The sequence below is a fragment of the Amycolatopsis sp. NPDC003676 genome, assembly GCF_053587275.1.
In genome coordinates, this window is sequence record NZ_JBSFNS010000005.1 from 115343 (window position 1) to 172487 (window position 57145).

General features: G+C 67.3%; 54 protein-coding genes (2 of these 54 cut by a window edge). 20 read left to right on the forward strand and 34 right to left on the reverse strand.

Annotated elements, in window-relative coordinates; genetic code table 11:
• Both serA and ACWDNU_RS04790 read right to left on the reverse strand, forming a co-directional pair.
• Positions 1–107, reverse strand: partial view of a phosphoglycerate dehydrogenase gene (gene serA, locus ACWDNU_RS04785; RefSeq protein ID WP_449667777.1) — the beginning only. 1492 nt of this gene lie to the left of the window's left edge; 107 of the gene's 1599 nt are visible here — the first part of the coding sequence; the start codon lies at positions 105–107; the stop codon falls past the left edge of the window.
• Between the two features lie 80 nt (positions 108–187).
• Positions 188–787, reverse strand: coding sequence for a TetR/AcrR family transcriptional regulator (locus ACWDNU_RS04790; RefSeq protein ID WP_449667778.1), 600 nt, complete (start codon positions 785–787; stop codon positions 188–190).
• A 206-nt stretch (positions 788–993) separates the two neighbouring features.
• Here ACWDNU_RS04790 and ACWDNU_RS04795 point away from each other — a divergent pair, with 206 nt between their 5' ends.
• The 4 genes from ACWDNU_RS04795 (at position 994) to ACWDNU_RS04810 (ending at position 5337) form a co-directional block, all read left to right on the forward strand.
• Positions 994–1839: a TIGR03620 family F420-dependent LLM class oxidoreductase gene (locus ACWDNU_RS04795; protein ID WP_449667779.1), complete on the forward strand. Its 846-nt coding sequence runs from the start codon at positions 994–996 to the stop codon at positions 1837–1839.
• A gap of 378 nt (positions 1840–2217) precedes the next feature.
• Complete coding sequence (locus ACWDNU_RS04800; protein ID WP_370939650.1) at positions 2218–2844, forward strand: DUF1345 domain-containing protein; 627 nt, start codon at positions 2218–2220, stop codon at positions 2842–2844.
• Positions 2845–3000: 156 nt separating this feature from the next.
• Positions 3001–4347 (forward strand): ankyrin repeat domain-containing protein, encoded by a 1347-nt coding sequence (locus ACWDNU_RS04805; RefSeq protein WP_449667780.1) that lies wholly within the window; start codon positions 3001–3003, stop codon positions 4345–4347.
• A 93-nt stretch (positions 4348–4440) separates the two neighbouring features.
• Positions 4441–5337 carry a nuclear transport factor 2 family protein gene (locus ACWDNU_RS04810; protein WP_449667781.1) on the forward strand — a complete coding sequence of 299 codons (897 nt, stop codon included), beginning with the start codon at positions 4441–4443 and terminating at the stop codon, positions 5335–5337.
• A gap of 560 nt (positions 5338–5897) precedes the next feature.
• On the opposite strand, the gene ACWDNU_RS04815 is transcribed toward ACWDNU_RS04810, so the two are convergent.
• The 3 genes from ACWDNU_RS04815 to ACWDNU_RS04825 form a co-directional block, all read right to left on the reverse strand.
• The gene (locus ACWDNU_RS04815) at positions 5898–6926 is read right to left on the reverse strand and encodes a HEAT repeat domain-containing protein (RefSeq protein ID WP_449667782.1); all 1029 of its coding nucleotides are present in this window, start codon (positions 6924–6926) and stop codon (positions 5898–5900) included.
• Positions 6920–7600 carry a HEAT repeat domain-containing protein gene (locus ACWDNU_RS04820; protein WP_449667783.1) on the reverse strand — a complete coding sequence of 227 codons (681 nt, stop codon included), beginning with the start codon at positions 7598–7600 and terminating at the stop codon, positions 6920–6922. The genes ACWDNU_RS04815 and ACWDNU_RS04820 overlap by 7 nt, the downstream gene beginning before the upstream one ends.
• A gap of 109 nt (positions 7601–7709) precedes the next feature.
• Positions 7710–8249 carry a cupin domain-containing protein gene (locus ACWDNU_RS04825; RefSeq protein ID WP_449667784.1) on the reverse strand — a complete coding sequence of 180 codons (540 nt, stop codon included), beginning with the start codon at positions 8247–8249 and terminating at the stop codon, positions 7710–7712.
• 105 nt (positions 8250–8354) lie between these two features.
• On the opposite strand from ACWDNU_RS04825, the gene ACWDNU_RS04830 reads away from it, so the two are divergent.
• Positions 8355–8915 carry a TetR/AcrR family transcriptional regulator gene (locus ACWDNU_RS04830; protein ID WP_449667785.1) on the forward strand — a complete coding sequence of 187 codons (561 nt, stop codon included), beginning with the start codon at positions 8355–8357 and terminating at the stop codon, positions 8913–8915.
• Between the two features lie 221 nt (positions 8916–9136).
• A complete protein-coding gene (locus tag ACWDNU_RS04835; RefSeq protein WP_449667786.1) occupies positions 9137–9961 on the forward strand; it encodes a M55 family metallopeptidase in 825 nt (274 codons plus the stop codon).
• Positions 9962–10133: 172 nt separating this feature from the next.
• Here the strand turns inward: ACWDNU_RS04835 and ACWDNU_RS04840 are convergent, their stop codons facing one another.
• The 4 genes from ACWDNU_RS04840 to ACWDNU_RS04855 form a co-directional block, all read right to left on the reverse strand.
• Positions 10134–10400: a DUF397 domain-containing protein gene (locus ACWDNU_RS04840; protein WP_009074021.1), complete on the reverse strand. Its 267-nt coding sequence runs from the start codon at positions 10398–10400 to the stop codon at positions 10134–10136.
• Positions 10401–10500: 100 nt separating this feature from the next.
• The gene (ilvC, locus tag ACWDNU_RS04845) at positions 10501–11514 is read right to left on the reverse strand and encodes a ketol-acid reductoisomerase (protein ID WP_449667787.1); all 1014 of its coding nucleotides are present in this window, start codon (positions 11512–11514) and stop codon (positions 10501–10503) included.
• A gap of 44 nt (positions 11515–11558) precedes the next feature.
• Positions 11559–12065: an acetolactate synthase small subunit gene (ilvN, locus tag ACWDNU_RS04850; RefSeq protein WP_184780531.1), complete on the reverse strand. Its 507-nt coding sequence runs from the start codon at positions 12063–12065 to the stop codon at positions 11559–11561.
• Positions 12062–13948: an acetolactate synthase large subunit gene (locus ACWDNU_RS04855; RefSeq protein ID WP_449667788.1), complete on the reverse strand. Its 1887-nt coding sequence runs from the start codon at positions 13946–13948 to the stop codon at positions 12062–12064. The genes ilvN and ACWDNU_RS04855 overlap by 4 nt, the downstream gene beginning before the upstream one ends.
• 324 nt (positions 13949–14272) lie before the next feature.
• Here ACWDNU_RS04855 and ACWDNU_RS04860 point away from each other — a divergent pair, with 324 nt between their 5' ends.
• Together ACWDNU_RS04860 and ilvD are read left to right on the forward strand one after the other, a co-directional pair.
• On the forward strand, positions 14273–14851 hold the full coding sequence (locus ACWDNU_RS04860) for a PH domain-containing protein (protein WP_449667789.1): 579 nt from the start codon (positions 14273–14275) through the stop codon (positions 14849–14851).
• A gap of 72 nt (positions 14852–14923) precedes the next feature.
• On the forward strand, positions 14924–16768 hold the full coding sequence (gene ilvD, locus ACWDNU_RS04865) for a dihydroxy-acid dehydratase (RefSeq protein ID WP_449667790.1): 1845 nt from the start codon (positions 14924–14926) through the stop codon (positions 16766–16768).
• Between the two features lie 708 nt (positions 16769–17476).
• On the opposite strand, the gene ACWDNU_RS04870 is transcribed toward ilvD, so the two are convergent.
• Together ACWDNU_RS04870 and ACWDNU_RS04875 are read right to left on the reverse strand one after the other, a co-directional pair.
• A complete protein-coding gene (locus ACWDNU_RS04870) occupies positions 17477–18052 on the reverse strand; it encodes a DoxX family protein (RefSeq protein WP_344285563.1) in 576 nt (191 codons plus the stop codon).
• A 105-nt stretch (positions 18053–18157) separates the two neighbouring features.
• Positions 18158–19066: a 2-hydroxyacid dehydrogenase gene (locus ACWDNU_RS04875; protein ID WP_449667791.1), complete on the reverse strand. Its 909-nt coding sequence runs from the start codon at positions 19064–19066 to the stop codon at positions 18158–18160.
• A gap of 58 nt (positions 19067–19124) precedes the next feature.
• Between ACWDNU_RS04875 and ACWDNU_RS04880 the strand changes: the two genes are divergently transcribed.
• Complete coding sequence (locus ACWDNU_RS04880) at positions 19125–20333, forward strand: PQQ-dependent sugar dehydrogenase (RefSeq protein ID WP_449667838.1); 1209 nt, start codon at positions 19125–19127, stop codon at positions 20331–20333.
• Between the two features lie 543 nt (positions 20334–20876).
• On the opposite strand, the gene ACWDNU_RS04885 is transcribed toward ACWDNU_RS04880, so the two are convergent.
• Genes ACWDNU_RS04885 through gatC form a run of 4 tightly spaced genes read right to left on the reverse strand, consistent with a single transcriptional unit; the run spans position 20877 to position 24711 of the window.
• Positions 20877–21395 (reverse strand): hypothetical protein, encoded by a 519-nt coding sequence (locus ACWDNU_RS04885; protein ID WP_449667792.1) that lies wholly within the window; start codon positions 21393–21395, stop codon positions 20877–20879.
• Entirely contained in the window at positions 21396–22901 is a 1506-nt protein-coding gene (gatB, locus tag ACWDNU_RS04890) for an Asp-tRNA(Asn)/Glu-tRNA(Gln) amidotransferase subunit GatB (protein ID WP_370939665.1), read from the reverse strand.
• The gene (gene gatA / locus ACWDNU_RS04895) at positions 22898–24415 is read right to left on the reverse strand and encodes an Asp-tRNA(Asn)/Glu-tRNA(Gln) amidotransferase subunit GatA (protein ID WP_370939666.1); all 1518 of its coding nucleotides are present in this window, start codon (positions 24413–24415) and stop codon (positions 22898–22900) included. Before gatA ends, gatB begins: the two co-directional genes overlap by 4 nt.
• Positions 24412–24711, reverse strand: coding sequence for an Asp-tRNA(Asn)/Glu-tRNA(Gln) amidotransferase subunit GatC (gene gatC / locus ACWDNU_RS04900; RefSeq protein WP_009073996.1), 300 nt, complete (start codon positions 24709–24711; stop codon positions 24412–24414). The genes gatA and gatC overlap by 4 nt, the downstream gene beginning before the upstream one ends.
• Before the next feature lie 221 nt (positions 24712–24932).
• On the opposite strand from gatC, the gene ACWDNU_RS04905 reads away from it, so the two are divergent.
• Positions 24933–25586 (forward strand): ACT domain-containing protein, encoded by a 654-nt coding sequence (locus ACWDNU_RS04905; protein WP_037367388.1) that lies wholly within the window; start codon positions 24933–24935, stop codon positions 25584–25586.
• Between the two features lie 244 nt (positions 25587–25830).
• On the opposite strand, the gene ACWDNU_RS04910 is transcribed toward ACWDNU_RS04905, so the two are convergent.
• The 5 genes from ACWDNU_RS04910 to ACWDNU_RS04930 form a co-directional block, all read right to left on the reverse strand.
• A complete protein-coding gene (locus tag ACWDNU_RS04910; protein ID WP_449667793.1) occupies positions 25831–26223 on the reverse strand; it encodes a PASTA domain-containing protein in 393 nt (130 codons plus the stop codon).
• A 298-nt stretch (positions 26224–26521) separates the two neighbouring features.
• Entirely contained in the window at positions 26522–27016 is a 495-nt protein-coding gene (locus ACWDNU_RS04915; protein ID WP_449667794.1) for a GNAT family N-acetyltransferase, read from the reverse strand.
• Positions 27009–29168 (reverse strand): NAD-dependent DNA ligase LigA, encoded by a 2160-nt coding sequence (ligA, locus tag ACWDNU_RS04920; RefSeq protein WP_449667795.1) that lies wholly within the window; start codon positions 29166–29168, stop codon positions 27009–27011. The genes ACWDNU_RS04915 and ligA overlap by 8 nt, the downstream gene beginning before the upstream one ends.
• A gap of 11 nt (positions 29169–29179) precedes the next feature.
• A complete protein-coding gene (locus tag ACWDNU_RS04925) occupies positions 29180–29890 on the reverse strand; it encodes a hypothetical protein (protein WP_449667796.1) in 711 nt (236 codons plus the stop codon).
• A 73-nt stretch (positions 29891–29963) separates the two neighbouring features.
• Positions 29964–30998 (reverse strand): methionine synthase, encoded by a 1035-nt coding sequence (locus tag ACWDNU_RS04930; RefSeq protein WP_449667797.1) that lies wholly within the window; start codon positions 30996–30998, stop codon positions 29964–29966.
• Positions 30999–31219: 221 nt separating this feature from the next.
• On the opposite strand from ACWDNU_RS04930, the gene ACWDNU_RS04935 reads away from it, so the two are divergent.
• The 4 genes from ACWDNU_RS04935 (at position 31220) to ACWDNU_RS04950 (ending at position 34915) form a co-directional block, all read left to right on the forward strand.
• Entirely contained in the window at positions 31220–31843 is a 624-nt protein-coding gene (locus ACWDNU_RS04935) for a hypothetical protein (protein ID WP_449667798.1), read from the forward strand.
• Between the two features lie 105 nt (positions 31844–31948).
• Positions 31949–32992 (forward strand): MBL fold metallo-hydrolase, encoded by a 1044-nt coding sequence (locus ACWDNU_RS04940; RefSeq protein ID WP_449667799.1) that lies wholly within the window; start codon positions 31949–31951, stop codon positions 32990–32992.
• Between the two features lie 52 nt (positions 32993–33044).
• Entirely contained in the window at positions 33045–33488 is a 444-nt protein-coding gene (locus tag ACWDNU_RS04945; protein ID WP_449667839.1) for a GNAT family N-acetyltransferase, read from the forward strand.
• Between the two features lie 152 nt (positions 33489–33640).
• Positions 33641–34915 carry a DUF222 domain-containing protein gene (locus ACWDNU_RS04950; protein ID WP_449667800.1) on the forward strand — a complete coding sequence of 425 codons (1275 nt, stop codon included), beginning with the start codon at positions 33641–33643 and terminating at the stop codon, positions 34913–34915.
• 5 nt (positions 34916–34920) lie between these two features.
• Here ACWDNU_RS04950 and mnmA read toward each other — a convergent pair whose 3' ends face one another.
• The 3 genes from mnmA to ACWDNU_RS04965 form a co-directional block, all read right to left on the reverse strand.
• A complete protein-coding gene (mnmA, locus tag ACWDNU_RS04955; protein WP_449667840.1) occupies positions 34921–36015 on the reverse strand; it encodes a tRNA 2-thiouridine(34) synthase MnmA in 1095 nt (364 codons plus the stop codon).
• Positions 36016–36019: 4 nt separating this feature from the next.
• On the reverse strand, positions 36020–37216 hold the full coding sequence (locus ACWDNU_RS04960; protein ID WP_449667801.1) for a cysteine desulfurase family protein: 1197 nt from the start codon (positions 37214–37216) through the stop codon (positions 36020–36022).
• 64 nt (positions 37217–37280) lie between these two features.
• Positions 37281–38645 (reverse strand): MFS transporter, encoded by a 1365-nt coding sequence (locus ACWDNU_RS04965; RefSeq protein WP_449667802.1) that lies wholly within the window; start codon positions 38643–38645, stop codon positions 37281–37283.
• A 440-nt stretch (positions 38646–39085) separates the two neighbouring features.
• Here ACWDNU_RS04965 and ACWDNU_RS04970 point away from each other — a divergent pair, with 440 nt between their 5' ends.
• Positions 39086–39991: an NADP-dependent oxidoreductase gene (locus tag ACWDNU_RS04970; RefSeq protein ID WP_370940547.1), complete on the forward strand. Its 906-nt coding sequence runs from the start codon at positions 39086–39088 to the stop codon at positions 39989–39991.
• A 425-nt stretch (positions 39992–40416) separates the two neighbouring features.
• Here the strand turns inward: ACWDNU_RS04970 and ACWDNU_RS04975 are convergent, their stop codons facing one another.
• The 4 genes from ACWDNU_RS04975 to ACWDNU_RS04990 all read right to left on the reverse strand — a co-directional run bounded on the left by ACWDNU_RS04975 (position 40417) and on the right by ACWDNU_RS04990 (position 44028).
• Positions 40417–41301 (reverse strand): lysophospholipid acyltransferase family protein, encoded by an 885-nt coding sequence (locus ACWDNU_RS04975; protein ID WP_449667803.1) that lies wholly within the window; start codon positions 41299–41301, stop codon positions 40417–40419.
• Positions 41298–42080: a GNAT family N-acetyltransferase gene (locus ACWDNU_RS04980; RefSeq protein ID WP_449667804.1), complete on the reverse strand. Its 783-nt coding sequence runs from the start codon at positions 42078–42080 to the stop codon at positions 41298–41300. The genes ACWDNU_RS04975 and ACWDNU_RS04980 overlap by 4 nt, the downstream gene beginning before the upstream one ends.
• Positions 42081–42254: 174 nt before the next feature.
• Positions 42255–43214, reverse strand: coding sequence for an electron transfer flavoprotein subunit alpha/FixB family protein (locus tag ACWDNU_RS04985; RefSeq protein ID WP_449667805.1), 960 nt, complete (start codon positions 43212–43214; stop codon positions 42255–42257).
• A 28-nt stretch (positions 43215–43242) separates the two neighbouring features.
• Positions 43243–44028: an electron transfer flavoprotein subunit beta/FixA family protein gene (locus ACWDNU_RS04990; RefSeq protein ID WP_370939680.1), complete on the reverse strand. Its 786-nt coding sequence runs from the start codon at positions 44026–44028 to the stop codon at positions 43243–43245.
• Between the two features lie 243 nt (positions 44029–44271).
• Here ACWDNU_RS04990 and ACWDNU_RS04995 point away from each other — a divergent pair, with 243 nt between their 5' ends.
• Entirely contained in the window at positions 44272–45111 is an 840-nt protein-coding gene (locus ACWDNU_RS04995) for a DegV family protein (RefSeq protein ID WP_449667806.1), read from the forward strand.
• On the opposite strand, the gene ACWDNU_RS05000 is transcribed toward ACWDNU_RS04995, so the two are convergent.
• Positions 45089–45520, reverse strand: coding sequence for a hypothetical protein (locus ACWDNU_RS05000; protein WP_449667807.1), 432 nt, complete (start codon positions 45518–45520; stop codon positions 45089–45091). The two genes, ACWDNU_RS04995 and ACWDNU_RS05000, sit on opposite strands and share 23 nt — an antisense overlap.
• Before the next feature lie 53 nt (positions 45521–45573).
• On the opposite strand from ACWDNU_RS05000, the gene ACWDNU_RS05005 reads away from it, so the two are divergent.
• From ACWDNU_RS05005 to ACWDNU_RS05015, 3 genes are read left to right on the forward strand one after another with little or no spacing between them, the layout of a single operon-like run.
• Positions 45574–46347, forward strand: coding sequence for a methyltransferase domain-containing protein (locus ACWDNU_RS05005; protein ID WP_449667808.1), 774 nt, complete (start codon positions 45574–45576; stop codon positions 46345–46347).
• Positions 46344–47873: a 1,4-alpha-glucan branching protein domain-containing protein gene (locus tag ACWDNU_RS05010; protein WP_449667809.1), complete on the forward strand. Its 1530-nt coding sequence runs from the start codon at positions 46344–46346 to the stop codon at positions 47871–47873. The genes ACWDNU_RS05005 and ACWDNU_RS05010 overlap by 4 nt, the downstream gene beginning before the upstream one ends.
• A gap of 17 nt (positions 47874–47890) precedes the next feature.
• Entirely contained in the window at positions 47891–48382 is a 492-nt protein-coding gene (locus ACWDNU_RS05015) for a glutathione peroxidase (protein WP_449667810.1), read from the forward strand.
• 524 nt (positions 48383–48906) lie between these two features.
• On the opposite strand, the gene ACWDNU_RS05020 is transcribed toward ACWDNU_RS05015, so the two are convergent.
• Positions 48907–50721: a glycoside hydrolase family 2 protein gene (locus tag ACWDNU_RS05020; RefSeq protein WP_449667811.1), complete on the reverse strand. Its 1815-nt coding sequence runs from the start codon at positions 50719–50721 to the stop codon at positions 48907–48909.
• A gap of 530 nt (positions 50722–51251) precedes the next feature.
• On the opposite strand from ACWDNU_RS05020, the gene ACWDNU_RS05025 reads away from it, so the two are divergent.
• Positions 51252–52505, forward strand: coding sequence for a glycosyltransferase family 4 protein (locus ACWDNU_RS05025; protein WP_449667812.1), 1254 nt, complete (start codon positions 51252–51254; stop codon positions 52503–52505).
• 68 nt (positions 52506–52573) lie between these two features.
• On the opposite strand, the gene ACWDNU_RS05030 is transcribed toward ACWDNU_RS05025, so the two are convergent.
• The 5 genes from ACWDNU_RS05030 to aceB all read right to left on the reverse strand — a co-directional run.
• Positions 52574–53035 (reverse strand): MarR family winged helix-turn-helix transcriptional regulator, encoded by a 462-nt coding sequence (locus tag ACWDNU_RS05030; protein ID WP_116198813.1) that lies wholly within the window; start codon positions 53033–53035, stop codon positions 52574–52576.
• Positions 53036–53266: 231 nt separating this feature from the next.
• A complete protein-coding gene (locus ACWDNU_RS05035) occupies positions 53267–54052 on the reverse strand; it encodes an alpha/beta fold hydrolase (RefSeq protein WP_449667813.1) in 786 nt (261 codons plus the stop codon).
• Between the two features lie 149 nt (positions 54053–54201).
• The gene (locus ACWDNU_RS05040; RefSeq protein WP_449667814.1) at positions 54202–54606 is read right to left on the reverse strand and encodes a DMT family transporter; all 405 of its coding nucleotides are present in this window, start codon (positions 54604–54606) and stop codon (positions 54202–54204) included.
• A 34-nt stretch (positions 54607–54640) separates the two neighbouring features.
• Complete coding sequence (locus ACWDNU_RS05045; RefSeq protein ID WP_370939690.1) at positions 54641–54958, reverse strand: DMT family transporter; 318 nt, start codon at positions 54956–54958, stop codon at positions 54641–54643.
• Positions 54959–55869: 911 nt separating this feature from the next.
• Positions 55870–57145: the 3' portion of a malate synthase A gene (gene aceB / locus ACWDNU_RS05050; RefSeq protein ID WP_449667815.1), read on the reverse strand. The gene runs 329 nt beyond the window's last position; the window shows 1276 of its 1605 coding nt (coding positions 330–1605); the start codon falls outside the window, past its right edge; it ends in the stop codon at positions 55870–55872.

Genomic DNA, 57145 nt, shown 5'->3' on the forward strand with positions numbered 1-57145 from the left:
TCGGTGCCGTCCACGTGCCGGACCTCTACCTCTTCACCGAACACACTCAGCACGGAGGGCGCGAGCTTCTCCGCGATGAGGACTACGGGTTTGCTGGGCTTGGTCACGATGCGGCTCCCACTATCTGGTCACGAAATCGAGGACGCTCTCTCGCGGCGCACGTCGTTGTGCCCGGACTGGCGGGAGTTTAACGCGGTGCGCTGACAGCCCGCTGCCCCCGCTGTTCACTTGTTTGTAATCCGGTGAAGACAAGCGCCATCAGGCGCTCTGTACCGCCTTCGCCCGGCAGGTGGGATCCGGCCCAGGAAGCGCCGTGCAGCAACAAAAGCAACTCTTGGACGGTCACGTCGGTGCGGAAAACGCCGGCCGCCTGCGCCCTGTCCACTAAGTGGGACGCGGCGTCGCGCATCGCGTCACAAGACGCGTGCAGCCGCGATTCCGGATCGTCGAAGGCGTCGGCCAGCATTTCGGTAAGGCCACGGTAAACGGCGGAGGCTTCGCCGAAGCCGATGAGCCAGGTGTACAGGGCCTTGAGCGGATCCTCGGCGAGGAGCAGTTCGCGAGCTTTCTCCGCTTGCGTGTCGAATCGCTCCCGCAGCAGCGTCTCGACCAGGTCTTCCCTGGTCGGGAAGTGGCGATAGAGGGTGCCGATCCCGACGCCGGCGCTGCGGGCGACGTCCTCGAGCGAGGCATCGACGCCGCGCTCGGCGAAGGCGCGCCTCGCTTCGGTCAGCAGGCGTTCGTAGTTGCGGCGGGCGTCCGCGCGCATCGGCTTGGCGTCGGTCATCTCGGTCCGAGCTTATCCCGTGACAAATCGGAGGAGCCCTCCGTATAGTAACCGGAGGCAGCCTCTGGTTACGGCTGCGTCCTCAGTGGACGTACCGGCCGGGCTGCGCCGGGATCGACGCCGCGCCTCCGCGGCCACGGAACTTTCTTGGAGTCTGTTGTGGATGTGTTCGCAAAACTGCCCGCCAGCGCGGAAGGCGGGACGCGATGACGATCGGAATCTGGACGTTCGCCTTTGACGGCAAGGAAATCGGCGAGGTACGCGCGGCCGCGAGCGAGGTCGAGTCGCTGGGTTTCGCCGCGCTGTGGTTCGGCGAGTACCGCGGACGGGAGGCGTTCACTCAAGCCGCGCTGCTGCTGGAGGCGACGACGAAGTTGGCTGTGGCGACCGGGATCGCACGCTTTTCCGAACGGTCCGCAGCGGCCGCTGAAGCAGCCGGACGCACGCTGGCCGAGGCCTATCCCGGCCGGTTCACGCTCGGGCTAGGCGGACATCGGCCTGGCGGCGGAGGCAGTGCGATGCAGGACTATCTCGACGCCATGGACGCGGCAGATCTGGATTTCCCCGCTGAGGTCGGTTCGAGTGCACGGCCGCGTCGCCTGCTGGCCGCCCTCGGACCAAAAATGCTGCAACTGGCGGCCACCCAGGCCGACGGTGCCCACACGTATTTCGTCCCTCCGGAGCACACAGCGTCCGCCCGGGAAACGATGGGACCCGACGCCTACCTAGCCGCCGAACAAGCCGTCGTCCTCGACCCGGATCCCGTGCGGGCACGGCAAATCGCCCGCGAACACGTCGCGACATACGTGCGGCTGGCCCCACACCAACGAGCGAACCTGCGCCGCCTCGGCTACACCGAGGAAGACCTGGCCGACGGCGGCAGCGACCGTCTCGTCGATGCGATCGTGGCCCACCGCAGCGAGAAGGAAGTCGCCGACCGAATCCGCGCACACCTCGACGCCGGCGCGAACCACGTCTGCGTCCAGGTCCTCGGTGCCGGACCGGAGATTCCGCTGGACGGCTGGCGTCGCCTCGCTTTGTTGGCGCTCTGATCCCCGCGGTGGGGCTTTCGGCAGCTTCTCGCGAAAGCCCCACCCCGGCTTGCTTCCGTCGTCTCGCCAAAACCCGGCCGACGTCTCGCCAAGGTCCGACTGACGTCTCGCCAGAATTCGGCAACTGGCCGACCCGCGGTTGCCGACGCCATCCCGCCAACCGTAGGAAAACCCAGCTCACCAGTGATTCGCCACTGAGCGGCGAAACCGCCCGCCTCCGCTGCACGGACACTTCCACCTTTACCGGAGCCATCCCCCGCACACACGGAACTTCCCCTGAACAGGCGACCTAGCCAGGACCGTTTCGCCGCCCAGCGGCCACAACCCCGCTGTTATCTTCGCCAGACGCCTCGCCCGCGTTCGCCCCGGGAGCCGCCGGTGTTCACGAAACTCGCCATCGCCGCGTCCCGGACGGTCGAACTCGTCCTGCTGATACTGGGGATCGTCACCCTCGTCAAGGACGACACCGTCCTCGCCCTTCTCTTCTGGGATCTGCTCGCGCTGGTCTACCTCGGCATCCGGATCGCGCGAGTGTCCCGTAGCCGAAAAATCGACCACACCGACGCCCGATGGCTGAAGGGCGTTCTCGGCCGCCGGCTCGGACTGCTGTTCACGCTGTTGACCAGCCTCGTCGGCGTCACCGGCGGATTGTCGATCGTGTTGCCGGAAACGACCGGCATCGACCCGGCCGACGCGAAAATCGTCGGCGTCCCCGCGGTCCTGCTGGCCTGGGCGATCCTGCACTTCGGCTACGCGGAACGCTACGCCCAGATGTACTACGACAGCCTCCCGACGCAGCACTTCCGCTTCCCCGAAACCGAACGCCCCACGCTCGCCGATTTCACCTATTTCGCGTTCACCATCGGAACAAGCTTCGCGGTCTCGGACGTCGAAACGCGGACGACGTCGATCCGTTCCCTGGTGCTCGCGCACAGCGTCCTGTCGTTCATGTACAACACAGCCACGCTCGGCATCGCGGTCAGCGTCATCACCGGCGGACGTTGACCCTTGTGAGTTACAGTGTTTCTCGCGCGGCAGGGGCCGCGTCCTGTCCGCGGAAAGGGCCGAGCCCACCCCCGTACCACGAGTTGCCGAGCTTTCCTTCTTCCCTGCCCGGTGCCGGCGGACCACGGGGCGCGCAAGGGAAGGAAGGACTCCCTGATGACGGCCTTGCCCGCCAACCCCAACCTCGGCCAGCTCCGCAAACAGGCGAAAGAACTCGCCCGCGCCGACTCGGTCGCACTGTCGGAAGCGCAGTTCCGCCTCGCTCGCCGCTACGGATTCCCCAGCTGGCCACAGCTGCAGACGTACGTCCGCCGAATCTCCGAGCATGGCCCGAACGTCCAGCACGCCTACCACCAGGACGTCGAGTACTACCGAGGCCGCGCCGTCGGACTCCTCGCCTCAGCCGAAGACGGCACCCCAGCCGCCCGCGCCGCCTTCGACCGCCACGACCAACCGCTGACCCGCACCGGCGCCTTAACCGTCATCGCTAGGGAGCACGGTTTCCCAACCTGGCGCGCGCTGAAGGCCCATATCGAGGATTTGCCGAAAAACGGCGAACCGTTCGCCCGGGCGTATCAGCTGGTAGAAGCCCGAGACTTGGACGGCCTGTCAACACTGCTGGCCGAGGCTCCGCACCTGGCCCACGCTCGAGGCACCAACGGAAACGATCTCCTCGGCATGGCGTCCGCGACCCACGACGAACGCCTCGTCCGCGTCCTGCTCGACCACGGTGCCGATCCCGCTCGAGCCAACGCGCACGGTTGGACTGCCTTACATCAAGCCGCCTACGGCAATTTACCACTGATTGCCGACATGTTGATCAACGCCGGCGCACCCTTGACCGTCTCAGGCCGCGGCGACGGCGGAACCCCGCTCGTTGTGGCTCTGTTTTGGGGAAATCGCGCTGTTGCCGAAAAACTGGCAACGCACGAACGGTCCCCTCACAACCTGCGCGTCGCAGCCGGTCTCGGCGACGCCGCACTGCTGGATGAACTCGTCAGTCCAAAGGGGACTCTTTCGCCAGCGGCCGGCGCACACCGTGAGTTCTACCGCCCGCACAGCGGTTTTCCCTTCTGGCAGCCAACGAACGACCCCACGGAAATCCTCGACGAATCCCTAGCCTGGGCCGCCCGTAACAACCAAGCAGCCGCACTCCGCACCCTGACGTCACGCGGCGCAAACCTGAACGCCGATGTCTACCGCGGCACCGCCCTCACCTGGGCAGCGGCGTGTGGCCACTCAGCGGCGACAGAAACCCTGCTGTCACTAGGCGCGAACGTCAACCACGTCGGCACCTTCGGCGGCCCACGCCACGGCGTCGGCGTCACCGCGCTGCACCTGGCCGCCCAGAGCAACCGACTGGACGTCATCGAAATCCTCGCAAACGCCGGTGCCGACCTCACCGCCCGCGACGCCCTCTGGGACAGCACTCCCGAAGGCTGGGCGGAAGCGTGCGACAGCCCCGACGCCCAAGAACTGCTGCACCGCCTCCGTCGCCACTAATCGGCAACTCTCCGCGCTGGACAACCGGAGTCGATAGTCCGTATCGTATCGGACTATCGACTCCGGTTACCCCAGCGCACTGCGGAGGCCCTCATGCACACCCCACGCGACCTGTTCGACCAGCTCTCCTCTGGAATCACCGACGGCCGCTTCGCCGACCTCGCCCAGCTCTACGCCGAAGACACCGTCGTAGAGCACCCCACCGCAATACCCAGGCCCGGACGTTTGGAGGGCCGCACCGCATTGCACGACCGTTTCGTCAGCGGCCTCGGCCAAACCCTCCGTCTCAAGCGGCACGACGTGACCATCCACGAAACCGCCGACCCCGAGGTCATCGTCGCCGAATACCAGTACACCGCCGAGTCACGGAAAACCGGCCAGACGACCGAAACGGCCAACATCCAAGTCCTCCGCGCCCGCGACGGACTCCTCACCCACACCCGCGACTATCACGACTACCTGCGCCTGGCCGCCATCCAAAACGCGACCGCCGGCCTAGCCGAGGCATACGCCCAAGCGCCCGCTTACGAACCTCGCCCCATCGCACCTCGCCCGGCCGGACTCTTCCCCGCGAACAGCCGCGAAGGCGTATTCCAACGAGTCGTCTTCGGCGTCGCCGACGGCCGCTGGTCCGAACTCCCCGACCTCTATGCGGCAAAAACCGATATCCGACACCCGTTCCTGCCAGGTGCCCCCGTCCTCCGCACTCGAGACGACCTCCGCACCCACTTCGCCGCCGGTGCTGCGCTCGCTCTCCACATCGAAGTGACGGACCTGGTGCTCTACCTGAGCACCGACCCAGAAGTCATCATCGGCGAGTCGACCTACGTAGGCGAAACCAGCGGCGGGGTGCCGTTCCAGGTGAACAACATCTTCGCAATGCGCATCCGAGACGGAGAGATCGTCGAATCCCGCGACTACGGCGACCACCTCGCCCTTGCCGCAGCCACCGGCCGTCTACCGGAACTCATCGCCCGCGTCGCCGAGTAGCGGCAACTCCTCCACGGCGTCGCCACTAAGCGGCGACAACCCGATGCCAGACACCTTGACCAATCGGCAACGTCCCCTCGCCGCTCAACGGCAAACCTCGCCACCACGCACGTCGCCGCTCATCGGCAACGACTGCCGCCGACTCCTTCGCCATTCAGCAGCAACTGCCGCCAGCACGGCCACGCCGTTCAATGGGCAGCACTCGTCAGCGCAGCACTAGCCGCTCAACGACGAGCACGCGCCGTCACAGCCTCGCCGCTGAACGGCAACACTGCTCTCGCCACGGAACGGCAAACAACTGCCCTCGCAGCTCTCGCTGCTCAGCCACGTCCCGCAGCTCTCGCCACTGGGCGGCGAATGCCCGCCCCGCTGTCTGGCGGCAACCCATTCCGACGGGGTTCGCCGCCCGACGGCAATTCATCCCGCAGGCCGCCACCCAACCGGCCACGCCCACTCGCCGCTGAACCGCAACGCACCCCGCAGCAACTTTCGCCATTAACTGGCAAATACCTCTGACCAGCACCGACACGCCAAATCTCCGCCAGCCAACCGCGCACGCCCTAGTCGCTTCCAGTGACCTCACCGGCGCCACCACGCTCTTCGACAACCTTCACAAGAGCCGAAGCCACCAACGCCACAGCCGGATCCCCATCCCCCGCCAACCGCCGCAACGCTCCCTGCGCAAGGGTCCCCGGCATCTCCGCAAGCGCCTGCGTCAACCGGATCCGCACCGCGGAATCCGCAGGATGCGCCGCCACCGCATCCGTCAACGCGTCGACAATCCCGTCCACGTCCCCATCCGCCAACGCGCCCAAAACCTCAGCCGCCTCGACGTCGTTTCGCCCTTCAACGACCATTTCGACAAGCGTCGGCACAGCCTCCTCGACACCACGCGCTCCCAATGCGAGCGCCGCATGCCGACGGACCACAGCGTCCGAGCCAGCGAGCGCGTCCATCAATACTGCAGTCGCCTCGTCGCCGGGCAACTCGATGAGCGCCAGAATCGCGCGTCGGCGGATGTCGGCATTCTCCGAGCGGAGACCGGACGCCACGTTCGCCACCATGTCGCCACCGGTCCGGGCGAGGGCCCATCGCAAGGCGCCGGCGACGTTCGGATCGGATTCGGCGAGAACTGCTTTGGCCAAGACCTCAGCAGGGACCGGCACATCGTCGGCGGGGGCCAAAACGGTCTGCTGCCGACGCGCGGCACCAGATGAATTGAGCCCGCGCAGCAACTCGACGATGCGCAAGGCACCCTCCCATCCGGAGGGTGCCGAGGCATCGACCGCACGGAGCCGGTCGAGCAGTTCCTGCTCCCGTTTCAGCCGGTCTTCGGTCCGCCGGATGAGGTCGCCGACCAGCTCCGCCGGCACGAAGGCCGGGTCCTCCAGCGCCCGGCCGATCTGCCGCAGCGACATCCCGAGAGACCGGAGGCTCTCCACGTGGAAGATCCGGCGGATGTCATCGGCGGAGTACTCGCGATAGCCGCCTACGGTGCGGCCGGTCGGCCGCACCAATCCGAGGGCGTCGTAGTGCCGGAGCATCCGGGTGCTCACCCCCGAGCGGCGGGCGACCTCGCCGATCAGCACGCGGTTTCCCGAGCCCGCTCCGGACCGAGCGCGACAATCCGCTTCGCCTCGTCCACAGCCTGGTCGAAACCAGTCTCTGGGTCACGAAGTAGCCGCTCAGTGGCGACGGCATGCGCCCGAACGACCGGATCGGTGCTCGTCAACGCGGCCTCCAGCGCCGGCTCGATCACGGGTCCGAGCGCTACCAGCGCACGGCTGAGGCTGAGCTGCAGCGTTCGGTCGCCGCGGCCGAGCTGTGTCGCCAGTTCTGCGGCCAGCCCGGCCCTGTCCTCGTCGGGCACGAGGACAACAGCCGCCCGCCAGGCGCTTCTCGCGACCTCGTCGTCGGCGTCGCGCAGCAACGATCGGGTGATCGCTGGCCACACGTCCCGGTCGCCGATTTTGGACAACGTGTGCAGCGACTGGCTCCTGGCCTGCGCCGCCGGAGACCGCAGCTCCGCGAGAAGCCGCGGCACCGTCTCCTCCGCCGGGAACCGGGTCAGCGCCCAGGTGAGCATGTCGCGCACGAAAAAGTCCGGCTCGATCGCGCACCGTGCGACGAGCGCCTCGACGAGGCCAGGGCCGTCCGGGTGCGTTCCGATCGTCAGCGCGACCTGCAGCCGCGTCGACGAGTCCCCGGAGCCCAACGCCTCGATCAGCTGCGTGAGCTGGGAATTCATCTGTGTCGAGTTCATCGGGATCACCTCCGCCGACCAGTGAAGACCTTGTCACGATGTCAATGTCAAACCCGGCGGGCAAAAGATCGGCGACAGGAGTCGTCGCCGCTCAGTGGCGAAAGCCGATCTACGCCCGATCCGCACCGACAGCGACGCCGACGATCGTGCACGGTTCCGCACCGTGGTTTCGCCAGGCGTGCCGGGTGCCGTTCTGGACGAGGACGTCGCCTGCTCGCAAGACCGTCTGGTCCCCGTCGTCCAGCTCCAACGTGACCTCGCCCGAGACGACCAGGACGTAGTCGAGGCTGTCGGTGGTGTGCATGCCCGGCGCGTCGGGCTCCATCGCGCTGGCCGCGCCGGGTGCCTGCTGCTCCAGCTTCTCCCAGGCTGCCGGTAGGTCGACATCCGGAGACGGCGTCAGCTCGCCAGGCGCGATCGTGTTGATCATGAACCGCGAACCGTCCCGCGGCGGGTAGTGCGCCTCGGCGCGACGCGGCGAACCGTCGTCCGGGAACACCGGTCGCTCGTCCCGGCCCCACAGCCGGTAGATCGCGCAGCCAGGCATCAAATCGGAAGTGATCGGTTCGACGGCACCGTCGGCGACCACGCAGGACTTGCCGTCGGAGTCGTGTCCGGTGACTACTCGGCGAACCTTTGTGTGTGTCATTTCGATCGCCCCTCAATACGAAAGCGTATGGATACTGATGCGTATCCATACGCAACCGTATCCAGTGCGGGAGGAGCCGTCAATACGGTGACGTATCCTCCGCGCATGGTGAACGACTCCCCCCGGCTGTCCGCCCAGGACTGGACGCGAGCCGCGCTGAAGGCGATCGCGGACGGCGGGCTGGCCGCGGTCGCGGTCGAACCGCTCGCGCGGACGCTCGGCGTGACCAAGGGCAGCTTTTACGCGCACTTCCGCAACCGGGACGAGCTGATCACCGCGGCTCTCGCCGATTGGTGGCGAAACCACGGCGAGGCGGGACTCGCCGAGTACGCCGCGATCGCCGATCCGCGGCAACGGCTGCGCGAGCTGCTCACCGCCGTCGTGCGCGCCGTCCAGCCGTTAGCGCCGTCGGTGCACCTCAGCCTGCTCGGCGACCGCAACGACCCTCGGGTCAAGGAAGCAGTCAGCCGGGTCAATCAAGCCCGGCTGAACCTTCTGACCAACACTTACCGCGAACTCGGCCTCCCGCCGGACGAGGCGGCGAATCGGGCGCGTGTCGCTTACGCGGCCATCCTCGGGCTACAGCACCTGGCGCAAACCGAGGCGGACTCGCCGAGCCCCGACGCACTCGCGGACGCGGCGGCCGCGATCTTCCTGCCGTCCTGACAACCAACCCGCGCATACCAATCGCGGCAGCCCTGGCCTCCCAGCGGCGAATCCGCCGGGACAGGCCCCGGCCTCGCTAAGACAGTTTCGCCACCAATCGGCTAATCCCTGGTCAAAGAGGCATTCGCAGACCCGAGAGCCCACCCGCGCGAGCAAGCCGACCACCACCGGATCGCTCGATAAGGTGGCGTTCCTGGCCGCGCGCCGCCGAGGAAGGTGTGATGGAGATGCGGGTGCTCGTCTCGGTCGACATGGAGGGAATCGCCGGGGTGGTCCACGGCGAAGAGGTCATTCCCGGGCACAGCGAATACGAGCGCAACCGCAAGCTGCTCACCGCGGAGGCCAACGCCGCCGTTCGCGGGATCTACGCCTACGACGCGGCCGCGCAGGTACAGGTCACCGAGGCGCACGCGAGCTTCCGGAACCTTCTGCCCGACCTGCTGGACCGACGTGTCGAGTTGCTCCGCGGCACACCTAAACCCGGCGGGATGATGGCGGGATTGGCCGAGGACACGGACGCTGTGCTGTTCATCGGCTATCACGGCAAGGCCGGCACGCCCCGTTCGGTCATGGCGCACACCATCTCCGGCGGAACCGTCGCGGGCGTGCGCTGCAACGGTCGTTCCTTGGGAGAACTCGGCCTGAACACCGCGCTCGCGGCGCACTACGGCGCACCGCCCGTGCTGGTAAGCGGCGACGACACCGTGGCGACCGAGGCGGCCGAGGTAGCGCCGGGCATTCGCTCGGTAGTGGTCAAACGCGCGCTGGGTGCTCTCTCGGCGGCGATGCTGCATCCCGATGAGGCATGTGACCGTATCGAGCACGCGGTGCCCGAAGCGCTGGCCGGTCGCGAGGACGTCCGTCCGCTGCGCTTCGACGGCCTGGTCCAGCTGGAAGTCCAGGTACATCGGCCCCGGATGACCGAACACGCGCTGCTGGTGCCGGGAATGGAACTCGCCGACGGCTGCACCCTGCGCTACCAGGCACCGGACTTCCCGACGGCCTATCAGGTCATCGAACTCATCGCGACGCTCGGAGCCGTCTGATCCCGGCCAGCCGGACCCGTCCGCCAGGCCCGCCCCACGAGGATGCACTCAAAACGAGCCTCTGACCTGGGCAATCGCGCGCGGGCTTCGGATTCGCCACTAAACGGCGACAGCCGTCCACCAAGCAGATCAGGCCGATTCGCCAGTCAGAAAACCCACGAAAAGCGGAGACCTACGACTCCCCCGGCAACTCGAACTCGCCGTCCCGAACCCCGCGAGTGAACGCGTCCCACTCCGACGGCGTGAACACCAGCACCGCTCCGTCCGGATCCGTCGGCTGCCGGATGGCAACGTAGGTCACCCCGTCCGAATGCGGGACGAACGCGTACTCCGCGCAATGCTCCAGGGTCACGCCCGCCGGTTCGGCGCGGATCCAGGTCGCGCCGGTCAGGTCGAGTTCGTGCCTGATGTGCGCCTTGTCGTCGGTCGGGCGGCTCATCGGCACAGCGTATCCGCCGTTCGGCGGCACCGCCTTGGAACGAAAAAGAGGCCCCGCCGTCCGGCGAACGGACGACAGGGCCTCTTTTCGAAGAAACCGGTCAGGCGGTCTCGGTGATCGGCCGGTCCACCCACGACATCAGGTCGCGCAGCTTCTTGCCGGTCTTCTCGATCGGGTGCTGGTTGCCCTCTTCCTCGAGCTTCGTGAACTTCGGCCGTCCGGCCTCGTCCTCGGCGACCCACTCGCGGGCGAAGGTGCCGTCCTGGATCTCGCCCAGGATCTTCTTCATCTCCTCCTTGACGGCCGGCGAGATGACGCGCGGGCCGCGGGTGAGGTCGCCGTACTCGGCGGTGTCGGAGATGGAGTAGCGCTGGCGCGCGATGCCGCCCTCGTACATGAGGTCGACGATCAGCTTCAGCTCGTGCAGCACCTCGAAGTAGGCGATCTCCGGGGCGTAGCCGGCCTCGGTGAGCACCTCGAAACCGGTCTGCACCAGCGCGGACGCGCCGCCGCACAGCACGGCCTGCTCGCCGAAGAGGTCGGTCTCGGTCTCCTCGGTGAAGGTCGTCTTGATGACGCCGGCCCGCGCGCCGCCGATGGCCGCGGCGTAGGACAGCGCGAGCGCCTGGGCGTTGCCCGAAGCGTCCTGCTCGACCGCGATCAGGCAAGGCACGCCCTTGCCGTCCACGAACTGGCGGCGGACCAGGTGGCCCGGGCCCTTCGGGGCGACCATCGCGACGTCGACGTTGGCCGGCGGCTTGATCAGGTCGTACCGGATGTTGAAGCCGTGGCCGAAGAAGAGCGCGTCGCCGTCCTTGAGGTGCGGCGCGATGTGCTCTTCGTAGATGAAGCGCTGCTTCGTGTCCGGCGCGAGGATCATGATCACGTCGGCCTCGGCGGCCGCCTCGGCGACCGACAGCACGCGCAGGCCCTGCTCCTCGGCCTTCGCCCGGGACTTGGACCCCTCCTGCAGGCCGATGCGGACGTCGACGCCCGAGTCGCGCAGGCTGAGCGAGTGCGCGTGGCCCTGGCTGCCGTAGCCGATCACGGCGACCTTGCGACCCTGGATGATCGACAGGTCGGCGTCGTCGTCGTAGAAGATTTCCACTGCCATGGGGGGTACTACTTCCTTCCGTACTTACACGAAATCTGCGGTGTTCAGCGGGGAGAAGTGGCGGTGATCGAGCGGGCCCCGCGGCCCACCGCGACCATGCCGGACTGGACGAGTTCGCGGATGCCGTACGGCTCCAGCATCCGCAGCAGCGCGCCGATCTTGTCCGACGTCCCGGTCGCCTCGACGGTGAGCGCCTCCGGCGAGACGTCCACCACCTTGGCGCGGAAGAGCTGGACGGTCTCGAGGACCTGGCTGCGCACGGTGGCGTCGGCCCTGACCTTGACGAGGAGCAGTTCGCGCTGCACCGCGCTGCCTGCTTCCAGCTCGACGATCTTGATCACGTTCACCAGCTTGTTGAGCTGTTTGGTCACCTGTTCGAGCGGTAGCTCCTCAACGGCGACCACGATCGTCATCCGGGACACCTCGGGGTTCTCCGTGGGCCCGACAGCAAGGGACTCGATGTTGAAGCCGCGGCGGGAGAACAGTCCGGAGACCCGGGCGAGCACACCGGGCTTGTTCTCGACCAGCACGCTCAGCGTGTGGACAGTCATGCTTGCTCCCCCTCCGCGGCAGCGGCCTCGGCGGCTTCCTGCGAAACCTCGTCGTCGTCGAACAGCGGCCGGATGCCGCGCACGGCCATGATCTCGTCGTTCCCGGTGCCCGCGGCCACCATCGGCCACACCTGGGCATCCTTCCCCACGACGAAATCGATCACGACGGGGCGGTCGTTGATCTCCATCGCGCGCCGGATCGTCGCGTCGACGTCCTCCTTGGCCTCGCAGCGCAGGCCGGCGCAGCCGAGCGCCTCGGCCAGCAGCGTGAAGTCCGGGATGCGGTGCTTGTGCGTGCCGAGGTCGGTGTTGGAGTACCGCTCGGAGTAGAACAGGTTCTGCCACTGGCGGACCATGCCGAGGTTGCCGTTGTTGATCACGGCGACCTTGATCGGCGCGCCCTCGATGGCGCACGTAGCGAGTTCCTGGTTGGTCATCTGGAAGCAGCCGTCGCCGTCGATCGCCCACACCTGCGTGTCCGGCAGGCCGAACTGCGCGCCCATCGCGGCCGGGACGGCGAAGCCCATGGTGCCGAGGCCACCGGAGTTGATCCACGTGCGCGGCTTCTCGTACTTCACGAACTGCGCGGCCCACATCTGGTGCTGCCCGACGCCCGCGGCGTACACCGCGTCCGGGCCGACCAGCTCGCCGATCCGTTCGATGACGTACTGCGGCGACAGCGAACCGTCGTCGGGCCATTCGTAGCCCGACGGGTAGTCGTCGCGCCACGAGTCGACCTGCGTCCACCAGTCGCTCAGGTCGGGGCGGTCGCGCTCGAACTCGGTCTTCACCGCGTCGATCAGCTCGCCGATGATTTCCTTGCAGTCGCCGACGATCGGCACGTCGGCCTTGCGGTTCTTGGAGATCTCGGCCGGGTCGATGTCGGCGTGGACGATCTTCGCGTCCGGCGCGAACGACGACAGCTGGCCGGTGACCCGGTCGTCGAACCGGGCGCCGAGCGCGACCAGAAGGTCAGCGCGCTGCATCGAGGCGACGGCGGCGACGGACCCGTGCATGCCGGGCATGCCGACGTGCTGACGGTGCGAGTCGGGGAACGCGCCGCGCGCCATCAGCGTGGTCGCGACCGGGATGCCGGTCAGCTCGGCCAGCTCGAGCAGCTGCTCGGAAGCCTCGGCCTTGATCACGCCGCCGCCGACGTACAGCACCGGTCGCTGCGCCTGCGCGATCAGCTTCGCGGCTTCGCGGACCTGCTTGCCGTGCGGCCGCAGCGTCGGGCGGTAGCCGGGCAGCCGCAGTTCGGGCGGCCAGGAGAACGAGGTCATCTCCTGCAGCACGTCCTTGGGGATGTCCACCAGCACCGGCCCGGGTCGTCCGGTCGCGGCCAAGTGGAACGCCTCGGCGATCGCCCGCGGGATCTCCGCCGGGTCGGTGACGAGAAAGTTGTGCTTGGTGATCGGCATGGTGATGCCGCAGATGTCGGCTTCCTGGAACGCGTCGGTGCCGATCAGGCCGCGCGACTGCTGCCCGGTGATGGCGACGACCGGAACCGAGTCCATGTTGGCGTCGGCCAGCGGGGTGACGAGGTTCGTGGCGCCGGGACCCGAGGTCGCCATGCACACGCCGACCTTGCCGGTCGCCTGCGCGTACCCGGTGGCGGCGTGCCCGGCGCCCTGCTCGTGGCGGACGAGGACGTGCCGGACCTTCGTCGAGTCGAGCAACGGGTCGTAGGCGGGAAGGATGGTGCCACCCGGAATGCCGAACACGACCTCCGCGCCGACCGCCTCGAGGGAGCGGACAAGCGACTGCGCGCCGGTGACGCGCACCGGCGTACCCGCCGGCGGGGCGGGCTTCGGACGTGCTCCTGGGACACCGGGCGCGGTCGGCCCGGGCTTCGCGTCGCTGCGCGACGTGGCACTGGTCATCGGTTCTGCCTCGTGGGTTCTCGGTGTCACTCGTTCGGGTTGTCTGGGCCGTACTTCCGGTCGGGGAACCGGTTTCACGCAACAAAAAACCCCCGCCGACCGTAAGGTCGCACGAGGGTCGCGCGTCGACGCAGAGGACTCTTCCTAAGCGTCGGCGCGCTGAGGAAGTACGAGACCGGTCTGCGTAATCACGGCCCCGACGTTAGTCGCGCGCCCGGGCGAGTGTCAACTCTACGGGACGGCGGTTCCGCATCGTGGACGGCCAGTACTGCTCCCGCGCGACCCGGACGCAGGTCACTCCGGCCGCCGGTGCACCATTCCTGCGTGGCCAAGAAACAGCAGGACCAGCGTGCGGACGACGGCCGGAAGGCCGTGTTCCGGATCCCGACCACGGCGTACCTCGCGATCGGTCTGCTGACCGTCTGTGTGACACCTATCGCACTGGGCGAGATCGGCGGATTCCAGTGGCTGTACGTCTTCCCGCTCGCGCTGCTCGTGTTCGTCGCGCGCACGCGCACCGTCGCGAACCGCGAAGGCCTGCAGGTCCGGACGGTTTTCGGACAGCGCGACCTGCCGTGGTCGTCGCTCAAGGGCCTGGCGATCACGAACAAGGCCCGCGTGCGCGCGGTCCTCGGCGACGACACCCAGGTCGCCCTTCCCACGGTGCGGACGCGGCATCTTCCGGTACTGGCACTGGTGAGCGAGGGCAAGATCAAGGACCCGTCGGGCGTGCTGAGCGACGAGGAACTCACCGGGCAAAAGCCGGCCGCCGAGACCGCGCCGGACGCCGCCCAGGACCCCGGTCCGGAGTCTGCTCCCGACCCCTCTTCCGAGCCCGCTGAACCGAAGCCTTCCGCCGACGCGGAACAGACCAGTGGCGGCAACGGCAAACCAGCCGAGTAGAATTGGTAGGACCAGTTTGCGGAGCCGAAGTTCCCCTCCGCCTGGTTCAGCCTTCTGACCTGGGAGAATGCCGTGCCGCACCTCCGTTCCCGGACCACCACCCACGGTCGCAACGCGGCGGGCGCACGCTCGCTCTGGCGTGCGACCGGAATGACCGACAGCGATTTCGGCAAGCCGATCGTCGCGATCGCCAACTCCTACACCCAGTTCGTGCCCGGCCACGTGCACCTCAAGGACCTCGGCGAGATCGTCGCCGAGGCGGTCGCCGAAGCCGGCGGCATCGCCCGCGAGTTCCACACGATCGCGGTCGACGACGGCATCGCGATGGGCCACTCGGGCATGCTCTACTCGCTGCCCTCGCGCGAGATCATCGCGGACTCGGTGGAGTACATGGTCAACGCGCACCAGGCCGACGCGCTGGTGTGCATCTCCAACTGCGACAAGATCACGCCGGGCATGCTCAACGCCGCGATGCGGCTCAACATCCCGACCGTCTTCGTCTCGGGCGGTCCGATGGAGGCAGGCAAGGCGGTGGTCGTCGAAGGCGTCGCGCACGCCCCGACCGACCTGATCACCACCATCGCGGCGTCCGCGAACTCGGCGATCGACGAGGCAGGCCTGTCCGAGGTCGAACGCTCCGCGTGCCCGACCTGCGGTTCCTGCTCCGGCATGTTCACCGCGAACTCGATGAACTGCCTCACCGAAGCGCTCGGTTTGTCGTTGCCGGGCAACGGTTCCACGCTCGCGACGCACGCCGCCCGGCGCGAACTGTTCGCCAACGCCGGGCGCACGGTGGTCGAGCTGTGCAAGCGCTGGTACGGCTCCGATGACGAGTCGGCGTTGCCGCGGTCGATCGCCACGAAGAAGGCGTTCGAGAACGCGATGGCGCTCGACATGGCCATGGGCGGGTCGACGAACACCGTGCTGCACATCCTCGCCGCCGCGCAGGAGGGCGAGGTCGACTTCACGATCAGCGACATCGACGCCATCGGGCGGCGGGTGCCGTGCCTGTCGAAGGTCGCGCCGAACTCCGACTACCACATGGAAGACGTCCACCGGGCCGGCGGAATCCCCGCCATCCTGGGAGAGCTGTACCGCGGCGGGCTGCTGAACACCGACGTGCACGCGGTCCACGCGCCGGACATCGCCACGTGGCTGAACGAGTGGGACATCCGCGCCGAGTCTCCGTCGGAGAAGGCGCTGGAGCTGTTCCACGCCGCACCGGGCGGGGTCCGGACCACGAAGGCGTTCTCGACGGAAAACCGCTGGTCGTCACTGGACACCGACGCCGCCGGCGGTTGCATCCGCGACGTCGAACGCGCCTACACGAAGGACGGCGGCCTCGCGATCCTGCGCGGCAACCTGGCCGAGAACGGCGCTGTGATCAAGTCCGCGGGCATCGACGAGGACCTGTGGCACTTCCAGGGCCCGGCTCGGGTGCTGGAGAGCCAGGAGGAGGCCGTGTCGGCGATCCTCAAGAAGGAGATCCAGCCGGGCGAGGTGCTGGTCATCCGCTACGAGGGTCCGGCGGGCGGCCCCGGCATGCAGGAAATGCTGCACCCGACGGCGTTCCTCAAGGGCTCCGGCCTCGGCAAGAAATGCGCCCTGATCACCGACGGCCGATTCTCCGGCGGCTCCTCGGGCATCTCGGTCGGCCACATCTCCCCGGAAGCCGCCGCGGGCGGCCTGATCGGCCTGGTGGAGAACGGCGACCAGATCGTCCTGGACGTCCACGAGCGCCGGCTTGAGCTGCTGGTCGACCCGGAGGTCCTGGCCGAACGGCGGGCGAAGATGGACGCTTCGGAAAATCCGTGGCAGCCGAAGGACCGGCAGCGCCCGATCACCGCGGCGCTGCGGGCCTACGCCCGGATGGCCACGTCGGCCGACACCGGCGCAGTCCGGGATCCGAACCGCTGATCTCCTGCTGTTCCGGTTTTCGCTTTTGCTGGGAGGGGCCCGCGCGTGGTTGCGCGGGCCCTTTCCGTATCTCGACCAGTCGGGCTTCAACCGCTGAAATCTCGGGCCAGCTGCCGCCGGAGCCCTGGTCAGCGCGATTCGCCACTAAACGGCTAACGATCACCGCGACGGTTCGATGGCCCGAGTCTCCGACCGCTGCCGCACCCGCCTTCGATTCAGGGCTACCACAATGCGCGGAGAACCCTTCCTCCGTCGGCAAGCCCGCCACCGGTCGAGCCCGACCAGCTGCGCGGTTCCCACACCGCTCGGGCCTTCTGCTGCCGAGCCCCCGCTGAATCCTCGCCAACGCCCCGCCGGGGCGATCACCCCAAGCTGCCGTTGGCTGCGGTTCGGCCTCCAGACGCCGATCCCGCGCCGCTCACAAGCCAAAGCTGTCGACGAGGAACGACCTGCGACCGCCTAGATTCTACCTCTGACCAGGCATTCGCCACTAAACGGCAACGCCCCGGCGAGCCCGTGAGCAGCGGAACGATCCACCAAGCCCGGCGTTCTCTCCTGCTGTTTCCGACGTGCCAGCCACGTCGGAGACGGCCCGGTCAGCGACGTCGGTCCCGACAGTCAGCCACGCCAGTCCCGACGGCCAGCCGCGCCAGTCCCGACGGCCAGCCACGCCGGTCCGGACGGTCAGCCACGCTGGCACCGGACGTGTCAGCGAGTCAAAACAATGACCACCACAGACGCAGCCGCAGCCAACAGCAGCGAAATAAGCCCAAGAGGCAACGGCCGCTTCCGCCACGGCGTGTTCCGCTCCAGCGAGATGGTGCCCGCACCGGTGAAGATCAGCGTCAGCGCACAGAGCCCGAGCAGCAGCTCGTACTCCCAGCCCTGACCGTTGCCCTCGAAGAAGCCGCCGTGGAACTTCGCGTAGACGATGTTCGCGGCCACGCCCAGCAGCCCCGCCGCGGCGAGCGGCGTGAACAGGCCGACGATCAGCAGCGCACTGCCCGCGACCTCGGTGATGCCGGTGATCCAGGACAGCAGCGTCGTCTGTTTGTGGTACCCGAACATCTCGAGCACGTGCGCGAACCCGCCGACGCCCGGTCCGCCGAAAGCGCCGAACAGATGCTGCAGGCCGTGCGCACCCATGATCACGCCGAGCCCCAGGCGCAAGACGAGCAGGCCGAAGCCGAGACCGCCCTGCCGCGGTTCGTCGTAGTCGTTGCCGGCAGAGTCCTCGACACCGGACAGCACGCTGGTCTGGTAGTCGTCCCCTTGAGTGGTCACGCGGCGAAGATTAGGGGATTCAGCCGTGACCCGCGAGCGAGCACGCCGAGGTCAGGGGCTCTTTCAGGGTTCACCCTGAGTGCCAAGCCGAGATTCGGGAAATGATCAGTATTCGCCGCGCACGAGATTGCCAGGTAGCTCCCCGCCAGCGTACCGGGCGATTTCCGCCGCGGCCACCAAATAAGCGCGCCGCCGCACACCCCGCACCGCGCCTGCCACGTGCGGCGTCAGCACGAAACCAGGTGCCGTCCACAACGGATGGCCGACTGGCAACGGCTCGGGATCGGTCACGTCGAGCGCGGCACGAAGCCTCCCCGTCGCGAGTTCCGCAGCAAGTGCATCAGTGACCACAACAGGCCCTTGAGCAGCATTGACCAGCACCGCGTCGTCACGCATCGCCGCGAGGAACTCGGCGTCGACCATGCCCCGCGACCGCGAGGTAAGCGGCACCATCATGACCACCACATCGTGGTGCGGCAGCAGGTCCGGCAACTCGTCGACACCGTGCACGCCTTCGCGCGCCGACATCCCGACCATCGTGCAACGGACGTCGAACGGCTCCAACCGCCGCCGCAACTGCCTCCCGACGTCCCCCGCCCCGACGATCAATACGCGCTGCCCTTGCAGAGTGTCCGACGGCAACTGTTCCCAACGCCCGGCCCGTTGCGCCGCCGCGTAAACGTCCAGATTCCGGTACATCGACAGCAGGACGCCGACAACCCATTCCGCAAGGCTGCCGCCGTGCGCACCGCGGCAGGTGGACAACAGAACGCCATCGGGGACGCGGCCGACCCAGTCTTCCGCTCCCGCGGTCAGGAGCTGCACCAGCTTGAGGTTAGGCAGGTCGCTCCAGATGTCGTCGCCCGCCGAATCCATGGCCGGAACGAGCACCTCCGCTTTCGCGGCCTCCGGCGGCAGCGGACGGCCCCATTCGTAGCGCACCGCGTGGACGAGGGGGATTTCGGACAGCACGGCGACGCCCTCGTCGTCCGGGACCAGCACGGTGACTGTCATGATCACCACGGTAGCCACTTACCAGTGGCTCACGCCGCGCCACCTAGGCTGGGGCATCATGCGTACCCGGTACCGGTGGTCGGCGCCGCTGGCCTTCCTCGCCTGCGGCGGCCTCATGCTTTCCGGCTGCGCCCGGTTCGACGACACCGCCGCCGGCCAGACATTCACCCCCGCGCCGGTGCCGAGCCCGGAATCCCCGCCGCAGGTCCAGGAGCACGGCGACGGCTCCGGCAACGGTCCCCGCACCGGCCCCGCGCAAGCACCGCCCTCGCCGGTTCCGCCTCCGCAAGGCTGCAAGGACTTCGACAAGGCCGTCATCGCCACCTGCCTGGACACAGTCGCCGCCGTCGCCGGACTTCCCGGCGAGGGATCCGCACCCGCCGCTCTCGCCGGCGAACGGAAAACCGGCCGGGTCATGCTGGCCAGCTCCGGACACGACGCGACGTCCTTCGCGCAACTGGACGTCCAGGCCGACGGCGACGGCGGGCTCACCGGCCTCGCGTTGTCGCCCAGCTATGTCGAGGACCAGTTGGTCTTCGCCTACGTCACCACAGCCTCAGACAACCGCGTCGTGCGCTTCGCCAAGGGCCAGGCCCCGAAGCCCGTGCTGACCGGAATCCCGAAGGGCGCGACCGGCAACCGCGGCGCGCTGGCCAGCGACGGAAGCGGCGCACTGCTCGTCGCGACGGGCGACGCAGGCAATCCGGCTGCCGCCGCGGACCCGAATTCCCTGGCAGGCAAGGTCCTGCGCATCGATGTGTCCGGAAAACCGGCGACCGGGAATCCCGCGTCCGGGTCCGCCGTCTACGCCTCCGGCCTGCACTCCCCCGGCGGCATCTGCCGTTCGTCCGACGGGAAACGCACCTGGGTGACCGACCACCCGGCGAGCGGTCCGGACGCCGTGTACCGCCTCCAGGCCGGACAGCCGCTCAGCACGCCCGCGTGGACCTGGCAGGACAAGCCCTCCCTCGGCGGCTGTGTCGATTTCGTCGACGCGAACGGCATCCTCGGCATCGCGTCGTCCACCGGCATGCAGAACGTGCCGGTCAACAAGGACGGAGCGGTCACCGGCAAGCCGACGGTCACCCTCGACGGCAAAAGCAAGGCCGCCACGACGTACGGCCGGCTCTCTTCCATGAGCATGATCAACCCCCAGTTGGCCGTCGCCGGGACCGTCAACAAGGACGGCGGCAAGCCGGTCTCCAGCGATGACCGGGTGGTCCTGATCGTGGTGAGCGACACGGGCGGCGGTCCGGGCAAGGACTAGCGCCGAGCGGGCAGGTTTGAGCTTTTTCCGGGGGTCGGAAGGCTGGTCGCCCCAACATCGGCATCGGCCCATCGCCGTTCAACGGCTGCCCCGGGAGATTCGCCGCTATCCCTATGCGCCGACCAATCACAAGGCCCAGTAGCAACGGCGGCCCGCCATCCGTTCGCCGCCCAACGGCAAAACTCAGCAGCAACGGCAGTCCCACTCCGAACGTCCCGCCGCTCGGAAGCAAGTCTGCGAAGAACTGCCTCTCAACCAAGAGCGCCGTCGCCACTCAGTGGCGAATCCGCCAAACCGTCTCTCAGCTGAGAGCGCCTAGCCGCCGCTCAGCGGCGAATCGGCCCAAAAGCCGTCTCCCCGCTGAGAGCGACCAGTCGCCCCTCAACGGCAAATCCGCAAAGAGCTGTCGCTCACCCGGCAACAGCCGTCGCCACGCAGCGGCGAATCCACCCAAAGCCCGCGCCAACAAAAGGCCCTGCCCCGTCGCCGTTGAGCGGCGAATCGGCCAGAAGCTCCCCCAGCCAGCAACCATCGTGTAGCCGTTCAGCGACGACGACGCGAAGCCCGGCTCTCCGCCCGAGCAGCGCGGATGTCCACGATCGCCACCACAACCGACCCGACCGCGAGCGCCATCCCCAGATACCGCCCGATCCCACCAGAGATCGACACGCCGGCAGCGTCGAGGAACGCCCGCTGATCGGTGTCGAACACCCAATCCAGCGTGGTCCAGCCGATCACCATCAGCAGAACCGTCGCCAGTCCGCCGACCAGCCACAACTGCGGCAGGCCACTCACCCGCGCCTTAGTGATCTGTCCGAACAACACCACCGCCAGCCCCACCACGGCCAGCAGCAGCGGCGGACCCCACGAGAAGAGATCCGAATGCCACGCCGTACGCACGACGTCGCTGTGCGGCAACGTCCCGAACGCGTCGCGGACATCGGACGTCGCGGTATCCGCTGACAGCACAGTCCAGGGCAGCGGCGTCGACCCGACCGCGAGCAGCCCGGCCGCCAGGCCGAGCCACTCGCGCCAGGTGACGCGCCGGAGCGAGAAAGCCACTCAGGAACCGACGCGCTCGATGATCAGTTCGCGCACCCGCTTGGCGTCGGCCTGGCCCTTGGTCGCCTTCATGACCGCGCCGACGATCGCGCCTGCTGCGGCGACCTTGCCGCCGCGGATCTTGTCGGCGATGTCCGGCTGCGCGGCCAAGGCCTCGTCGACAGCGGTGAGCAGCGCCGAATCGTCGGAGACGACCTTCAGACCGCGCTTCTCGACGACCTCGCGCGGCGAACCCTCGCCCGCGAGAACGCCCTGCACGACCTCCTTGGCGAGCTTGTTCGTCAGCTCGCCGGAGGACACGAGTCCGATCACCTCGGCGACCTGCGCCGGCGTGATCGCCAGTTCGGTCAGCTCGACCTCGCGCGTGTTCGCTTCCTGCGCCAGCGTGTTGACCCACCAGCCGCGCGCCTCGTCCGGCTTCGCGCCAGCCTCGACCGTCGCCGCGACGAGGTCGACGGCACCGACGTTCAGCAGGTCGCGCAGCGCTTCGTCGGAGAGCTTCCACTCTTCCTGGATCCGCTTGCGCCGCTCCCACGGCATCTCCGGCAGCGTCGCGCGAAGCTCTTCGACCCACTCGCGCGACGGCGCGATCGGCACCAGGTCAGGCTCCGGGAAGTACCGGTAGTCCTCCGCGGTTTCCTTGGCACGCCCGGACGACGTGGTGCCGTCGGCCTCCTGGAAGTGCCGTGTCTCCTGCCGGATCGACCCGCCCTCGGCGAGAATCGCCGCCTGGCGCGTCATCTCGTATCGCACCGCGCGCTCGACGCTGCGCAGCGAGTTGACGTTCTTCGTCTCCGTGCGCGTGCCGAATTCGGTCGCGTCCTTGGCCATCAGCGACACGTTCGCGTCACAGCGCAGCGAGCCCTGGTCCATGCGGACGTCGGACACGTCGAGCGCCCGCAGCAGGTCGCGCAGCGCGGTGACGTACGCGCGCGCCACCTCGGGAGCCCGCTCGCCGGTGCCGGTGATCGGCTTGGTGACGATCTCGATCAGCGGCACGCCGGCGCGGTTGTAGTCGAGCAGCGAGTGCTCGGCGCCGTGGATCCGGCCGGTCGCGCCGCCGATGTGCAGCGACTTGCCGGTGTCCTCCTCCATGTGCGCGCGCTCGATCTCGACGCGCACGACCTCGCCGTCGTCCAGCGTCACGTCGAGGTAGCCGTCGAACGCGATCGGCTCGTCGTACTGCGAGGTCTGGAAGTTCTTCGGCATGTCCGGGTAGAAGTAGTTCTTCCGGGCGAACCGGCACCACTCCGCGATCTCGCAGTTGAGCGCGAGACCGATCCGGATCGCGCCCTCGACCGCCTTGCCGTTCACGGCCGGCAGCGAACCGGGCAGGCCGAGGCAGGTCGGGCAGGTCTTGGTGTTCGGCTCGCCGCCGAACTCGTTGACGCAGCCGCAGAACATCTTGGTGTTCGTGCTGAGCTCCACGTGGACCTCGAGCCCGAGCACGGGGTCGAAGCGCTCGAGGACCTCGGCGTAGTCCATCAACTCGGCCACGGCAGTCACTTCGTTCCTCCCAGCTCCGGAGCCTGGTGCACGAGCGAGCCGCCGGCAGCGGCGTCGCGCGCGGCCTCGTACGCGGCGCCGACGCGGTACAGCCGGTCGTCGGCGAGCGCCGGGGCCATGATCTGCAGGCCGACCGGCAGCCCGTCCTCGTCGGACAGTCCGCTCGGGACGCTCATGGCGGCGTTGCCCGCGAGGTTCGACGGGATGGTGCACAGGTCGGCGAGGTACATCGCCATCGGGTCGTCCACGCGCTCGCCGAGCTTGAACGCCGTGGTCGGCGTCGTCGGCGATACGAGCACGTCGACCTTCTCGAAGGCCTGCGTGAAGTCGCGCGTGATGAGCGTGCGCACCTTCTGCGCGGAGCCGTAGTACGCGTCGTAGTAGCCCGACGAAAGCGCGTACGTGCCGAGCATGATGCGACGCTTCACTTCAGCGCCGAAGCCCTTTTCACGGGTCAGCGACATGACTTCTTCGGCGCTGTGCTCACCGTCGTCCGAGACGCGCAGGCCGTATCGCATCGCGTCAAAGCGCGCGAGGTTCGACGACGCTTCGCTCGGCGCGATCAGGTAGTACGCAGGCAGCGCGTACGTGAAGTGCGGGCACGACACCTCGACCACTTCGGCGCCGAGAGCGCGAAGCTGCTCCACAGCCGCCTCGAACGACCGCAGCACGCCCGGCTGGTAACCGTCGCCGCCGAACTCCTTCACGACGCCGACGCGTACGCCGGACAGGTCGCCCTTCGCGCCTTCGCGCGCCGCGGCGACAACCGGCGGCACCGGTGCGTTGATGGACGTCGAGTCCATCGGGTCGTAACCAGCGATCGCTTCGTGCAACAGCGCGGCGTCAAGCACCGTACGCGCGCACGGCCCGGCCTGGTCGAGCGAAGACGAGAACGCTACGAGCCCGTAGCGCGACACTCCGCCGTACGTCGGCTTCACGCCCACAGTGCCCGTGACAGAGCCGGGCTGGCGGATCGAGCCGCCAGTGTCGGTACCGATCGCGAGAGCCGCCTCGAACGCCGAAATCGCCGCTGAGGAGCCACCGCCCGAACCGCCCGGGATGCGCGCGTGGTCCCACGGGTTGTGCGTCGGGCCGTACGCCGAGTTTTCCGTGGAGGAGCCCATCGCGAACTCGTCCATGTTCGTCTTGCCGAGGATCACGACACCGGCTTCGCGCAGCTTGCGCGTGACAGTTGCGTCGTACGGCGGCAGCCAGCCTTCGAGCGTGCGGGACCCGCAGGTCGTCGGCACGCCCTTCGTGGTCAGCACGTCCTTCAGCGCCAGCGGGACGCCCGCCAGCGGCGACGCCGGCTGCTCTCCCGCGGCCAGCTGCTCGTCGACCGCCTTGGCCGCGCCGAGCGCGCCTTCGGTGTCGACGTGCAGGAACGCGTGCACGTGTTCGTCCACCGCGGCGATGCGGTCCAGGTGCGCCTGCGCGACCTCGACCGCGGACACCTCGCGCGTGTGGATCTTCGCCGCCAGCTCGGCGGCGGTCAGCTTGACGAGTTCGCTCACTGTTCTTCTCCCAGGATCCGCGGCACCCGGAACCGGCCGTCCTCGGCGGCCGGCGCGGCGGCCAGCGCGTCCTGCTGTTCGAGGCTGGGCCGGACGGTGTCCTCGCGGAAGACGTTCGTCAGCGGCACGGCGTGCGAGGTCGGCGGGACGTCCTCCGCGGCGACTTCGCTGACCTTCGCCACCGAGTCGAGGATCTGGTCGAGCTGGCCGGCGAAAACGTCCAGCTCGTCGTCGGTCACGGCCAGCCTGGCCAGCCTGGCGAGGTGTGCGACCTCGTCTCGGGAAATGTTGGGCACGCGGGTGACTCCCGGGGTGTGCTGTGCGGGTGCTCTCGGAAGCTGCAAGTCTATGGTGACGGCGTCGGACGGTTCGACCGGGTTATCGGGCCGCGGGCGCCGGGCAGGGCGTCCCGCTTGCCGGACAGCGGGCCCCCGCGGGTACCCGGTCTGTCACAATCGGCGCCCGGCAAGCGCGTCCCACGACAGGGCTGGGACGCCTGAGGCGAGAGGGGCGCGTGGTGTCGTTCCTGATCCGGGTCCAGCTACCGGACTCCCCCGGCACTCTCGGCGCGGTCGCGACCGCGCTCGGCACGGTCGGGGCCGACATCCTGAGCGTGGACGTGGTGGAACGCGGCGGCGGGCTCGCGATCGACGACCTGGTGGTCGAACTCCCGTCGGGCCGGCTCCCCGACGCGCTGATCACTGCGGCCGAGAGCGTGGAAGGCGTCGAGGTCGACGCGGTGCGGCCGTATGCGGGCATCCTCGACACGCATCGCGAACTGGAGCTGGTCGAGGAGATCGCCGCGCAGCCGAAAGCTGGGCTGGACTTGCTCGCCGAAGGTGTGCCGAAGATCATTCGGGCCGGGTGGGCGGTGATCGTCGAACATTCGGAATCGGGGCCTCGGCGATTGGCTTCGTCGAGTGCGGCGCCGGAGAACCCGTTCACGGACTTGCCTTGGCTGCCGCTGGAGCGTGCGACGGTGCTGGACGGCGAGGACTCCTGGGTTCCGGAGACGTGGAAGGAACTCGGCACCGAGTTGGCCGCTACTCCGCTGGGAAAGCCGGGGAAGGCGATGCTTGTCGCTCGGCCGGGAGGGCCCAATTTCCGTGCGGCCGAGGTCGCTCGGCTGGCGCACTTCGCTGGGATCGTCGCGGTGGTTCTGGACGGGTGATCCGGATGTTGGGTCGACTGTCCTAAACGGTTCGGAACAACTGAGTTGAGTGCGTTTGACCGGGCGTTTCGAACGCTGGCACTCGACTGTCCAGACCGTCGCTGGAGACCGACGCGCGGCTGGTTCAGCGGTTCATCGCATGCGGGCTTTAGTCCCGATCCGATGTCTTCAAATGCGGGCAATCTCCTCCGAGAAGGGGAACCTGCCCGGTAATCCGGTTCCTTGGCGTGCCAGACGACGGCAATCAGCACTTGTCGGCATAGAGCGTGACGACTGTGTCAGCAGAAACCGCGGCACCAGGCTTGGGATCCTGCCCGGTCTGACACCAGTTCCGGTCGATGATCATCATCCGCTTCCTCCCGGACGAATCGACCTCTCGCAGGTTGTACAGCCCAGCCGCCTGCATGGCGTCCTGTGCGTCCTGATGATTCATGCCTGACACATCAGGGACTTTGATCGTCACCGGCTGCGCGGCACTAATCGGCGCAGTCACGGTCGCCGTCGCGGACTCGGTCACAGTCGCCGCCGTGACCGTCGTTGAGGTGCCACCGGATTGTGGGGTGGCGTTGCACGCAACGGCGAGAAACGCGGCAACGCCAACAACCGGAACGGCAGCTTGAGCGAACTTCGCCATCATCACGCTTCCTCGATACGAGTCGGCACTTCATGCGTGACAGCTTGAGTCGAAGCCAGACATCTGCGCGTTACAGCTCATAGCTGCTCGAAGCTCGCCAAACAGGCGCGCCCTTCCACCAGCGACGGCCCTGACCCTTCACACCGGACCGACGCTCAAAGCCCAGGCACGCCAAGCACCCGGAAGCGGCAGGACGAGGTTCACCAAACCGTCGCCGCTCAACGGCGACTCCCGGCGATGAACCCCGCCCAACGCTTTCGCCAAAAACCGGCAAAAGTCTCTGACCTGCGAAAATGAGGCTTCAGAGGCCGTATTCGTAGGCGATCAGGTTGACCCCCGGATGCGGATGCCAGTCCCGCCCCGGCAGCCGCCGGAACCCGATCCGTTCGTAGAGCCGATGCGCCTTCCGCATCACGTCGAGGCTGCTCAGCACCACCCGGTCGACACCAAGTTCCCGGCCACGGGCCAGCACAGCCTGGGTGAGCGCCTCTCCGACCCCTCGCCCGCGCGCCGCCGCCGAGACCGCCAGCATGCGGAACTCCAGCTCCCCCGGCTGCGAAATCTCGGACAGCTTGCTCCCCGGCTGAACAATCGCGACCGACCCCACGACCTGACCGTCCGGATCGACCGCGACCAACAACTCGGCGTGCTGCGCCCGTCCCGATACGTCCCGAAGTTTCGCCTCATATGCGGCATCAGTGTCGAAGAATCCCTCGATCCGGTAAGCCTCAACTGTCACCTCGCCGAGCGCATCGAATTCCTCCGGCCGCGCCGGGCGGATCTTCACGTCACTCATCGCCGCCCTCAGCTTCCTCGTCCGCGCCAGTGTCGAGCGCCAGTTCCGCGGCCGCTTCCGGACCGTGCTCCAGCAACGCGCGAAACCCGTTCTCGTCCAGCACCGGCACCTTCAACTGCACAGCCTTCTCGTACTTCGACCCCGGCGCGTCGCCAACGACGACGAACGCCGTCTTCTTCGACACAGATCCCGCGGCCTTGCCACCGCGCGCCATGATGACTTCTTTCGCCTCATCACGGGAAAACCCTTCGAGGGAACCGGTCACCACGATCGACAGGCCCTCGAGATTCCGCGGGATGGACTCGTCGCGCTCCTCCTCCATCCGAACCCCGGACCGTCGCCATTTTTCGACGATTTCCCGGTGCCAGTCGACCTCGAACCATTCCTGCACCGCGTGCGCGATGGTCGGGCCGACGCCGTCGACGTCCGCGAGTTCCTCCTCGCTTGCGTCCTCGATCCGTTGCAGCGAGCCGAATTCGCGCGCAAGCGCCTGCGCCGCGGTCGGCCCGACATGCCGGATCGACAGCGCGACAATCACCTTCCACAGCGGACGGTCTTTCGCCGAATCGAGGTTCGCCAGGAGCTTCCGCGCGTTCGCCGACAGGTCGCCTGCCTTGGTGCGGAACAACTCCACCTCGGCGAGCGACTCCTCGTTGAGGTCGAACACGTCGCCCTCGTCGGCGACTACCCGCGCGTCAAGCAACGCGACCGCCGCCTCATACCCGAGCACCTCGATGTCGAACGCACCGCGCCCGGCAAGGTGGAACAGCCGTTCCCGCAACTGCGCGGGACAGAACCGGGTGTTCGGGCACCGGATGTCCTTGTCGCCTTCCTTTTGGTAGGCGAGTTCCGTGCCGCATTCCGGGCATTCGGTGGGCATCACGAATTCGCGCTCGTCGCCGGTCCGCGCATCGACGACGGGTCCGAGCACCTCGGGGATCACGTCGCCGGCCTTACGGATCACGATCCGGTCGCCGATCAGCACACCCTTGCGCTTGACCTCTTCCTGGTTGTGCAGCGTCGCCCGCGCGACCGTCGAGCCCGCGACCTTGACCGGCTCGGTGACGGCGAACGGCGTGACCCGTCCCGTGCGCCCCACTCCGACCTGGATGTCGAGCAGCGTCGTGATCGCTTCTTCCGGCGGATATTTGTAAGCGATCGCCCACCGCGGCGCGCGCGACGTGGTGCCGAGGCGGCGCTGCAACGCGACCTGGTCGACCTTGATCACCACGCCGTCGATCTCGTGCTCGGCGTCGTGTCGATGTTCACCCCAATAGGCGATGTGATCGGTGAGTTCCTTGCCGGTCCGCAGCACGCGCGTGTGCGGCGACACCGGCAACCCCCAGGCCGCCAGTGCGTCGTAGGCATGCGACTGCGTGACCGGCTCGAAGCCGTCCCGCTTGCCGAGACCGTGACAGATCAGCCGCAGCCGGCGTTCCCTGGTGATCTTCGGGTCCTTCTGCCGCAGCGACCCGGCCGCAGTGTTGCGCGGGTTCGCGTACGGCGGCTTGCCCGCCTCGACCATCTTCGCGTTGAGCTCGAGGAAATCCTCGACGCGGAAGTAGACTTCGCCGCGCACCTCGACGAGCTTCGGCACCGGGAACTCGTCGGTGCCGGTGAGCTCGTCCGGCACCTGATCGAGGGTGCGGATGTTGAGCGTGACGTCCTCGCCCGTACGCCCGTCGCCGCGGGTGAGACCCCTGGTGAGCTTGCCGTTTTCGTAGAGCAGGTTGATGGCCAGGCCGTCGATCTTCAGCTCCGCCAGGTACTCCGTCGACCCGATTTCCTTCTCGACGCGCTCGACCCAGGTGAGGAACTCGTCGGTGTCGAACACGTTGTCCAGGCTCAGCATGCGCTCGAGGTGGTCGTGCGCGGTGAACTCGGTGGAGAACGTGCCGCCGACGTTCTGGGTCGGCGAATCAGGCGTGACCAGCGCCGGGTACTCGTCCTCGATCTCTTGGAGGTCGCCGAGGAGCGCGTCGAACTGGCCGTCGGAGACGATCGGCGAGTCCAGTACGTAGTACCGGAACTGATGGCCGCGGATCTCCTCGGCCAGCGCGCCGTGCCGCTCGCGCACGTCGGCCGGCACGTCGGTCACGTCCTGGGCGGCCTCCACGGCCACCTGGTCTTGGGGAAGGTCGGTGCTGCTCACAGGTGGTGAGCCTAGTCGGAGGCACCGACACTTTCGTCCGGTTGCTCCGCCAGCCCGCGGACCAGCTTCCGGAACTCCAGAAGATCGATCGTGCCTTCGGGCGCGGCCTCGGCGGTCTCGACCCGGCCCAGCCGCTCGGCGGCCAGCCGCTCGCCCAGCGTCGCATCGAGCGGCAGGAACGTCATCGTGGTGCGCGAAGCCTCGTCCAGGTCAGCGAACGCGGGGTGATGCACTGCGACGTCAACCACGCCCTCGTCGACCTGCGCGACCACCCGGACGTCAGCCAGCGAAATGCGATGCTCGCCCAGGTTCACCGTCACCTCGGTCGGATCCGGGACCGGAGGCACCGAGTCGTGGTACTCCCAGATCGCGTCGTCCGGCGGCCCAGCCGCTTTCCACGCGTCCGTGTACGGACGCAGCTCCGGGTCTTCCTGTCCGCTGACGACCAGCGCGTAGATCGCCATCCGGCCGCGTTCCAGCGAAAAGTGCAGCCGAGGGTGCAGCGTCTCGACCAGCACGCATAGATCGTGCTCGACGCGATGCGGCTCGCCCTCGCCCAGCGCGGCACTGACCTCGGGCAAGAGGTCGTACCACCCTTCCCAGAACGCAGCCGCCGCGGCAGCGGCGTCGGACGGCACCTGCTGTTCAGGCCACGGAGAACGGGGATCTGGCGGCGCAGCCTCGGTGTCGGCTTCCGAGCGGCGACGACGGAACAAACGCATGATTCGGAATTTCCCCCGGTTGTTTCTCTTCACCAGCCACGGTACGCGTCACGGCAGCCGCATGTCCGCGAAATCACCAGTTCTCGGGCGGCTCCACGAACCCTTTGCCCAGGTCGCGACTGAGAGCGAGCGCCCGGCGCATCCACTCGTTCGTGGCACCGGCCAGACCGCACGCAGGCGTCGGAACAGCCCGCTCGGCCAGGATTGAACGGTTGAAGCCCAGCCGGTCCACGAGCCTGAGCGCCGGCGACGCGACGTCCTTCAGTCCCGGAGCCGTCGCCGGGACTGTGGCCGGTACGAGGCCGAGGAAGAACGAAATACCGCTGTCCCAAGCCTCGCCGATCTCGTCCAGGAGCTCGGCAGACGCCCCGGCGAGCATGCTGACGTCGAACGCGACGGCCCCGGCACCCGCAGCGCGGAAGAGCGCGATCGGCGGCCTTGGAGCGCAGCAGTGGACGATGACCGGCTGCCCAGTCATCGCTCCGATCCGTTCGATTGTCGTCGCCAGCAGCTCCCGAACCTCGGGCTCAGGCACCGCAGGGACATTGCCGTATCCCGACGGGGTAGCCAGTTTTCCGGCGAGAACAGCGGGCAACGAAGGCTCGTCGAGCTGCACGACCACGGGCGCGCCGGTCCTCGCGGTCAGCTCCGCGACGTGCTGGGAAAGCCCGTCGAGCAGCGACGAGGTGAAGTCCCGTAACGCCCCGCGGTCGGTGAGCACCCGATGTCCCCGGGCGAGCTCGATCCCCGCGCCGAGCGTCCACGGCCCGGCGATCTGGGTCTTGAGGACTGTCGGCGCACCAGCGTTCTCTCGGGCGGCCTGGACGGCGTCGAGGTCCCACTGGAGCAGGTCACGCCCACGACGATGGTCGTGCCCGGGTCGCCCAGCGACGCGGTAACCGCTGGGCACGACCTCGACGGCGAGGTCCACGAGCAACGCCGCGGTCCGGCCGAGCATGTCGGCACCGACGCCGCGAGCCGGCAATTCGGGTACGTACGGGAAGCCGGGAAGCTCTCCGAACACGACGGCAGCGGCCTCGACGGGATCGGTCCCCGGCATGGACCCGATTCCCGTCGCCGCGCCCGCGGGCCAAGGTCGTTCACTCACAGGCCGGATTGTCGCGGAACGGGCGGCCGCAGTCCGCACCGCCCCTCGGGACAAGCTTCACCCGACCGCGCGGCAATAGCCGGACATTCGCCGCATATCCCTTTGCCTGCACCGAATTCGCGGTCACCGCGTTAGTCTGGATCGTCATGACCAGCTCCGCCCCGCCACCGCCCGGCAAAACACCCGGTGACGCATCCGCCCGGGAGCCGCAGCGGGGCACCATGCCCGAAGCACCGTACCGCCGGGCTTCAAGCCGCTCCTTTGAGCGGACTCTCTTCACCGAGCCGGTCCTTTACGTCAGCCGCGAGGCGAAGCCGACTGCCGCCGGCCAGGAGTACGGCGTGTACGACCGCCAGGGCCTCCACATTGGCGGAGTCGCTGTCACTACCCCCAGTTTCCTGCGCAAAGTCATTCAGCTTCTGTGGAAATCAGACCAGTACGTCAGCCGCAGGTTCGAGGTCCGCGACGCGAACCAGAGCACTGTCCTCAAGGTCGAGAAACCATCGAAGGACCCGCTGGCCCGCTTCGTAGTCACCCGCGCGGACGGGACGCCGATCGGCGAAATCATCCCGGCCAACGCAGGCGGCGTCCGTTTCACCCTCCGTGCCGAGGGCAAAGCGATCGCCAGGGTCGTCGCCAGTGGCCGGCAACGAGGGGAAGTCACCGTCGAGGACCCGGTCGGCACCGAGGTCGCCCACGTCGGACACCCGTCACCAGAACTTTCACCGATCAGCGGCAACGCCTGCCTCGTCGAGATCCCGCTGCAGGTCCCCGAGCCGCTGGCGAGCATGCTCGTCGCGACAACGTTGACCATCGACATCGCGCTCACCGCACAACCCGGCTGATCCACGTGACCGGTGTCTCAGCGCCGCCAGGTGGACAGCGACCGGAATACGGCCCAATGTAAGGAAAGTCCGGGACGCCGAGGTCCCGCCTGGACGGAGGTCGCCGTGGAGCCGTTGCCCGAAGGCAGTAACTCGAACTGGGCCGATCCCGGCGTCTACGAAGTGGCCGCGGGCGTCTACCGGATCCCATTGCCGCTGCCGAACGACGCCCTGCGCGCGGTCAACGTGTACGCAGTCACCGACTGCACGAACCTCGTGCTCGTCGACTCGGGGTGGGCCCTCACCGAATCTCGCCAGTTACTGGCCGACGCACTCAAGGCGCTCGACGCCGAACTCGGCGATGTTCGAGAGTTCCTCATCACCCACGTCCACCGGGACCACTACACCCAGGCAGTCGCGCTTCGGCGCGAGTTCGGCAACCGGATCGCCCTCGGCAAGCTCGAGCAGCCATCGCTCGACGCGAGCGCCAACCCGAACCAGTTCCCCATGCAAGCTCAACTCGACCTCCTCCGCCTGAACGGCGGACAAGAAGTCATCACCGCGCTCAGCAAGCTGTTCGGTTCGGAACCTCGCCACACCGAGGCGAATCTTTGGGAAGAGCCGGACGAATGGCTGACGCCCGGCCGGCGAGCGGTGCTGCCCGACCGCGAGTTCGACGTGGTCCACACCCCAGGACACACCAACGGGCATGTGGTTTTCGTAGACGGCGCAGCCAATCTTTTGTTCTCCGGCGACCACGTGCTCCCGCACATCACCCCGTCGATCGGCTTCCAGCCGGTTCCGGCTGAGTTGCCTCTAAACGACTATCTCGACTCCCTCCGTCTGGTTCGCGGCATGCCGGACCGGCGCATGCTGCCAGCTCATGGGCCAGTCACCGACAGCGTGCACACCCGGATCGACGAGCTTCTCGAACACCACCGGCAACGCCTCGAAACCATGGCGGCTCAAATCGAAGCCGGGGCGAGCACCGCTTTTGAAGCCGCCAACCGCCTCGGCTGGACTCGCCGCGGCCGCAAACTGTCCGAAATGGACGCCTTCAATCAGATGCTCGCCGTCCTCGAGACTGGCGCACACCTGGATCTCCTGGTCTCGCAGAACAAGCTCGCAGCCGAAGACGTCGACGGCATTCGCCGCTACAAGACCACGTAGAGGCCAACCGTCCATCGCTCGCCCAAAGGAATACTGATCCGCCGTGCCGCCCATCACCGTGAGACAAGCTCGCTCCGACGACGTCCAAGCAATCGTCCAGATGCTTGCGGACGACCAACTCGGTGCAACCCGCGACTCGCCGGCCGACCTTGAGCCCTACCTGCGCGCGTTCAAAACCATTGCTGCAGACCCAAATCAGCTTCTGGTCGTCGCAACATCAAACGATCGACCGATAGCCACACTTCAGCTCACGATCATCCCCGGCCTCGCACGTCGTGGGGCTCTTCGCGGCCAAATCGAAGCTGTGCGCGTACACCGCGACCACCGCGGTTCGGGCTTGGGCGCAGAACTCGTGCAATGGGCCATCGACGAATCGCGGCGACGCGGCTGCAACCTAGTCCAGCTCACCTCGGATACGACGAGGACGGCAGCGCACCGCTTCTACGAACGATTGGGCTTCGTCGCGAGTCACACGGGTTTCAAGCTGCGTCTCTGATCACCTCCTTCACACAGCTTCGGCCGTCCACGCGTTCGATCACCCGCCATTCACCGTGCCAGAGTTGTCACGCAAAAGCCAAGCGATCGCACGATGGGTCCCTTCGCGCAATTTAGCTGACGGTACTCGAATCAATGCGTATCGTGACGATCATGAGTAAGTCGACCACTCCGGCGGACCACGCCGATCAGACCAACAAGACCACCGAAACCGCAGACCTCGCTTTCCTGCTTCGCACCATGCACGCGAACCTCGACCTCTTCAATCGCCTGCAGACTGACCAGCTGATGGCAGCCGTGAAAGACGCGAATCGCCAGATCGCCCGCTTGCAGGCGTTGCAGCTGCATTGCATGGCAGGCATGCGAAGACGAAGATCAGACCCGCACGAGCTGGCGTGCGAACTCGCACTTGCCTTGCGCATCACCGATACCCGAGCCGGTGCGATGATCGCCGCGGCTGAAGCTCTGGCCCAACGTCTGCCTCGAACCTTCCGACTGATGGACGAGGGCAAGTTCGACCTCTATCGCGCAATGAAGGTCACCGACGGCACGAGCCAGCTGTCCGACCGCCACGCACGGATGGTCGACTACCTGCTCGAACACCGGTTAGAGGACAAGAACCCGACCCAAGTCCGCAAGGCAACCGCTTACGCCGCAACGAAAATCGACCCGGACGGTGCGATGGACCGACTGGCCCAGCGGAAGGCCGAGCGCCGCGTCATCCTGCAGCACCAGAGCGAAGGAATCTCGCGGATCTCAGTCGACAACGCCTCGACCGACAAAGCTACGGCGGCCTACCTTCGCGTCGACAAGATCGCTCGATCGCTCAAGACTGGCGATGAGAAGCGAACCCTCGACCAACTACGCGCTGACGTCGCGATCGATCTCTTGCTCAGCGGCAAAGGCGGCGTTCCAGAGCAGACCGAGGTGTATCTCTATGTCGATCTGCAGACCTACTTGGGGCTCAACGACAATCCCGCCGAGCTGGCCAGTCACGGTCACATCCCGGCCGAGCTCGCGCGCCACATCGCCACTGGTCCCGACACAATCGTCCGCCGGGTCATCACTGACCCGCTGACCGGACAAGTGATCGAGGTCGGCAAGTTCCGGTATCGGCCGAGCATCGACGTGGAGGAGTTCGTGCGGGTCCGCGACCGTGAGTGCCGACAGCCTGGCTGCCCGCGGCCCGCACAGAACTGCCTGACGGAACCAACCGGGCCCGACTTCCCGGACGCAGACTCGACGTTGAGCTACTGCCTACGCCACCGCCGTCTCAAGAATCGAGCAGACTGGAGCTACGAGGTCCTGCAGGACGGGAAGCTCATCGTCACGACACCGACCGGCGAGAAAGCTGAAAGCGCCCCTCCGCCACTGCACGATCCCCAGCCCACACCAGAACAACCTGACGAGGAACGCCTAGGCGCATAAGGAGGTCAGCGAGTGCCAGAGATCTTGGCGCTCCCGAGCACGAGGTCGCCAGCCTGGTCGTCTTGCCGATAAAGGACAACGACCTGGCCCGGTGCCACACCGCGCAACGGCTCGCGCAGCTGGATGGAGACTTGCCCGTCTTCATCCACCTCGGCGACCGCATCGGCGATGCCTCCGTGCGCGCGAACCTGGACGGTGCATTCAGTCGGTCCGTCCAAGGCTCGCCCGCTCGGCCAGATCGCCCGGTCCGCGTCAATGGCCTTGACACCGAGGTCTGCGGACGAACCGACCTTGACCGTGCCCGAAACAGGTTCGAGCGAAAGGACATAACGAGGTCGCCCGTCAGCGGCCGGCGCGTCGATGCCGAGGCCTTTCCGCTGGCCCACGGTGAATCCGTGCACGCCGGTGTGGCGTCCGAGCACCGCGCCCGTCTCCGCATCGACGAGTTCGCCAGGACGCTCGCCGAGCCGCTTCTCCAAGAACTTCTTGGTGTCGCCGTCCGGGATGAAGCAAATGTCGTGGCTGTCCGGCTTCCGTGCCACGGAAAGCCCACGCTGCTCCGCCTCAGCGCGCACGTCCGACTTCCAGGAGTCGCCCAGCGGAAACATCGCATGGCGAAGCTGCTCTGGCTGCAGGGAAGCCAGCACGTACGACTGGTCCTTGCCTTCGTCCGCGCTCCGGCGAAGTTCCAACTCGCCGTCGACGGTCGCCAGGCGCGCGTAGTGGCCGGTCGCAACAGCGTCGAACCCAAGAGCGAGCGCCTTCTCAAGCAGCGCCTCGAACTTGATTTTCTCGTTGCAAGTCACGCAAGGGTTCGGCGTGCGGCCGGCGGCGTACTCGCCGACGAACGTCTCGACGACCTCTTCGGTGAAGCGCTCCGCGAAATCCCAGATATAGAAAGGGATACCGAGGATGTCGGCGGCCCGGCGGGCGTCGTGTGAGTCCTCGATTGTGCAGCAGCCGCGGGAACCCGTCCGCAGCGTGCCAGGTTGAGCCGAAAGCGCCAGGTGCACTCCGACGACGTCGTGGCCGGCGTCGACTGCACGCGCAGCGGCGACGGCCGAGTCGACTCCTCCGCTCATTGCGGCCAATACCCGCATTGCTTTACACCTCTTGCTTCTGCGTCTGCTTGCGCATGCCGGCGAGACCGGCCTGTCGGGCACGAGTGACGACGCCACTGATCTCTCGGGCCAGGGTATGTACGTCGTCCAGTGTCGACGTGTGACCAAGCGAGAATCGGAGTGAGCCGCGGGCTGCGGCGGCGTCTGCCCCCATTGCCAGGAGGACATGACTTGGCTGCGCGACACCCGCGGTGCACGCCGAACCGGTGGAGCACTCGATGCCCTTGGCGTCCAAAAGCATCAGCAGGCTGTCGCCCGCGCAGCCGGGGAAAGTGAAGTGAGCGTGGCTCGGCAAACGCTCACCGTCGCGGCCATTAAGGATCGCGTCCGGGACTTCGCGCTGAACCGCGGCGACGAGTTCGTCTCGCAGCTTCTCGACCCGGGCGGCGTACTCCGCGCGGCCAGCGATCGACGCTTGGACCGCAGCGGCGAAGCCGGCGATCGCTGGGACGTCGAGAGTGCCCGAGCGAACGCTGCGTTCCTGGCCACCACCGTGAAGGACGGGGACGCACGAGGTGTCTCGATCGAGGAGAAGCGCGCCGACACCGTACGGGCCGCCAAGCTTGTGGCCGGTCAGCGTGAGTGCGGCTGCGCCGGATGCGGTGAAGTCGACGGGAACCGCACCGACTGCCTGAACGGCGTCGGTGTGCAGCGGGATCGCGTATTCGTTGCAGACCTCGGCGAGAGCAGCGACCGGATTGACAGTGCCGACCTCGTTGTTCGCCCACATCACCGTTGCGAGGGCAACCGTCTCCGGGTCCGAATCAATCGCGGCGCGGAGCGTTTCCGGCGACACCCGGCCTTGGTCGTCCACCTCAAGCCAAGTGATCTCGGCACCGGAGTGCTGCTCCAGCCACTCGACCGTATCGAGGACCGCGTGATGTTCGACCGTGCTGCACAGGATGCGACGCCGACCCGAATCCTCGCCGTTCCGGGCCCAAAAGATGCCCTTGACCGCGAGGTTGTCACTCTCAGTACCGCCGCCGGTGAAGATGACTTCCGACGGCCGCGCGCCCAAGGCCGCTGCGATCACTTCGCGTGCTTCCTCGACGGCCCGCCGAGCTCGCCGTCCCGACGAATGCAGCGCAGAGGCGTTGCCCACGGTGGACAAAGCCTCAGTCATCGCCGCAATGGCTTCGGGCAGCATCGGAGTGGTTGCCGCGTGGTCGAGATAGGTCATCGCTCTATCAGGGTAGACCGATGCGGCCTGTGACGAAGCTCGCCCCAGGTCGCGGAGTGGCACGTCACACCTGTTTCGGCCACCTGCTCGTGAGTCGGACGCCGAGCAGCGCGAGCAGGACCAGGGCGACACTGAGCAGTCCCATCGCGGCAGAAGGCTGAGAGGCGGAGGCGACAGCGGCCAGAAGCACCCCGCCGAGGCCGATGAGCAGCGCTGATCCGACCCAGTCGGCGAGCTGCATTGCGGACGTGTTGAACCCCCGCTCCCCCTCTGGCGAGTAGCGCAGCAGGAGAACCGAGACGGCGGGCATCGCGATTCCCATCCCGGCGCCGCCGACTGCGCAGACGGCGAAGGCCACCCAGGCGGGGAACCACGGTTGGGCGACAAAACCGAAGCCGACCAGACCCACCGCTACGAGAACGAAGCCGGTGCGCAGCGATGCCTCCCGCGACCAGTCGAGGAACCGGCCTTGGAGAGCCGACGCAGCGGACCAGCCAAGCGCGGTGATGGTCAGCGGCAAGCCGGCGAGAGCGGGGCTATAGCCGTGGACCGCGGTCATAGTCAGCGGGAGATACGCCTCCATGCCCGCATATGCGCCGGCGAGCAGGGCGCGAGAGGCGACCACCGTGGGCAATCCGGGACGAGAGGACATGGTTCCGACGGGCAGAAGCTTGCGCAATGCGACGGCGAGCGCGACAAGACCCACAGCCCCGTAGGCAAGCGCGGCAGGCGATGGGTGTTGTGCGGCCCAGCTCAGGGCGGCGACTCCGAGCGCCGCTACAACAGCGGCGAGGACGCCTGCGCGGCGTCCGGATGGCAGCGGCACATGGGCGGGCAAACCGCGAGTGATCTTGTAAAGGAGGACGACACCGATCCCGACCAGCGGGAGCAGCCCGAGAAAGACCCATCGCCAGCCGACGGTCACGGTCACCACGCCGGCGACGGACGGGCCGATGACCGCAGGGAGAACCCAAGCAGCAGCGTTGGCCGCATAGATGATGGGGCCTTCGCGGTCGGTGAACGTCAGGGCGATCAACAGCGAGACGGACACCAGCAGAAACCCCGAACCGAAACCCTGCAGCGCACGGCCGACTAGAAGCACCGGCATTGTGGTGGCGATACCTGCGACAGCCAGTCCTGCGGCGAACAGCAGCGGCCCCACCAGCAGAGCTGGCGCTGGTCCTCTGCGGTCGCCCAGTCGTCCGGACAAGACGGTGGCGACGACGCTGGCCACGAGGAATGTGGTGAACGGCCAGGAATAGAGGGCGAACCCGTGCAGTTCGGCGACCAGCGTCGGCATCGCAGTGGCGACACCCATGTTTTCGAAGGCCACCAGTGTGACCACGAGCAACAGACCGACGGTGACAAGACGGTGTTCGCGACTCCAGAGGACGCTTTTTCGAGGCTGTGCTTCGACGGTCTGACTCATGATCGCGAGCTTGCAACCTCCAGCGCTCTGGAGGTCAAGCCGTCCGCCGGCCTTTCGGGGTGGGCAGTGGGGCACATCGCATCAGGTTGGAATTCGCCATGCCAGGGCGAGGTTCGGCGGCTCAAAGCTGGAGAAGCCGGACCTGCGGGCTCTCTGCGGGGTGCAGCGTCCGGGTAGCCGGGGGCAGTTGGCGCAGGATGTCGCTGACGCCGGGTAACTGCTGGCGTTGGAGTGGTCGCCTAGACCGATGAATCGGGGTTCTCGTGCGGCACCATCGGGCGCTGTATGCGCCACGACGTCGGGTCAGGCGAGGGTGATCGAGTGCGACAGGGCGAGGGTGTTGCCGTTTACTGGCGAATCGAGCGTGCGGCTCGGAATGCGCCGGATGCTGGTTGGCTTTAAGTAGGACGTACGGCGACCAAAGGAGAGTGCGAACCGAGATGCGAGCCATCACATTCGCCGAGTACGGCGGACCCGAAGTGCTGCAACTGAAGGATGTTCCGACGCCAGAGCCCGGTCCGGGGCAGGTCCGGGTCGCTGTCCGCCGCGCGGGGATCAACCCGATCGACTGGAAAATTCGTTCCGGGGCGATGGCCGGCGGCGCGGCGCTCGAGGGTCCGCAGATCCCGGGGCTGGAGATCGCGGGTGTGGTCGACGCGGTGGGCGACGGCGCTGAATTCGCCGTCGGAGACGAGGTGTTCGGCTGGTCGGCGACTGGCGGGTACGCGGAGTTCGCGATCGGCGGAGCGGTCGTTCGCAAGCCAGCCGACCTCTCCTGGGATGACGCGGCGGCGTTGCCGGTTGCTGGCGAAACCGCGCTCCGCGTGTTGCGTCTGCTCGACGTCAAGGCTGGCGAGCTATTGGTTGTCCACGGAGCGAGTGGCGCTGTCGGTCGGTTCGCGACACAGATCGCAGTCGCGTTGGGCGCGACGGTGATCGGAACGGCTGGACAGCACAATCTCGATGAGGTGAAAGCGCTGGGCGCGATTCCGGTGCGTTATGGCGACGGGTGGCTGGAGCGGGTCCGTGAAGTGGCGGACCGTCCGGTCGACGCGGTGTTCGATGCCTCCGGACATGGCGTTTTGCCGGAATCGGTCGAGTTGCGAGGGTCGAAGGACCGCATCGTGACCATTGCCGACGGCGCGGCGTTCCAGCTCGGGCTGTCTTTCTCGTCCGGCAGCCGGGATGGGACGACACAAGAGGTGCTTAACGAGATCCTCGGATATGTACACAATGGACTGCGGATCGCGCAGGGGAAGACCTTTCCTTTAGAGGAAGCGGCAGCTGCACAGGAGGAGAGTCAGAACGGCCACCCTGGCGGGAAGCTCACTATTGCCGTTTCCTGACCACGATCGTCGGCTAGGCTCGAAGACGGTGTGGCTCGGGGGACCTGACGGATCGATGTCGCCAGTTTGCGGCGACCGCGTCTAGTGGACGTTGCCGCTCAATGGCGAAAGGCTGAGCACTGGGAACGGACCCGAGCGACTGTCGCCACTCAGCGGCGACAAATGCGGGGCGCGGCAACCAGGTGCATCGACGCGAGCGATTCGTCGCCATCCCGCGGCGACGGATGGCGGGCGCGGGTATAGGTGGCGGGACGGGAAGCTGTAGCCAATCTGCGGCGAGGCGAGTTGGGTGGCTGTTGCCGTTGGGCGGCGAATGGGCTGACCGCAGTCGGTCGAAAGACCAACCGGCACGAGTCGGAAGACTGCGGAGGGGTGTCGCCAAAAAACGGCGACACCCCTCCGAGAGTCCGTGACCAGGTAGTTCGTCAGTGCGCGACCGGCTGGGAGGGTGTGCGACGGCCCACCAGAACCCGGCGGCGCTGCGGCGGGATGCGGACTGTGCCGAGGGCCGAGTGGACAGCGGCCTCGGCAAGGGCCGCCAGCGAACGGCGGTCTTCGGCGCGGCCGGGGGCGATCTCCGGGCACACGTGTACTTCCAGGACCAGACCGCGCAGCGCGGCGACCCGGCGCAGGGAGGCGATGAGGGACTCCGGCCCGATGAACGCCGGCTGGCTGGTTTCGCGTCCGTCGGCGAGTCGGTAGCGAAGCGCGATCGGCCGGACCGGGACGCCGCCGTCGATCGCGGCTTGGAAGGTGGCCGTCGTGAAGCGGCCGGAGGCCAAGCCGCACCAGGTGGTGCCCTCGGGGGTGACGTTGACGAGCGCGCCGGCGCGGAGGCTGTCGGCCAGTTCGGACATCGTGCCCGGCAAGGTGCGCAAACGGTTGCGGTCCAGGAAAATGCTGCCGCCGCGACGCACCAGCGTGCCCAGGATCGGCCAAGAGCCGATTTCGATCTTCGCTAGCGCACGCATCGGGCGTAGAGCGTTGACGGCGATGATGTCCAGCCACGAGATGTGGTTGTTCACCACGAGCGCGCCACGGCCGGCCGGAGCGGCAAGGAAGTCCGCACCGCCCACGACGGACATCCGCACGCCGAATGCCCTCAGCACCGCCCGGAAAATCCGGCGCAGCAAGCGTTCCCGGCTCCGGCCGCGAATCGCCAGCAACACCGGTGCGACCAGCAGCGCCGCCAAGACCACGGAAATCGCTGCAGTGAAACGCAAAATTCGCCGCGGCAAGGCGACCGTCGGTGCGCCTTCGGTGAGGCAACCGTCACCGCAGGGCGACGTCGGCATCCAAGCGTGACTCATCCTTGCGCTCCGAGGAAGAACTTCAGGTACCGCTCGTCGACCTGCTGCAGATCAAGAAGGACAAAGAAGTCCGCGACCCCGAAGTCGGCGTCGAGGGCAGGGGGACCACACACTTTGGCACCGAGCCGCACGTAGCCCTTGATCAGCGGCGGAAGCGTGGCTCGGTCGGGACGCGCGATCGCGCCTGGATCCCACGGGGTCAACGGTGAGACGCGCAACGAGTCGTCCGCGTGGTGCTTGGTGCGCAAGACATCCCAGACACCCGCCGCGTAGCTGCCGCCGTCGTTCAGCTGGACCGAAGCGCAGCCGGCGAGGTAACGGTGTCCTGAGAGGAGCATGTAGCGCGCGATCCCGGCCCACACCAGGCTCACGACGGCACCGCTGCGGTGGTCGGGGTGGACGCAAGACCGTCCGGTCTCGACCAAGGACGGTCGCAGCGCGGCGAGCGTCGTCAGGTCGAATTCGCTGTCGGAGTAGAGCTTTCCGGCCTGCGCGGCGCGTTCCGGCGGAAGCATGCGGTAGCAGCCGACGATCTCGCCGGTGTTGTCGTCGCGGACCACGAGGTGGTCGCAGAATTCGTCGAAGTAGTCGACATCCCGGCCGGGCTCCGGGGAATGCAGTTCCGCCCCCATCTCCTCGGCGAAAACCCGGTATCGCAGTTTCTGCGCGGCGAGCACTTCATCGTTCCCGTTGGCGACCAGAAGCGAATACCGCGGCGCGCCTGCGGGAAGGTCGGCACCCGCCTGATCAGTACTGACGAGGAGCTGTGACGACGTCATGGTCAAGGTGTACCTGCCGGTAAGCGGCCTCGGAGAGTGCCAATCGATGACCGGTCAGTGCACGTTGAGTTAATTGCGGGTTCTCAGGTTCCTCTCAGACAGACGAGAAGGTTCCGGAGAACGCGGAAGGCCGCCGCGTGGCGAGCACGCGACGGCCTTCCGGGCGAAAAAACGTCAGCCCTTGCGCTTGTCGACAGCCTCGGTCAGCTGCGGCGCGACGTTGAACAGGTCGCCCACCACACCGAAGTCGGCGATCTCGAAGATCGGAGCCTCGGCGTCCTTGTTGACGGCGATGATCGTCTTCGACGTCTGCATGCCGGCGCGGTGCTGGATCGCGCCGGAGATGCCGAGCGCGATGTACAGCTGCGGCGACACCGTCTTGCCGGTCTGGCCGACCTGGAACTGCGCCGGGTAGTAGCCGGAGTCGACAGCGGCACGGGACGCGCCGACAGCCGCGCCGAGCGAGTCGGCCAGCTTCTCGACGACGTCGAACTTCTCCGCCGAGCCGACGCCGCGGCCACCGGACACGACGATCGACGCCTCGGTCAGCTCCGGCCGGTCGCCGCCCACGACCGGCTCGATGCCGGTGATCTTGGCGGCCTTCGCCGGGTCCTGCGCCGGAATCTCGACGGTCTCCTCGGCAGCCGCGCCATCGGCGGCCTCCGCCTCGACCGCGCCCGGACGCACCGACACGACCGGCGCGCCCTTGGCGGCCTTGGCCTTCACGGAGAACGCGCCACCGAAGATGGACTGGTCCACGGAGCCGTCGGCATTGACGCCGACCGCGTCGTAGAGCAGACCGGAGCCCAGCCGCAGCGCGACTCGCGCGGCCACCTCCTTGCCCTCGGCACTGGCGGCGACGAGCACCGCGGCCGGGGAGACCTGCTCGGCGAGCTTCGCGAGCACGTCGACCTTCGGGGTCACCAGGTAGCCGGCAGCGTCGTCGCCCTCGGCGACGTACACCTTCGCCGCGCCGTGGCCGGCGAGCGCTTCCTTGGCCTTCGCCGCGGTGCCGGTCGGGCCCACCACGACGGCGGAGGGCTCGCCGAGGGCGCGCGCAGCGGTCAGCAGCTCGAGCGTGACCTTCTTGACATCACCGTCGACGTGGTCGACGAGGACGAGTACTTCAGCCATTTTCCGGAATCCTCCTCGAAACCGTGTCTCAGATGAGCTTCTGCGCGACCAGGTACTCAGCGACCTTCGAGCCGCCGTCGCCCTCGTCCTCGACCTTCTCGCCCGCGGTGCGCGGCGGCTTCGGCGAGGCCTCGACGACCGTCGACCACGCGTTGGCGAGACCGACCTCGCCCGCGTCGATGCCGAGGTCGGCGATGGTCAGCGTCTCGACCGGCTTCTTCTTCGCGGCCATGATGCCCTTGAACGACGGGTAGCGCGGCTCGTTGATCTTCTCGCTCACGCTCACCAGCGCCGGCAGGTTCGCCTCGAGGTGGGTGATGCCGTCTTCCGTCTCGCGGTCGGCCTTCACGGAGGAGCCCTCGACGGTCAGCTGGCGCACGTAGGTCAGCTGCGGCACGCCGAGCAGCTCGGCGAGGATCGCGGGCACGGCGGCACCGCGGCCGTCGGACGCCTCGTTGCCGGCCAGGATCAGGTCGAAGCCCTCGACCTTGCCGACGGCGGCGGCGATGACCTTCGCGGTAGCGATGGCGTCGGAGCCGTGCAGTGCCTCGTCGGACACGTGGATGGCTTTGTCGGCGCCCATGGAGAGCGCCTTGCGGATCGCGTCGGTGGCGCGGTCCGGGCCGACCGAGATCACGGTGACCTCGCCCTCGCCGGCTTCCTTGATCTTGAGGGCCTCTTCGACGGCCTTCTCGTTGATCTCGTCGAGCACGGCGTCGGCGGATTCGCGGTCAAGGGTGTTGTCGGAACCGGAGAGCTTCCGCTCCGAGTAGGTGTCCGGTACCTGCTTGACCAGGACAACGATGTTCGTCATGGGTCTTCTTCGACCTCCCGGTTGGGGCCGGCTCTCGGCCGCGGGACAGTGCTCTACTGAGCGGTAGATTAGGGGCAATTCCGCGGCCGGACCCCTCGAGGTGACGGCATTCACCTGGATGAGCAATCTATTGGGACCATCGTCCCGGTAGTTGACCGGTTAGCCCGTCCAGCGCGCCGCTCGCCCGATCGGAGCAACGGTCACTTACTCGCAGTAGGCCGTTAGGGGTTACGCTCCGGCACCATGTCCGCGCACATCGCCGTAGTCACCGACTCGACCTCGTGCCTGCCCGAGCAGCTCGCCGCTCAGTGGCGAATCAGTGTCGTCCAGGTCCAGCTGCACGTCGGAGACCAGACGGACGACGAGCACCGCTTCGACCGGAGCGAGCTCATCCAGACCATGAAGACCGGCGCGGCCGTCACGACTTCGCCGCCCGATCCCGGTGCGTTTTTCTGGACCTACCAGGACGCGGCCTCAGCCGGCGCGTCCGCCATCGTGAGCCTGCACATCTCCGGACGGCTTTCGCAGACCGTCGAAGCCGCCCGCGAAGCCGCACAGCAGGTGCGGATTCCGGTGCACATCCTCGACAGCGGGACGGCCAGCATGAGTCTCGGCTACGCAGCGGTGTCCGCCGCCCGCGTCGCCGGAGCCGGCGGACAGCTCGAGCGAGTCCTGGACGCCGCGGAACGACGAGTGCGCAACTCGACTGAACTGATCTACGTGGACACCCTTGAGTACTTGCGGCGATCGGGACGGATCGGAGCTGCCCAGTCGATGCTCGGAAGTGCGTTCGCGATCAAGCCTCTGCTCACCGTCCGCAACGGGGAGGTGAGCCCCCTCGCCCGTGTTCCCGGCACTAAACGAGCGATGAACCGGCTCGTCGACCTGGCAGCGAAGGCCGCCGGCGACCAACCCGTGGACCTGGCGGTGACTCGCTTCGGCTCCGACGAGAGCGAGGTCGTCCGGAAGTTGCGGGAGCGCGTGCCCGGCGCGGGCGAGATCGTGGTGGGCGACGCGAGCACCGTGATAGGCGCTCACGTCGGCCCGGGTGCGCTCAGCATCACGGTGTCGCCGTCGAACTGACCTCGATTCGCCGCCCCGGGACCACAAGCACCACGAGCGGCAGCAGGACCGTCACCGCGAGCCCGCCGATGATGAGCACCTGGTCGAGTTGCGGAAAGTGCCCGACGTGGCCGGCGTGGTAGATGAGGTGCGGTACGGCGAACAGCAGGGCCGCGACCGCCACCAGCCGCGCGACCGTTGTGGTGCCCATCACGGCAGCGCCGACCAGCATCGCGCCGAGCGCCAGGCTGAGGCCGCCGAAATCGATGATGAAGTGCTCGTTGTACGGCCCGTCCATGGAGACCCAGCCGTGCCGGAAACCGGGGAAGTCCTGGTAAAACCCCATCGGGTCGAGCAGCGGCCAGAGCCCCTGCACCAGGGTGTAGAGACCGAGCAGGATCAGGAGGATGCGCGTGATCGTCCGTTGCATACGGCTGGAACGAGACGGCTGCGCGAAACGTGACAGGCGCTAGGGTCGCGCAGGTGACCAACGCAGCCACCCGGGCCGAGGCACTGCACCTCACCGGCGAACGAACCGTCCCCGGCATCCCCGAGGAGAATTACTGGTTCCGCCGCCATGAAGCCGCATACCTCGCCCTCCTCCCCCACTGCGCCGACGCGACAGTGCTCGAAGCCGGCTGCGGCGAGGGCTACGGGGCCGGGCTTATCGCCCAGCACGCCCGCCGAGTGCTCGCGCTGGATTACGACGTGCCGACCACCGAGCACGTCGCAAGCCGGTATCCGGATGTCGCCGTCGCGCGGGCGAACCTGGCATACCTCCCGCTGCGGGACGGCGCCGTCGACGTGGTGGCGAACTTCCAGGTGATCGAGCACCTGTGGGACCAGGGCGGTTTTCTCGCCGAATGCTTCCGCGTCCTGCGCCCGGGCGGGAAACTGCTGGTCACGACCCCGAACCGGCTCACTTTCACTCCGGACAGCGACACCCCGCTCAACCCGTTCCACACGCGCGAACTGGCACCGTCCGAATTGGACGGACTGCTGCGCGCGGCCGGATTCACCGTCGCGGCGCTGAACGGGCTGCACCACGCGGAAAACCTGCGTACCACCGAAACCCGCTACGGCGGCTCCATCATCGACGCCCAGCTGGACGTCGTAATGGGCTCCCTTCCCGGACAGGCCACCTGGCCCGCGGACCTCCTCGCGGACGTCGCGGCGATCCGGGCCGACGACTTCTCCGTGCACGACGACGACCTCGACGCGAGCCTCGACCTGGTGGCCGTGGCGGTGCGCCCGTGAGCGCCCGGAAGTCCGAGCACGAAGGCACGTTCTGCCTCGTCCTGCACAGCCACCTGCCGTGGCTGCCGCACCATGGCAGCTGGCCGGTCGGCGAGGAATGGCTGTACCAGGCGTGGACGCATTCGTACCTGCCGGTCGTCGACCTGCTGCGCCGTTTCGCCGCTGAGGGGCGACGCGACGTCTTGACGCTCGGCATGACGCCAGTGCTCGCCGCCCAGCTTGACGATCCGTACGCCATCCGCGCCTGCCACGACTGGGTCGGCCATTGGCAGCTGCGCACGCAGCACGCATCGACGCTCTGGCACGGCGATCCGTTGCTGCGCAACCTCGCTGCCGCCGAGCACCAGGCCGCGATGCACGCCACCGAGGAGCTGGAAACGCGCTGGCGGCACGGTTTTTCGCCGATCCTGCGGTCGCTTGTGGACAGCGACACGATCGAGCTGCTCGGCGGACCGCTGGCGCATCCGTTCCAGCCGCTGCTGGACCAGCGGGTGCGACGGTTCGCCCTCCAGGCGGGGCTAGAGGACACCGCGCTGCGCATTGGCCGCGCACAAGAGGGTATTTGGGCACCTGAATGTGGTTATGCACCGGGAATGGAACAAGATTATCACGACGCCGGTGTGCGACGCTTCCTTGTCGACGGCCCTTCACTCCATGGTGACACCTCGGCCGCGCATCCCGTCGGAGACTCCGACGTCGTCTGCTTCGGCCGCGACCTCGAAGTCACGTACCGGGTTTGGTCGCCGAAAGCAGGCTATCCAGGCCATGCGGCGTACCGGGATTTCCACACCTGGGCGCACGAAGTCGGACTGAAAGCGTCGCGCGTCACCGGAAAAACCGTTGAGCCACAAGATAAATCCCCGTATGACCCTGCGCTCGCCGCGGACGTTCTGGGTTCTCACGTCAAGGATTTCGTCGAAACAGTCGTCGCACGGCTGCGATCCCTCCGTGAGCAACACGGCCGAGAATCGCTAGTGGTTGCTGCCTACGACACGGAGCTCTTCGGGCACTGGTGGCACGAGGGTCCCGCGTGGCTCGAAGGAATCTTGCGCGCGCTGCCCGAAGCAGGCGTCCGCGTGACCACGCTGCGCGGCGCGCTCGAGGCTGGCCACCTGGGCGAGCCGGTCCAACTGCCCGCGTCCTCGTGGGGCTCTGGCAAGGACTGGCGAGTCTGGGACGGCGAACAGGTCGCGGACATGGTGCAGGACAACACCGCGCTGCAGACCCGGCTCCTCGACTTGGTCGACAAGCAGGATGGGACCACTCGCGACACCGTTGCCGACCAGGCCGTCGCCGAGGCGATGATGGCGCTGTCCAGCGACTGGGCATTCATGGTCACCAAAGACTCCGCCGCCGACTACGCCCGCCGACGCGCCCGCGTGCACACCGAACGATTCGATGCCCTGGCAAGGTTGATCCGCAGCGGGGATCGAGCTCGCGCGCTTGCCCTGGCCGAGGAATACCGCCGGGCCGACGGCCCGTTCGGACATCTGGACGCGCGCGCCCTGCGCCGTCCTTCCGCGTGACGATCGAAGGGAATTCCATGGGAATCCGCGACCTGCCGCTCAAGACGCTGTCCGGCGACGACGCCACTCTCGGCGGCCCGCTGGCCGGCAAGACGCTGCTTGTAGTGAACGTGGCGTCGAAGTGCGGGTTGACGCCGCAGTACACCGGTTTGGAGCGACTGCAGGAACGCTACAGCGACAAGGGCTTCTCGGTTGTCGGGTTCCCGTGCAACCAGTTCGCCGGCCAAGAGCCAGGCACCGCGGAGGAAATCCAGACGTTCTGCTCCACCACGTACGGAGTTTCGTTCCCGCTGTTCGAGAAGATCGACGTCAACGGCGAAGACCGACACCCGCTCTACGCGAGCATCACGGAAACGCCCGACGCGGATGGTGAAGCCGGCGACGTGCAGTGGAACTTCGAGAAGTTCCTGATCAGCCCGGACGGCAAAGTGCTCGGCCGCTTCCGCCCGCGCACGGAGCCTGAAGACGAAACGATCGTCGCGGCGATCGAAGCGGCACTGCCTGCTTGAGCTTCGGTCGTGCTCTCCGGCCTGCGTTTACCCTGGCCGGAGAGCATTCGCCGTTTTTCGGCAACTGACTACCGGCGCGGAGCCAGCCGGGTTCTGCGGAGGAGATACCGCTGGCCGTGGGTTCGCGCCGTTGCCGTTCAGTGGCGAAAGGTCTGGTGTTCCCTCACGTCGGCTCGCCCGCGGCGTTGTCGCCTCTCGGCGGCAACTGCCGACCGAAGACTCAAGTCACCATGGACAGACGTCGCCACGCGCAGCAACGTCGGCCTCGGCACCACCCAGCCGCGTCCGTCGCCGGTCACAGGCAAACTCGGCACCGCCGGGTCGCCGCAGCGCCGTAGCCGCTGACCGGCGAGGGCGCGAAGCAGCGCCTCCGGTCGGGGTGGCATCACGCCACCGTCGATATGCCGTCGGCCAGCTCGTCGCCAGTGAGCGGCGAATCGCAAGGCGGCCTGGTTTGCCCCCCAGGCCGCAGCCCCTGTGCGGGGCTGCCTATCTTGTGTTGCCGCTTAGTGGCGAACCGCAGGTCAACGGCTGTCCGGAGCCTCGTCAGCCAACTCGGCAGCGGTCTTCACCTCTGGGTACGAGCCACGCGCGATCACCGCTCGGTTGTGGTTCGCGGCGTCGGCGAAGTCGAGCTTCTGCACTCGGCGGTCGTAGGTGAGGAGGCCGTTCACTTCGTTCTCTACATCAGTGGTCTGAGTGTAGATCGCGCCGGACAATCCCCGCTCGGAAACCAACCCTTCGAGGCGTTCGCTCACCTCCGCGTACCGGCGAGTGAGGTGTGCCGAATCAGTCGTCATTTCGTAGGCATTGGGCGGACCTGGCCAAATGTGGTCTTCGAGGACCAGGCCCAGGCCGCCGTATTCGCCGTCCGCTAATGCGCGATGGTCCCCCTCGTGCGGCTCCCCCGGCCCGACATACGTGTGGTCGTCGTAGATGTCGCCGGCCCCGGTGTCCGGGCGGGAGAAGCAACAGTTCACGCCGCTGTTAGCGATCACCAGCCGGGTCGGGTCGAGGTCCTTCACGAGCGCCGCCATCCGGGCCGTATCGAATTCGCCCCAGCCTTCGTTGAACGGCACCCAGGCGACGATCGACGTGACATTGCTCAGCTGCGCGACCATTTCCCGCAGCTCGGCCTCGAATCGCCGTTGTCCTTCGGGCAACGGATCCGGCGCGTGCCCGGGCGGGCCCGCGAACGAGACGACCAGCGACGGCATGTCCTGCCAGACAGCCAAACCCAGCCGGTCCGCCCAGTAGTACCAGCGCGCGGGCTCGACCTTGACGTGCTTGCGGACCAGGTTGAACCCGAGTTCCTTCGTCTTCTCGAGATCGAACCTGAGCGCCTCGTCTGTCGGAGCCGTGTAACCGCCGTCCGGCCAGTAGCCCTGGTCGAGTGGCCCGTGCAGAAAGGTGATCCGGCCGTTCAACGCGATCCGTGGCCGTCCGTCGACATCCGGGAGGATTTCTACCGTTCGCAGGCCGCAATAACTGGAGACCTCGTCCAGGGCATCACCGTGCGCGTCCAGAAGACGGACGGTGATGTCGTAGAGAAACGGATCGTCTGGAGACCACGGATGAGGTTCTGGAAGGTTGGCTCGCAGCCGTGCGCCGGCGGTGCCTCGAACGCGCGCCGCCTCGTCGCCGTTTTGCGGCGAAACGATCAACTCCACTTGTATACCGCCGGTGACCTGCGGGAACACCGAGACACCCGACAGGTCCGAGGTGACTTCGAGGGCGGAAATGCGCTCGTTCGGCACCGGCTCGACCCACACGGTCTGCCAGATTCCCGACGTCGGCGTGTAGCAGATACCGCCAGGTTCGTTGCGCTGCTTGCCGATCGGGTACGGCTCGATGTCCGTACAGTCCTCTGCGCGAACGGTAATTTCCTGCGGTCCTGATGCACGGAGCGCGTCCGTGATGTCCGCTGAGAACGACGTGTATCCGCCCTCATGGGTGACCACCGTCTGGTTGTTGACCCGCACTTCGGCTTTCTGGTCGACTGCACCGAAATGCAGCAACACCCGTCGCCCGCTCCAGCTTTCCGGGATCTCGAACAACCGCCGGTACCACAGCACTTCGTCGCGTCGGCCAATTCCGGAGAGCGCGGATTCCGGCGCGAAGGGAACCAGGATGCGCTCGCTGTAGCCGATGGGTCGCGGCGCCGCGGGCGAGGCAGGCCAGCCTGCGTACTCCCAGATGCCGTTGAGGCTCAGCCATTCCGGCCGGCTCAGCTGAGGACGCGGGTACTCGGGCAGCACCGCGGCCGGGTCGACTCGGTCGGTCCACGGTGTGGTCAGCGGCGGATCCGCGCGCTGCCATTCGGGCTCTGTTGGAGTCATCACCGATCATGGTGGCAGAGAATCGCGATCCGCGGCACCGCTTGAGTGATGCTTGGGCGGCCGGTGAACGGGTCCTGATCGACGGGCCGATGTCGACGGCGACGGTCGGCGGCTGATGGCTGGTCCTCGGTGGAGCCTCCTGCGGCGGCGCAGTGGAGCTGGTGTCGACGACCGTTTCGCCGTTCAGTGGCTAATGGCTGGTCAGCCGCTGGCGAGCCCGCTTCAGCGCCCGGGAGCAGGCTTGTCTGCATCAGGTAACGGCGGCGGTCTCAGCAGGTGACTGCGGTAGGAACTCGCGCATCGGCTTGGCGGTCGTTGCCAGCCCGGGACAGCAGTGCTGAGCTGCGCGGATGTTGTCGGTGCGGGCTGGCCGACCGGCCAATCAGAGCTGTTGCCGTTTTTTGGCGAAACGCTCTGACCAGCGGATTCTTCATTGCTCGGGCACTTTCCGCTGGGTGTCAGCGCGGCTTTCCGGCGGTCGTTCGGGCGGCCGCCCCGGAGGGTAAGCGACTGGCGAGTAACCTCGGGCCATGCGCGTGCTGATGTTGTCCTGGGAGTATCCGCCGGTGGTCATCGGCGGGCTGGCCCGGCACGTTCACGCGCTGGCGCGGCACCTCGCGCAGCAGGGCCACGAGGTAGTCGTCCTCTGCCGGCACACCGCGGGCACCGACGCGTCGACCCATCCGCGCAGCGATCGGGTCATCGAGGGGGTCCGGGTCGTCCGCGTCGCCGAGGATCCGATGCACCTGACCTTCGAGCGGGATCTCGTCGCGTGGACGCTCGCCATGGGCCACGCCATGATCCGGGCGTCACAGGATTTGCTCCGCACGTGGCAACCCGACGTCGTCCATGCCCACGATTGGCTGGTCACGCATCCGGCGATCGCTGTCGCTGAGACTGCTCGGGTGCCGCTCGTCGGGACAATCCACGCGACCGAAGCGGGCCGGCATTCGGGATGGCTGTCGCACCCGCTCAACCAGCAGGTGCATTCGGTCGAATGGTGGCTGGCCAATCGCGCCGACGCGGTGATCACCTGTTCGCAAGCCATGCGCAAAGAGGTCGCGCACCTCTTCGAGATCGACCCGGCCGACGTCGCGGTGATCCACAACGGCATCGAGGGCCGCAGTTGGCGCGTATCGTCCGGCGAGGTCGCGAGGATGCGGGAGCAGCACAGTCCGGACGGTGCTCCGTTCCTGCTGTTCTTCGGCCGGCTGGAGTGGGAAAAGGGCGTGCAAGATCTGCTGGCCGCGCTGCCCCGGATCCGCCGTCAGTTCCCGGGGACTCGAGTGGTTGTTGCCGGAAAAGGGCGACATCACGACGAACTCGTCGCACAGGCCCGAAAGCTGCGGATTCGCCGGGCGGTGGACTTCGTCGGTCATCTCTCCGACCGCGACCTGCGCGCTCTCCTGGCCGCTGCCGATGCGGTCGTGCTGCCTAGCCGGTACGAGCCGTTCGGGATCGTTGCGCTGGAGGCCGCGGCTGCGAAGGCACCGTTGGTGGCTTCGACCGCGGGCGGGCTTGGTGAGGTTGTCATCGATGGCGAGACCGGTCTGGCGTTCGCGCCGGGTGATGTCACCGGGCTCGCCTCGTCTGTGACGACTGTCCTGAGCGACGTTCCGGCCGCGACTCGACGGGCGCGTGCGGCGCAGGCTCGGCTCGGTGCGGACTTCGATTGGGGGCGGATCGCGGAGGCGACCGTCGAGGTTTACCGGCGGGCGCGTGTCGGCGAACCGGTGGAGTTGGGGCGGCCGAAGATCGCGACGGGCAACGCGTTCGAGGTTTAGGACGCGCTGGTCGACGGCGGTTCACGAGATTCGCCGCTCAGTGGCTAATGCCTGGTCAGGGCAGCTTGTCAGCGGGGGTCGACGGCGGCGATCAGGTCGCGGTAGTCGGGGTCTGCTGCCACGCGGTCGAAAGCGCTCGCCAGGGCGGCTTCGTAGACCGGGACGGCTTTGCGCAACGTGACGCGTCCGGCGTCGGTGATTCCGGTGTAGACGCCGCGGCGGTCGTATTCGCAGAGACGTCGTTCGGTGAGCCCGGTACGCTCGAGGCGGCCGACGAGGCGTGTCGCGGAGCTCTGGTTGAGCGACGTCGCATCAGCCAGTTCCTGCATGCGGAGTTCGCCGTCTGGCCGGTCGGCCAGCGACATCAGGGCGACGAATTCCGAGAAACCCAGGTGCAACTGCCGTTGCAAGGCTTGCTCGACCTCGTGGTCGACGCGGCTGCGAAGGGCCATCATGCGAGGCCACATCGCGCCGAGGGTGGTGAGTTTCGCCCCTGCCGACTTGCGTCCAGGGGAAGGTGTGGTGGCCACGCGAACGACCTCTCCGGCGAACCTTGTCCGGCATCGAGAAGTGGTGCCGAGACCTCTTGTATAGCACATGTGCGTGCATGCAATTGGGTGTTCGTCAGGCCTCACGTCCTCGGGAGACCGTTGAGCTGCGCGGCAGTGGGGTGGCTAGAGCCAGGCATCTGATTGAGCGGACTGGACGAATCGTCGGCTACGCAGTTCTCCAGTCCGGCTCGGAGTGTTTGACGGAACCTGTTAGGCCAACGTCTGCAGGAACTGTTGCAGCAACGGGTTGACCTGCTCTGGATGGGTCAGAGTCGGAGTGTGGGCTGCGCCATGGATGACGTGGACGTCGCTGGCGTTTGGGAGGCGTTCGCTGAGCAGGTCCATGCGGTCGCGCGGGAGGGAAACGTCTTGCTCGCCCCACATCAGCAGCGCCGGGCAGGTGATTTCGTCCAGGCGGTTCGAGACGTCGTCTCGTTCCAGCAGGCAGTGTGCGGCCGGGCCCAGCGGCAGCGCGGGTGCGGCACGCCATCGTGCGCACAACTCATCACGAAGGGCGGAATTTCCGAGCAGTTGCGTAGACAGGGGTATGATGAGGTCATCAATTGGTCCGTATTCGCGTAAGGCTGCGAACATTTCGCTGTAGGCCGCCTTGTCGGCTGGGTCGCACGGTGTTGCTTCGGTGTCCCACAGCACCAGTCCTGCGATCCGTTCAGGTGCCAGCAACGCAATCCGCAGCGCCGTGAAGCCGCCTTGGGACAATCCTCCTACGACGGCGCGTTCGATGCCTAGGTGGTCCAGCAGTCCGAGTGCGTCTTGGGCCTGGTCCCAATAGGTGTATGGCGCGCTGGGGTCGTCGTCCGGAGTTTGTCCGTGGCCGCGGGCGTCCCAGGTGATCAGACGCTGCTCCGGCGCGAGCATCTCTGCTTGCGGCGAGAAGGTTGAGTGGTCCAGGAAGTAGCCGTGTCCCAGCAACAAGGCCGGTCCGTCTCCCCCGGTGTCGGAGAAGAAAATCGGGCGGTCGTTGACCGTTGCCATGGGCATTCGACTGGCCTCCAGATTCGTCTCAGACAGTGGAGCCGCGCCGGTGCAGCGTAGTGAAAAACCGGGATTACCGTGCCTGTGGCCGGATCTAGGCAGGTTGACGACAACTGGCGGATGTCAGCAGGACGCCGGGCTGGATACGGTCAGTCGTCGGATTTCGCCGAATCGGTTGAGCCGCCGGCGAGTTTGAGGCAGATGACTCCGGTGATGATCACTGCGAGGAACAGAATGCGCAGCGGTCCCAGGCTTTCGCCGAAGATGATCGCGCCGAAGATCGCCGCACCGCTCGCGCCGATGCCGGTCCAGACCGCGTAGCCGACGCCGACGTCGATGGTGCGCAAGGCCAGACTGAGGGTGAAAATCGTTGCGGCGGCAGTGATCACGGTGGCGATCGACCACGGCAGGTTGGTGAAGCCGCGACTGCCGTCCGTGCTGACGGCGAACGCGATTTCGCAGACACCGGCGAAGAGGAGAATGCCCCACGCTCGGCGACTGGTCTGCGTCTTTTCCGGTGCGACGACTGGTGCTGCTTCGGGCTGAACGGACACGACGGAAATCCTTTCGGGGGCTGGAAGAAGAGAGTCAGGCACCGGTCAGCTGAAGGCCGATGATGCCGCAGATCACCAGGCCGAACCCAATGAGCTTGCGCCAGTTGAGCTTCTCTTTGAAGATCAGCGCGCCCAGCAGGACGATGCCGACCGAGCCGAGACCGGTCCAGATCGCATAGCCGACGCCGACGTCCATGGTCAGCAGGGCGCGGCTGAGGAAGAAGATCCCGCCAGCCGCCATGACCAGCGTGAACACCGACGGCCACAGCTTGGTGAACCCGTCGGTGGCGTTGGCTCCGAGCGCGAAGGCGATCTCGAAGAACACAGCGATGCCGAGGTAGAGCCAGTGCATGGTTTCTCCGGGTGAGAGTGAGATCGGAAGCTGCTCGGCACCCTCGCCGGCGACGCTCCCCCAGGTAGTTACATGTGCAATATATGTATGTCGAATCAAATAGGCAAGGGGTGATCAGCAGATGAGCGGAGGGAGCTGAAGGTGCTGCCGATGGAACGAGCTGCGGCGGCCAGCGGCGCGCCGGTTGCCCAAAAAGTGGCGTTGACCAGGTATTCGCCACTGAGCGGCAATGGTAGTTCGGGCTCCCCGCCGCGGGATCGGAGACTTCCGCGCGGCCCGTTCAGGTTCGTCGGCCGGGCTTGGTGAGGCATCTACCTTTCAGCGGCGGCGTCTGTCCGGAACGCGCGTTGGCTTGGCACGGTCGAGGCCCGGGTACCGGTTGAGCGGATCGGACGTTCGGTTCGGCAAGGACCCTCGCGGACCGCGACTGTTCGACGGGACAGGCCTGGCCGGATGGATCGGGCTACCGGACGCGTCCGAGATGAGCAGGCCGGGGAACGAGCGGGACTCGCCGGGCAGGCACTAGCAAGTACCCGAGAACGAACGGCCGACTCGGCCTGTTGGTCCAGGAATCGAGCCAAGAACCCCGTATGAGCGCCAGAAAGCCGAGGCGATGCCAGCACGAACCGAACGACCTCGAAATGAAACCCAGAAGTGAGCAAATCCCAGGCCAAACCCCAGAGCGAAGCCCCGACACCGGACCGAGAGCCCGAGCCCGGAGCGTCAGAAAACTCCGCGGAGACCGAAAACCCGCGCCTCTCGCCACTCAGCGGCGAAAGAAGCGCGGGTCCGGAAAGACCCGGGTCCGGTGGCGGGGAGCCTCCGCCACCGGACCCGTTCCCAGCACCATCCCAAAATGTGGTGCGGGGTAACCGGTCGCCGGTGGTCAGGTCACTGGCGACCGGAGCTTGTCACCGCTCGGTCAGGTACCGGGCGTAGGCGACCGTCGTGAGGAAGCTCGGCAGCTTCTCGCCGAGGGCGGTCTCGGTGAAGATCGCGCGGGCGTCGTCGAGGCGAGCCGACTGGCCGAGGTCTGCGCGGACCTTCGCCAGTTCGTCGTCCAGGAACTCGCTGGCCAGTTCGTGGGTCAGCGCCGTGCCGTCCTCGAGCTTCGTGCCGTTGCGGATCCACTGCCACACCTGGCACCGCGCGATCTCGGCCGTCGCGGCGTCTTCCATGAGGTTGTGGATCGCCGCAGCACCGGTGCCGCGCAGCCAGGAGTCGATGTAGCGGAGGGCGACGTTGATGTTCGCTCGCACACCCGCTTCGGTGACCTCGCCGCCGGCGCTTGCGACGTCGAGCAGGTCCGCAGCGTCGACAGTCACGTCTTCACGCAGCTTGCCGAGCTGGTTCGGCCAGCCGCCGAGCACACTGTCGAAGACCTCGCGGCACACCGGGACCAGACCGGGGTGCGCGACCCAGGAGCCGTCGAAGCCGTCGCCGGCCTCGCGTTCCTTGTCCTGGCGGACCTTTTCGAGCGCGTTCTCGTTGGTGACCGGGTCCTTGCTCGGGATGAACGCCGCCATCCCGCCGATCGCGTGTGCCCCGCGGCGGTGGCAGGTGCTGACGAGCAGTTCGGTGTAAGCGCGCATGAAGGGGACCGTCATCGTCACCTGGGCGCGGTCCGGCAGCACGAAGTCAGCACCGTGCGCGGAGAAGTTCTTGATGACGCTGAAGATGTAGTCCCAGCGACCGGCGTTCAGACCCGCCGCGTGTTCGCGCAGTTCGTAGAGGATCTCGTCCATCTCGAAGGCCGCGGTGATCGTCTCGATCAGCACGGTCGCGCGGATGGTGCCGCGCGGGATGCCGAGTTCCTTCTGCGCCAGCAGGAACACGTCGTTCCACAGCCGCGCTTCCTGGTGGCTTTCCAGCTTCGGCAGGTAGAAGTACGGACCGCTGCCGCGCGCCAGGAGCTGCCGGGCGTTGTGGAAGAAGTACAGGCCGAAGTCCACGAGGCTCGCCGAAACCGGGCGGCCGTCGATGCGGATGTGCTTCTCGACCAGGTGCCAGCCGCGGGGACGGGCGACGATCGTCGCCGGGTCGTCGCCGATCGTGTAGCGCTTGCCGGCTTCGGTGGTGAAGTCGATGTTGCGGCGGATGGCGTCGAACAGGTTGAGCTGGCCGTCGACGACGTTGTGCCAGGTCGGCGAGGTCGCGTCCTCGAAGTCCGCCAGCCACACCTTCGCG

Bases quoted from the DNA above. Each gene is read 5' to 3' on its own strand.
- ACWDNU_RS04965 (WP_449667802.1), bottom strand. From the start codon at position 38,645: ATGAGTCAGACCGTCGAAGCACAGCCTCGAAAAAGCGTCCTCTGGAGT.
- ACWDNU_RS04960 (WP_449667801.1), bottom strand. From the start codon at position 37,216: ATGACCTATCTCGACCACGCGGCAACCACTCCGATGCTGCCCGAAGCC.
- ACWDNU_RS04935 (WP_449667798.1), top strand. From the start codon at position 31,220: ATGCCCGAAGCACCGTACCGCCGGGCTTCAAGCCGCTCCTTTGAGCGG.
- ACWDNU_RS04830 (WP_449667785.1), top strand. From the start codon at position 8,355: ATGGTGAACGACTCCCCCCGGCTGTCCGCCCAGGACTGGACGCGAGCC.
- ACWDNU_RS04805 (WP_449667780.1), top strand. From the start codon at position 3,001: ATGACGGCCTTGCCCGCCAACCCCAACCTCGGCCAGCTCCGCAAACAG.
- ACWDNU_RS04875 (WP_449667791.1), bottom strand. From the start codon at position 19,066: ATGACAGTCACCGTGCTGGTCCCGGACGACGAGGGCGTCGCCGTGCTG.
- ACWDNU_RS04795 (WP_449667779.1), top strand. From the start codon at position 994: ATGACGATCGGAATCTGGACGTTCGCCTTTGACGGCAAGGAAATCGGC.
- ACWDNU_RS04925 (WP_449667796.1), bottom strand. From the start codon at position 29,890: ATGCGTTTGTTCCGTCGTCGCCGCTCGGAAGCCGACACCGAGGCTGCG.
- ACWDNU_RS04790 (WP_449667778.1), bottom strand. From the start codon at position 787: ATGACCGACGCCAAGCCGATGCGCGCGGACGCCCGCCGCAACTACGAA.
- ACWDNU_RS04910 (WP_449667793.1), bottom strand. From the start codon at position 26,223: ATGATGGCGAAGTTCGCTCAAGCTGCCGTTCCGGTTGTTGGCGTTGCC.
- ACWDNU_RS05000 (WP_449667807.1), bottom strand. From the start codon at position 45,520: ATGCAACGGACGATCACGCGCATCCTCCTGATCCTGCTCGGTCTCTAC.
- ACWDNU_RS04995 (WP_449667806.1), top strand. From the start codon at position 44,272: ATGTCCGCGCACATCGCCGTAGTCACCGACTCGACCTCGTGCCTGCCC.
- ACWDNU_RS05025 (WP_449667812.1), top strand. From the start codon at position 51,252: ATGCGCGTGCTGATGTTGTCCTGGGAGTATCCGCCGGTGGTCATCGGC.
- mnmA (WP_449667840.1), bottom strand. From the start codon at position 36,015: ATGCGGGTATTGGCCGCAATGAGCGGAGGAGTCGACTCGGCCGTCGCC.
- ACWDNU_RS04835 (WP_449667786.1), top strand. From the start codon at position 9,137: ATGGAGATGCGGGTGCTCGTCTCGGTCGACATGGAGGGAATCGCCGGG.
- ACWDNU_RS04820 (WP_449667783.1), bottom strand. From the start codon at position 7,600: ATGAACTCGACACAGATGAATTCCCAGCTCACGCAGCTGATCGAGGCG.
- ACWDNU_RS05045 (WP_370939690.1), bottom strand. From the start codon at position 54,958: ATGCACTGGCTCTACCTCGGCATCGCTGTGTTCTTCGAGATCGCCTTC.
- ACWDNU_RS05015 (WP_449667810.1), top strand. From the start codon at position 47,891: ATGGGAATCCGCGACCTGCCGCTCAAGACGCTGTCCGGCGACGACGCC.
- ACWDNU_RS04950 (WP_449667800.1), top strand. From the start codon at position 33,641: ATGAGTAAGTCGACCACTCCGGCGGACCACGCCGATCAGACCAACAAG.
- ACWDNU_RS04825 (WP_449667784.1), bottom strand. From the start codon at position 8,249: ATGACACACACAAAGGTTCGCCGAGTAGTCACCGGACACGACTCCGAC.
- ilvC (WP_449667787.1), bottom strand. From the start codon at position 11,514: ATGGCAGTGGAAATCTTCTACGACGACGACGCCGACCTGTCGATCATC.
- ACWDNU_RS04915 (WP_449667794.1), bottom strand. From the start codon at position 27,016: ATGAGTGACGTGAAGATCCGCCCGGCGCGGCCGGAGGAATTCGATGCG.
- ilvN (WP_184780531.1), bottom strand. From the start codon at position 12,065: ATGACTGTCCACACGCTGAGCGTGCTGGTCGAGAACAAGCCCGGTGTG.
- ACWDNU_RS04990 (WP_370939680.1), bottom strand. From the start codon at position 44,028: ATGACGAACATCGTTGTCCTGGTCAAGCAGGTACCGGACACCTACTCG.
- ACWDNU_RS04880 (WP_449667838.1), top strand. From the start codon at position 19,125: ATGCGTACCCGGTACCGGTGGTCGGCGCCGCTGGCCTTCCTCGCCTGC.
- ACWDNU_RS04980 (WP_449667804.1), bottom strand. From the start codon at position 42,080: ATGACGTCGTCACAGCTCCTCGTCAGTACTGATCAGGCGGGTGCCGAC.
- ACWDNU_RS04985 (WP_449667805.1), bottom strand. From the start codon at position 43,214: ATGGCTGAAGTACTCGTCCTCGTCGACCACGTCGACGGTGATGTCAAG.
- ACWDNU_RS04810 (WP_449667781.1), top strand. From the start codon at position 4,441: ATGCACACCCCACGCGACCTGTTCGACCAGCTCTCCTCTGGAATCACC.
- ACWDNU_RS04975 (WP_449667803.1), bottom strand. From the start codon at position 41,301: ATGAGTCACGCTTGGATGCCGACGTCGCCCTGCGGTGACGGTTGCCTC.
- ACWDNU_RS04970 (WP_370940547.1), top strand. From the start codon at position 39,086: ATGCGAGCCATCACATTCGCCGAGTACGGCGGACCCGAAGTGCTGCAA.
- ACWDNU_RS04840 (WP_009074021.1), bottom strand. From the start codon at position 10,400: ATGAGCCGCCCGACCGACGACAAGGCGCACATCAGGCACGAACTCGAC.
- ACWDNU_RS04855 (WP_449667788.1), bottom strand. From the start codon at position 13,948: ATGACCAGTGCCACGTCGCGCAGCGACGCGAAGCCCGGGCCGACCGCG.
- ACWDNU_RS05020 (WP_449667811.1), bottom strand. From the start codon at position 50,721: ATGACTCCAACAGAGCCCGAATGGCAGCGCGCGGATCCGCCGCTGACC.
- ACWDNU_RS05035 (WP_449667813.1), bottom strand. From the start codon at position 54,052: ATGGCAACGGTCAACGACCGCCCGATTTTCTTCTCCGACACCGGGGGA.